This window comes from Cryobacterium sp. TMT2-10 (assembly GCF_004403075.1).
Lineage (GTDB): Bacteria > Actinomycetota > Actinomycetes > Actinomycetales > Microbacteriaceae > Cryobacterium > Cryobacterium shii.
The window spans coordinates 1-50793 of record NZ_SOGW01000098.1; the positions used below are offsets into that span (position 1 = coordinate 1).

The window sequence follows — 50793 nt, forward strand, 5'->3', positions numbered from 1 at the left end:
GCGCAGCGGGCGCGGGCGCAGCGGGCGCGGGCGTCGCGGGCGTCGCGGGCGCAACCAGCGCGGTCGCGGTTGATGTCGGCAAAGATTCCATAGCTACCCACTCTAACCACTTAGCCTTGCTAAGTATTCCCAGCTTAGTTCAGGGCCGGCGGAAGATGATCAGGAATCAGCAGATGCGCAGGGAGACTCCTGTCAGACTGACCCCGTGCCTACCTACACGGATGACTTCGGCGTCTCGATCACCTACTTCGTCTGGGCCGTCGACCGGCCCCGGGCCGTCGTGCAGCTCGCCCACGGGGTCGGTGAGCACGCCCAGCGCTACACGGAGCTCGCCGCCCGGTTGAACGCGGTCGGGTACACCGTCTACGCCGACGACCACCGCGGCCATGGCCAGACGGGGGTGCACCAGCACGGCGGCGACCTGTCCCGGCTCGGACGCCTGGGCCCGGGCGGGCTTCGGGCGACCGTCGCCGGCGTGCACCAGTTCAGTGGGATCATCCGCGCCGCCCACCCCGAGCTGCCCCTCGTGCTGCTCGGGCACAGCTGGGGGTCGTTCATGGCGCAGATGATCGTGAACGAGCACGCCGCCGACTACGACGCCGTCGTGCTCAGCGGCACCGCCTACCGGATGCCGGGCTACCTGGACGGCGGCGACCTGAACCGCCGGCACAAGAAACTGGGCACCACCGGGGTCGAGTGGCTCAGCCGCGACCCGCTGGTCGCCGAGGCCTTCCTTGCCGACCCGCTCACCACCAACACCCCGCTGGCGAAGCTGTTCGGGCTGCGCGACGCGGCCCGGCTGTTCGGCCGCCCGGCGAGGCAGCTGCCGGAAGACCTGCCGATGCTCATCCTGGTCGGCGGCGACGACACCGTCGGCGGCGAACGCAGCGCTCGCATGCTCGTGAAGGCCTACTCCGGGCGGTCGGGGCTGCGGGACATCCGTCTCATCGTCTACCCCGGCGCCCGGCACGAGATCTTCAACGAGACGAACCGGGACGAGGTCGTCGCCGACCTGGTCGGCTGGTTGAACGAACGGCTGCCCCTGCCCCGGGGCGCGGGCGGCGTTGATTAGGCGGATTGATTAGGTGGATTGATTAGGCTGGGCTCATGCACGGTGAATACAAGGTCCCAGGCGGCAAGCTCGTCGTCGTCGATCTCGACGTCGTCGAGAACACGATCGTCAACTTCCGGCTGGCCGGTGATTTCTTCCTCGAGCCCGACAGTGCGCTCGGCGACATCAACGCGGCGGTGAACGGCCTCGCCGCCGACAGCGACGCGGTCAGCATCGCCGCCGCCGTGCGCGCCGCCCTCCCGGCGCAGGCCACCCTGCTCGGCTTCTCGCCGGAGTCGGTGGCGGTGGCGATCCGCCGCTCCCTGGCCCAGGCCAGCGGCTGGCGGGACTACGAGTGGCAGCTGATCCACTCCAAGGCCGTCGCGCCGGTGATGCAGATGGCCCTCGACGAGGTGCTCGCGATCGAGGTCGGCGAGGGCCGGCGCAGCCCCACCCTCCGGATCTGGGAATGGACCGAGCCCGCCGTGGTGATCGGCAGCTTCCAGTCGCTGAAGAACGAGGTCGACCCGGTCCAGGCCACCAAGCACGGTTTCACCGTCGTGCGACGGATCAGCGGCGGCGGCGCCATGTTCATGGAGGCCGGATCGGTGATCACCTACTCGATCTACGCGCCCACCGACCTGGTCCAGGGCATGACCTTCGCCGACTCCTACGCCTTCCTCGACGAGTGGGTGCTCACGGCGCTCCAGTCGCTCGGCATCGACGCGTACTACCAGCCGCTCAACGACATCACGAGCCCGAAGGGCAAGATCGGCGGGGCGGCGCAGAAACGCCTCGGCAGCGGCGCCGTGCTGCACCACGTCACCATGAGCTACGACATGGACGGCGAGAAGATGGTGCAGGTGCTGCGGATCGGCCGCGAGAAGCTCAGCGACAAGGGCATCACGAGCGCCGCCAAGCGGGTCGACCCGCTGCGCAGCCAGACCGGCCTCACCCGGGACGAGATCATCGATCGCATGAAGGAGACCTTCACCGGACTCTACGGCGCGGTGTCCGGGGACATCACCGAGGCGGAATACGCCCGGGCGAGGGAACTCGTGGAGACGAAGTTCGGCACCGAGGAATGGATCGGGCGCGTTCCCTAGGCCGGAGCCGCGGAAGCCGGAGCCGAGCCGGCTACCGGCCCCGCGTGAGCAGGTCCTGGTATTCGGCGTGCTTGTCGATCCAGCGCACGACGTAGGGGCAGACCGGCACGACGGTGAGCTCGGTGCGCGTGCGCACGTCGTCGAGCGCCTGTTCGACCAGGCGGCTCGCCAGATTCTCGCCGCGCCGGGCCGGGTCCACCTCGACGTGGGTGAACAGCACGTCGGGGCCCGTCACGGTGTAGTCGGCGAATCCGACGGTCTCCTCGTTGATGCGGAGCGAGTACCGGGACTGGGCCGGCTCGTGGCGGAACTCAACCCGGGTCGATTCGGTGGCCGTTGCGTCTGAAGTCATGTCCCAAGCCTAAGCCGCCTGACAGAATGAATGAATGCCAACCGCGTGGTCCCCGTCCTCCGCCAGCCGTGTCGTCCACGCGAACAACCTCGACGTTCTGCCGCGACTGCCCGACGAGGCCTTCACGCTCATCTACCTGGACCCGCCCTTCAACACGGGGCGCAAACAGAACCGGCAGAGCACGACCTCGGTGCGGTCGAGCGTCGCGGCGACGTCCGTGGCCCTCGGCGCGCGCGCGGCGGGCACCATCACCGGGTTCAAGGGGCAGCTCTACGAGCGCATCAAGGGTGACCTGCTCGGTTACGACGACCAGTTCGAGGACTACTGGGCCTTCCTCGAGCCGCGCCTGATCGAGGCCTGGCGCCTGCTTGCCGACGACGGCACGCTCTACCTGCACCTGGACTACCGGGAGGCGCACTACGCGAAGGTGCTGCTCGACGCGCTCTTCGGGCGGGACTGCTTCCTGAACGAGCTGATCTGGGCGTACGACTACGGCGCCAAGTCCAAGAACCGCTGGCCGACCAAGCACGACACGATCCTGGTCTACGTGAAGAATCCGGCGCGATACTACTTCGACTCCACCACGGTCGACCGTGAGCCGTACATGGCGCCCGGGCTGGTCACCCCGGAGAAGGTCGCGAAGGGCAAGCTGCCGACGGATGTCTGGTGGCACACGATCGTGTCGCCCACCGGCAAGGAGAAGACCGGGTATCCCACCCAGAAGCCCGTCGGCATCCTGCGGCGCATGATCCAGGCTTCCAGCCGCGAGGGGGACTGGGTGCTCGACTTCTTCGCCGGCAGCGGCACGACCGGCGCGGTCGCCGCGGCGCTCGGCCGCCGGTTCGTGCTCGTCGACCAGAACCCCGAGTCGATCCAGGTCATGCGCACCCGGTTCGCCCTGCTGCCGGAGGTGGAGTTCCTGCCTGACGGGGATTTCGCGGCTGACGGGGCCGAGACAAGACTGGGAGCATGAGACTCCGCATTTTCACCGAACCGCAGCAGGGCGCCTCCTACGACGACATCCTCGCCATCGCGCAGGCCGCGGAGAGCCTCGGCTTCGACGCGTTCTTCCGCTCCGACCACTATCTGGCGATGGGCGACACGGCCCCCGTTCTGCCCGGCCCGACGGATGCCTGGACCACCCTGGCCGGACTCGCCCGCGAGACGCAGCGCATCCGCCTGGGCACCCTGGTCTCCTCGGTGACCTACCGGCCGCCGGGGATCCTCGCCATCCAGGTGGCGCAGGTCGACCAGATGTCCGGCGGCCGGGTCGAACTGGGGCTCGGCACCGGCTGGTTCGAGCAGGAGCACCTCGCCTACGGCATCCCCTTCCCGGCCAGACGGTTTGGCATGCTGGAGGAACAGCTGGAGATCGTCACCGGGCTCTGGTCGACCCCCGTCGGCGGCAGCTACAGCTTCACCGGCGAGCACTACACCCTCGTCGACTCGCCCGCCCTGCCCAAGCCCGTTCAGGAGCGCATCCCCGTGATCGTCGGCGGCGGCGGCGCGAAGCGCACCCCCGCGATGGCGGCCCGTTTCGCCACCGAGTTCAACCTGCCGTTCCCCGAGTTCACGGATGTCCCCGGCAAGTTCGCCGGGGTGCGCGCGGCATGCGCGGCCATCGGCCGCGACCCCCGGGAGCTGGTCTACTCGGCCGCCCTGATCGCCGTCGCCGGCCGGGACGAGGCCGAGTTCGCGCGCCGGGCCGCGGCCGTGGGCCGTGAACCGGCCGAGCTCCGGGAGCACGGCGTGGCCGGCACCGCCTCCGAGGTCGTCGACCGGCTCGGGTTGCTCGCCGAGGACGGCGTCGAGTGCGTCTACCTGCAGATCATGGACCTGTCCGACCTCGAGCACCTGGACTTCATCGCCCGCGAGGTCATGCCCCAGCTCGTCTGACGCACCCTCGCCTGACGCCCCGCGCCCCGCGCCCCGCGCCGCCCGTGCCCGCGAAAGTGCCCGTTCCGGTCGAGAGTGCCCGCTCGAGCGGGCACTCTCGACCGGAACGGGCACAGTGGGCGGACCTGAGTGGATCAGGCGGACTCGCGCAGCACCAGTCGGGTCGGCATGATGGTGCGGTGCGGCACGCTCTCGTCGTCGTCGTCGTCGTCGTCGTCGTCGTCGTCGTCGGCGAGGCGGCGCAGCAGGACGTCCGCCATCGCGAAACCCATCTCTTCAGACGGCTGGCTCACCGTGGTGAGCGGGACGGAGCCGCGCGTCGCCGCCGGGCTGTCGTCGAAGCCGACCACGGCCACGTCGCCGGGCACCGATCGGCCGTGCTCCCGCAGCACGTCCAGGGCGCCGGTGCCCATCAGGTCGCTCGCCACGAAGAGCCCGTCGATGTCGGGGCACCGTTCCAGGAGGCGACGGGTGGCCGCCGCGCCGCCCTGGACCGTGAAGTCGCCGTGCTCGACCGCATCCGTCGGGATCCCGGCCCGCTCGAGAGCACGCAGGAAACCGGTGAGCCGGTCGATGCCGGCCGGCATGTCGGCCGACCCGGTGACCGTGCCGATCCGGCGGCGGCCGAGGTCGACCAGGCGCTGGGTGCCGAGGTCCGCGCCGGCCGCGTTGTCGACGTCGACGAAGTACGCCTCCAGGTTGTCCGCGTTCGCCGGCCGGCCACCGAACACGACCGGCATCGTGGTCTCCAGTTCGGCCACGAAATCGTCGCCCGTGTGGTGCGAGATGATCAGGGCGCCGTCGACGTTGCCCGAGCGCAGATACCGCAGGGTCTTGTGCTGCGGGTCGCTCGACGCGACCAGCAGGTTGAGCGTGAAGTCACTCTGGTCGAGCCGGCGGGTGATGCCCTGCACGACCGCCGCGAAGTACGGGTCCCCGAAGAACCGCGTCATGTCCTCGGGCACGACCAGGGCCAGCGCCTGGGTCTGGCGGCTGGCGAGGGAGCGGGCCGCCCGGTTCGGAACGTAGTTGAGTTCCTCGACCGCCGTCGTGACCGCGGCGACGATCTCCGGGCCCACCCTGGTCGACCCGTTCACGACCCGGCTCACCGTGGCGCGGGAGACCCCGGCCACCTCCGCGACCATTTCCAGGGTGGGCTGCGGGGGACGCGTCTGGCGCACACTGGTTGTCATGGCGTCAGTCTATTCGCGCACCCCTCGCCGGCCCCGCCTCAGGAGAGCGCGCGGTCGCGGATGATCTCCGCGTAGGCGAGTCCACTGTCCTTCACGGTGCGTTTCTGCGTCTCGTAGTCGACCCGAACGATTCCGAAGCGCTTATCGTAGCCCCAGGCCCACTCGTAGTTGTCCATCAGCGACCAGTAGAAGTAGCCCTTGACACCGACCCCCTCATCGATGGCGTCGAGCACGGCGCCGAGGTGAGCCTTCAGAAACTCCGTGCGCCGGGGATCCGGCACGCTGCCGTCTGCGGCGACGACGTCGTCGAAGGCCGCGCCGTTCTCGGTCACGTAGAGGCTGGTGCCGGCCGGTGCGGCGTACTCGGTGTTCACGTGCACGAGCAGTTCGCGCAGGCCGTCGGGCTGCACTTCCCACTCCATCGCGGTCAGCGGCAGTCCCTGCGGGTGGTTGAAGACGCCGTCGGCGGCGGGGAACGCCGACCGGGTCGGTCGGCTCGTCGGGGCCTGGGCGAGCAACGGATGTTCGGCCGGGCGATCGCTGACCAGCTCGCCGTGGTAATAGTTCACGCCGAGGGTGTCGATCGGCTGGCTGATCTGGGCCAGGTCGCCGGCCTGGATGAAATCGGTCAGGCCGAACTGGGCGACGTCCTGGAGAACGTCCTCCGGGTAGGAGCCGCGGAAGATCGGGTCGAGGAACACCCGGTTGAACTGCCCGTCGATCCGGCGCGCCGCGTCGACATCGCCGGCGCGGGTGGGGTCGGCCGGCTTGGCGACGGTGAGGTTGAGCGTGATGCCGAGCTCGAGCTTCGGGTCGCGGTCGCGGAGCGCTTCGATGGTGAGGCCGTGGCCCAGCAGGAGGTGGTGGGCCGCGGCGAGGCCGTCGCGGGGACTCTGCCGGCCCGGGGCGTGCACACCTCCGGTGTAGCTGAGGAAGGAGGAGCACCACGGCTCGTTGAGGGTGGTCCACACGCCCACGCGGTCGCCGAGGGCGTCGTGCACGTTGAGGGCGTAGTCCCGGAACAGGGCGGCGGTGTCGCGGTTGGCCCAGCCGCCCTTCTCCTCGAGCGCCTGCGGCAGGTCCCAGTGGTAGAGGGTCAGCCACGGCTTGATCCCGGCGCCGAGCAGCTCGTCGACCAGGCGGGAGTAGAAATCGATCCCCTTCGGGTTGACCGGGCCGCCGTCGGGCTGCACGCGTGACCAGGAGGTGGAGAACCGGTAGGTCTGCAGTCCCAGGTCCTTCATCATCGCGACGTCGTCCCGGTAGCGGTGGTAGTGGTCGCAGGCCACATCGCCGTTTTCCGCGCCGAGCACGGCGCCGGGGACACGGCTGAACGCGTCCCAGATCGAGTCCGTGCGGCCGTCTTCGTGGGCGGCGCCCTCGATCTGGTACGCGGCCGTCGCCGCTCCGAAGAGGAACTCTGGCGGGAAGGAGCGTGCATCCGTTGTGGTCATAGCCTTATTCTCGGTCACGATCGGTGGCTGTTGGAGCATGGTCATCCCTTGACCGCCCCCTGCATGATGCCGGCGACGAGCTGTTTGCCCAGGAAGATGAAGACCAGGATTAGCGGGATGATCGACAAGACGACGCGGGCGAGCATGAGCGAGTAGTCCACGTAGAAGGCGGCCTGCAGCTGCTGTAGCGCCACGGGCAGCGTCGGGTTGCCCGGGCCCAGCACGATGAACGGCCAGAAGAAGTTCGTCCAGGTGCCGATGAACGTGAACAGGGCCAGCATGGCGGCGGCCGGGCGTGCGGCCGGGAGGCCGATGTGCCAGAAGCTGCGGATCATGGAGGCGCCGTCCATCCGCACGGCCTCGATCAGTTCGTCGGGCAGGGCGTCACGCAGGTACTGGGTCATCCAGAACACGCCGAACGCGGTGACCATCCCGGGCGCGATGACGGCCCAGAGGCTGCCGGTCCAGCCCAGCCGGGACATCACGATGAACAGGGGCACGATGCCCAGCTGCGTGGGAACGGCCATGGTCGCGATCACGAAGATGAGCAGCCCTTCCCGGCCGCGGAACTTGAGCTTGGCGAACGCGTAGCCGGCCAGCGTGGAGAACATGACGACGCTGATCGTCACCACGGAGGACACGATGATGCTGTTGCCGAGGGCGGTCCAGAACGGGATGCTGTCGATGACGGTCAGGGCGTTGGCGATGAAGTTGCCGCCGGGCAGCCACATCATGCCGTTCTGGTTCAGGGCGGAGGCGTCCTGGCTGCCGATCAGGAACGACCACCAGATCGGGAAGGCGGAACCGAGGAGAACGGCGATCAGGATGCCGTAGACCCAGATCGAGGGGCGACGGTCGTGGCCGCCGATGATGGTCTTGCTCATTTCATGCCTTTCGCGCGTGCGCGCGGCTTGCGGACAGCGGTGCCCGCGATGCGCCGGGTGATGAGGAAGTTGGCCACGGCGATCACGATGATGATCAGGAAGAGCAGCCAGGCCACGGCGGATGCCCGACCGAAGTTGCGCTGGTTCCAGCCGAGTTCGTAGATGTACAGGGTGAGCGTCTGCCACTGGCGACTGGCCCCGCCCTGGCCCACATTGTCGAACATGCGCGCCTCGTCGAAGATCTGCAGCCCGCCGATCGTGGAGGTCAGGATGACGAAGATGATGATCGGGCGCAGCAGCGGCAGGGTGATCGACAAGAAGGTGGGCCAGCGGTTGGCGCCGTCGATGATGGCGGCCTCGTAGAAGTCGCGCGGCACGGCCTGCATGGCGGCCAGGAAGATGAGGGCGTTGTAGCCGGTCCAGCGGAAGTTCACCATCGTGGCGATGGCGATGTGGCTGGGGATCACGTCGACGTGCCAGCGGATGGGCTCGAGCCCGAGGCTCATGATCCCGCTGTTGATGAGGCCGAACTTGTCACCGAAGAGGTCGTTGAAGATCAGCGCGACCGCGACCGGGGCCACGACGTAGGGCAGGAGCACGCCCATGCGCCAGAAGGTCTTGCCGCGCAGGTTGAAGTCGAGCACGGCGGCGATGCCGAGCGCGACCAGCACCTGGGGAATGCTCGAGAGCAGAAAGATGCTGAACGTGTTGCGGAGGGAGTTCCAGAAGTACCCCTGGCTCAGCACGGTGACGAAGTTCTCCAGGCCGACGAAGTCGCCCTGGCCGCCGATCAGGTTCCAGTCGTGCACCGACACCCACGCCGTGTAGAGCAGCGGGAAGAGGCCCATGACCCCGAAGACGAGGAAGAAGGGGGAGATGTAGAGGTTGGGCGAGAAGCGCACATCCCACCGGCTCAGTTTGTGGCTGAGGGCGATGCGGCGGATGCTGCGGGCGTTCACCTCGATGGCGACGGCGGGGGTAGTCATGAACAGTCCTTGCTAGTCAGTGGTCGAGCTTGTCGAGACCCGGTGGCCCTGCCGGCCCTGCCGGCCCTGCCGGCCCTGCCGGCCCTGCCGGCCCTGCCGGTCGAGACCGGGGGCCGGGCCTGTCGAGAACTGATCTCGGCAGGCCCGGCCGGCGGATTGTGCTGGTTAGCCGAGCGCCTTGACGTCGGTGACCCACTGTGCCCACGACTCGTCGGCGGTCATCGTGCCGTCTTCGACCCGGGTGAGCGCCTGCTGCATGGCGTCGTTGATGGCGAAGTAGGACTCGCCCTTGAAAGGCGTCACCGTTGCCGGAGATCACGCCGAGCATCCAGCCCGGGCAGAGCATCGTGGCGAAGCCGTTGTTCTGGAAGCTGGCGGTCCAGTCGTCGCTCCACTGACCGAGATGTGCGGACTGCGTGCTGCTGGCCTTGAGGACGCTGGTGTAGGCCGCCTTCACCTCCGGGTTCTCGGTGGCGATGATGGAGCCGTCTTTTTTCTCATACGGGTTGGGGATCTGGTTGATGACGCCCTGCCCGGTGGCTCCGGCCGAGTCGAACCACGGCACGTTCGTGCCGGCAGCGGCGAACTTGTCGCCGGCTGCGTAGTAGCTGTCCCAGCTGTCGCCGAGGAGCGCGGCGACCTCGGCGCGGTCGGTCGGGAAACCGGCGGCGGCGAACAGGTCGGAGCGGTAGCAGACGGCCTCCGGGCCGATGTCGGTTCCGTACGCGATCAGGCGACCGTCGGCATCCGTGGCGGCCTTGGTCTTCCAGTCCAGCCAGCGGTCCTTGACCTCGTCGCTGGTGAGGTCGACGAACTGGTCGGAGTACTGGAGCAGTTCGGGCAGCCAGTCGACCTCGATGGCCTCGACGTCGCTCAGGCCGCTGCCTGCGGCGAGGCGGGTGGTGAGGTTGTCGCGGGCCTCATTGGTGGTGGCGGCCTTCTTGTGCGTGATCGTGACGGTCGGATTCGCTTTTTCGTACTCGGCGAACAGGTCCTCGTAGCCGAATTCGTTGAACGTGGCGACGGTCAGTTTGACGTTCTTGTCGTTCGACTGCTCTGCGCCGGTGCCGGCTGAACAGCCGGACATGACCAGTGCGAAGGATGCTGCGCCGGCGACTGTAACTGCAAGTGAGCTGCGCGGAAAACGCTTCAGGGTCACTCCCTTGTGTGCGTGCTGATGGATGGATGCGAGTTCGCTCTCAGCTGTGCTTTAAGAGCGCTCTCACGAATTGTCGGAGGCAACAAAAAGCCCCTGCAGTCCGGATGCCGGGCTTCAGGGGCGCGTGCGGCTCCGGGTCAGGCGAAGGTCGCCACGGCGTCGGCCACCGGCACGGCGCCGTTCAGCAGGTGCAGCGTCTCGCGCTCGCCGTCTCCGGTGCGGATCAGCTCCGCCAGCACGGCGGCGACGTCGCCCCGGGGGACCGTGCCGCGCGGTTCGGTGAAGCCCTGCCCGGTGCGGGCGAGGTGGACCAGGCCGGTGCCGGCGTCATCCGTCAGCCCGCCGGGGCGGACGATGGTCCAGGAGAGGGTGCGGCGCGTCAGGTCCTCCTCGGCGGCCAGCTTGGCCTGGAGGTAGGAGAGGAAGTCTGCCGGCACCTCGGCGGGCCGGGCGCCGTTCCGCACCGAATCCACGCCGGTCGAGGAAATCTGCACGATCCGGGCAACGCCGGCGGCCTCGGCCGCGTCGGCCAGGAGCACGGATCCACCCAGGTCGACGGCCTTCCGGCGCTCGTCGCTGCCGCCCGCTCCGGCGCCCGCCGCGAAGACCGCCACGTCGGCGCCGGTCAGGTAATGAGCGACGTCGGCAGCCGAGGACCGCTCGAGGTCGATCACGACCGGGACGGCCCCGTCGGCGACCAGATCTGCCCGGTACTCATCCTTCCGGATCAGCCCGACGACCTCGTGGCCGCCCTTCGCGAGCTCCCGAGTCAGCTGACGAGCGATTTTTCCGTGTCCACCTGCAATGACAATGCGCATCTTCAAGACAACGGAACAGCCGCCCTGATCATTCCCGCGGCACGGTCACCGTGAGTGAGCGCACCAGACCCTCCCGGCGGAAAATGCCGGCGCTGAGGTCCGCGCCCAGCACGCCGTCGGCCCCGACCACCCGCGTGTCGTCGTCCAGGTGCGCGATCACCTCGAGCGGCCCGCACCGGCGCACCAGTACCGGCACCTGGCAGAACGTGAACGCGAACGCGTCCGCGGGCAGCTCGATCGTGCACGGGCGGCCGAGGACATCCCGGTAGTCGAACGTGCCGGTCTCGGTCGTCCACTCGTCGGCCCGGAGCAGGGTGGGCCGCAGGCGGATACGACCGTCCTCGACCCGCAGACCCAGCTCGCCGAGGCGGGTGAGCACCTCTTCTTTGACCTGCCCGGTCATCCCCGGCTGCCGGGCCCCCTGGCCCGCCGGGGTGTGCAAGTACGGGTCGGTCGGGAACGCGCCGTAGGTCGCCGGGTCCTTGCAGTAGCCGAGGCCCGCCCGCACGTCCTCGTAGCCCTCGGCCAGGCCACGGATCGTGGCGTCGTCCGCCCCCTCGGCAACCGCGCGCTCGAGCGTCTCCTGCACCGCGAGCAGCAGCTTCGACACCATGTGCCAGTAGATGCTGCCGAGCCCCTCGTAGGCGAAGAAGCTGCCCGAGCGCCCCGTGAACTCCGCGTGCCGGAACACCTCCTCGAAGATCGAGAGCAGCTCGGCGCGGCCCCGCTCGACGCCGGGGCGCAGCTCCGGGTCCAGGCTGAGCCGGTCCAATTCCCGGGCCACGCCCCCGGCGTTTCGGATGCCCGCGGCGAAGTGCAGGTCACCCTGCAGGTCACGCACGAGGATACTGTGGTCCCCGGCCCGGACGAGCTCGCCGACCAGGGGGCAGGCGTCGGCCCGCTCGGCGCTGAACGTGTTGCGCGCGAGGAAGGAGGGCAGGTCCTTGTCCGGATACAGGATGTAGCTGTGCTGGTCGGCCCGATAGAGCCGGCTCGTGCGGAGAGCCCCGAGCGGGGCCAGCGACTCCTCCGCTCCGAGCATCCCGGAGGAGAGGATGGCCACCTGGCCCTCCAGCATCTCCGCCAGCCGCCGCACCTCGGCGCCGTCGGCGCTGAGGTCCAGCACGTTGTACGAGTGAACGAGGCCGTCGCTGCGCCGGTTGGCCCGAAGGCCGGATTCGACGAAGAGCCGGGCCAGGTCGAGCAGCGCGGTGACGTCGCCCGCGGCGACCGTCCACAAGTCGCCGCCGAACCCGGCGTACACCCGCTCGCGGTAGGCGGTGCCGTCAACGCCCAAGCCGTCCATGACGGCCTGGCGGCGTTCGGGGCCGAACCCGCCGGCCAGGGCATCCGTGTGCCGGAGGAGTACGTCGCTCACCGCGGTCAGCAGTGCGGCGAGTTCGCTGCTCAGCTCCACGTCGACGGTCAGGAGGCCCTGCAGGAGGACCAGGTAGCGGCGGAGGTAGGCGAGGGTGACGACCGACAGGCCCCGGCCCCCCAGGGCGTTGTTGGCGTCGTTCCACTCCGGGCGCTGGGTGGTCATCCAGATGCCGCCGTCGGGCACCAGGTTGACCAGCTTCGCAAGCAGGAGCAGCAGCAGTTTCTCGGCCAGGGTGACCCGCACCAGGTCGCCGTCGGCGCCGTGCACGAGCCGGCCGTCCGCGCCCTCGGCGGCGACCCGCTCGAGGATCAGGCCGTGCCGCTCGTGATCGAAGGTGATGGTTTTGTACGGGTCCGTGAGGATGTCCGCATACGGCGCGATCCGGTACGGCACGTCCGCATGGGTGAAGGCCCGCCGGTTGACGAGCGGGTCGAGGCGCCCGGGGGTGGAAGCGCCGGGAGGTTTCGAGCAGCTTGAGCAGGTAGACGATCTGGTGGTCGCTCCAGTAGCCGATGTTGGACCACGGGTCCTCGGGCTCGGGAACCTCCCAGTCGATCCCGGCCCGGGAGATCCGGTACGGGTTGTAGCCGTCGGCGGTCGTCGCGTCGAGAAAAATGGTGACCATCGACTCGGCGTACTCGGCGTACTCGGGGAAGGACCAGGCCAGCGCCTCCCAGTTCTGGAAGATGTCGCGCCAGTTGCCCTGGTATTCCAGGCGGCGGGCACCGGACTCGTCGGTCAGGGCGATCCGGAACTGGTTCCAGGGCCGGCTCGAGTCTCCGTGTCGTCGGCTGAACGTGAGCGGCAGGTACTCCATGCAGAGGCGCCACAGGTCGACGTCGCCGGTTTCCTCCGCGACCTGGATGAGCTCGTCGGCCCGCAGGCGCTCCGGCAGCGCCGCCAGCACCTGGGCCCAGCGACTGGCGGATGCCCGGCTCCGCTCCGCGATGAACTCCCGCACATCGTGCGCCTCGACCGTGTAGCCCTCGGCCGGGACGCCGCCGCGCATCGTGTTGAAGAGCACGTTGGCGGTGTGGTGGATCGTCGCGAGTTCGTCGCCGGTGTGCTGGGCGGCGTCGGTGGCCGCGAGGATGCCCTCCAGGTCCGACCGGGTGCGCACGACGTCCGCCGCCAGCTCCGCGGCGAGGGCGTCCGGGTCGCGGAGCCGTTCGCGCAGGCCGACCACGTCCGCCGCGTCCTGGTCGACGTCGGCGACGACCTGCCAGCGCCGTTCGGCCCCGGCCGGCAGGGTCATCCGGGCGTGGACCAGGTAGGCGCCGCGCCGGCCGCGGACATCCGTCTCGCCGGCGATGCCCCGGCCCCGGGCGAATGCGGGGACCTGGTTGACCGAGAGCAGGTGCTCCTCCGCGCCCAGCCCGATCTGCCAGGCGACGTTGGCCTGCAGGGACTCGCTGGGTTCCGCGAGGTCGGTGAGGGTCGCGTTGAGCGTCAGCAGCCCGAGGCCCGTCCCGGGGTCGAGTTCGGACCGTTTGTAGGCGTCGAGGAGCACGCTCAGTTCGTTCTGCGTCTTCACCCCCGCGCCGGCGGGGAGGATGTTCACCAGGCCGTCGATCAGGTCGACCTCGCGCGGCTCGTCGTCGGAGAGGAAGGTCAGGGCGCAGCTGCGCACGACGCCGAACCGGGCGCTGGTCTGCCAGGTCACGCGCAGGCGCAGGGCCAGGTCCGGACGCGACTCCTCGAACACCAGGGTCGTCCCGAGGCTGTCCTTGTAGAGCGTGCGGGCCGCGGCGGGGTCGCCGGGGCGCAACTCAGCGAACGGCTGCCAGTGGGCCATCGTCCCGTCGGGGAGCCGCACGCGAAGCACGCTCAGCCCGCCCGTTCGGTCGACGCTCTCGGTGATTTTGTCCTCCGTGTAGTACGGGAAGAGGGCGTGCTCGGCATCCACCCGGCCCGCCGTCAGCCCGCCGGTGCTGGAGATGAAGAGCCAGACGTCGCTGTCCCCGACGAGGGTCATGAAGAACGGCGGCATCTGGTCGTAGGCCGTGATCCGGTAGAACCGGCGGCCATCCAGGTCGAACGGAGCGCCGGTGACGGTGCCGTCGGTGCTGTCGGCGTCGGTGCCGGGGTGGTCGGTGCCGGGGTGGTCGCCGTGGTCGGCGCCCTCGGTGTCGCGGGGCGCGGTCGCGTCCCAGTCGGCCTGCGGGGCCAGGGTCTCGAGGGGCATGCGAACCTCCGGTGGAGTCAACCCGGCGGATGCTCCGGCCGGTGAGGCCTCCATCCTCTCCCTCATGAGAGCGCTCTCACGACTCCCGCCGTCCAGTAGTTTCCGCGGCACTGTGCCGCCCCTGCCGTCTGGCCCCGACCAAACCCCCGGCGCCCCGAGCGAATTCGACGGAGATTCTGCTGAAAACAGGCGTTTTTGGCCCGAAACGGCCCTGTGGGAGCAAAATCTCCGTCGAATTGGTGAGGACGCTAGCGGGGCTTCGGGCGCGACTCTCGCTCGAACTCGTCGACGTCGATCCCGGGCTCGACGAGGGCGCCCATCGTGTCGGCGGCGCGCTGGGCATCGCGGGTCAGTTCGGCGAGTTCCGCCAGTTCGGCGGCATTCTCGTCCGCTGCCTCCTGCAGGGCCGACGACGTGCGCAGCGGCGGAGCCTTGAGGAAGAAGCTGAGCACGAAAGCGGTCAGCACCACCGCCAGGCTCACCCAGAAGACCGTGACGGCGGCGTCGTTGAACCCGACCAGGAACGGCTCCGCGAGCCGCGGGTCGGCCGTGTTCAGGAACGAGGTGTCGCCGTCGAGTGCGCCGCCGACGCCGCCCGGGTTGCCCAGAAGCTTCAGGATGCCGGCGTTCGCCGGGTCGGCCTGCACAGCGGGGTCCGTCGCCGCGGCCTTGACCCCGGCGACCAGGGTCGGGTTGCCGAACGCCGCACCGAGCGTGTCGGGGATCCGCGTGAACAGTACGGAGAACAGCACGGCGGTGCCGAGCGTGCCACCGATCTGGCGGAAGAAGGTCGAGGCCGAGGTGGCCACGCCGATGTCCCGCGGGCCGACCGAGTTCTGGCTGGCGATCGTGAGCGTCTGCATCAGCTGGCCGAGGCCCAGTCCGATCAGGAGCATCCCGGCCATCATGAACACCACCGGCTTGTCGGCGGTGGCGAACGTGAAGAGCAGGAAACCGGCCGACATGAAGGCGGTGCCGATCGTGGGGAACATCTTGTAGCGCCCGGTGCGGGCGATCAGCTGGCCGCTGACGATGGAGGAGATCATCAGCCCGGCGATCATCGGCAGCATCAGGAAGCCGCTCTCCGTGGGAGTGGCCCCGTTGACGAGCTGCAGGTACAGCGGCACGGTCATCATCGCGCCGAACATGCCGAACCCGACGAAGACGCCGAGCACGGTGGCCATCGAGAAGGTCGCGGACTTGAACAGCTTCAGCGGGATGAGCGCGTCGTCGCCCATCATCCGTTCGGCCAGGATGAAGGCCGCGATGCTGAGCGTGCCGATCACATAACAGGCGATCGAGGCGGGCGAGCCCCAGCCCCAGGTGCGGCCCTGCTCGGCCACGAGCAGCAGGGGAGCGGCCGCGAGGATCACGGTCACCGCGCCCCACCAGTCGATGCGCACGGGGCGCGCGAAGTGGGGGACGTGCAGGAACTTGAGCACGATGAAGAGGGCGATGACGCCGATCGGGAGGTTGATCAGGAAGACCCAGCGCCAGCCGGTGATGCCGAGGATGGTCTCCGAGCCCGACAGGACGCCGCCGATGAGTGGGCCGATCACGCTGGAGACACCGAAGACGGCCAGGAAGTAGCCCTGGTATTTTGCGCGCTCGCGGGGAGCGAGCATGTCGCCCATGATCGTGAGCGGGAGGGCCATCAGGCCACCGGCGCCGAGGCCCTGGATGGCGCGGAAGACGGCGAGTTCGTACATCGAGTTCGCCATGCCGGCCAGCAGCGAGCCGATCAGGAAGATCGTGATCGCGATCAGGAACAGCGGGCGGCGGCCGAAAATGTCGCTGAGTTTGCCGTAGATCGGCGTGCTGATGCAGGACACAATGAGGTACGCGGTCGTCACCCAGGCCTGGAGTGCCATGCCGTCGAGGTCGTCGGCGATGGTGCGCATCGACGTTCCCACGATGGTCTGGTCGAGGGCGGAGAGGAACATCCCGGCCATCAGGCCGAAGATGACGAAGAGGATCTGCCGGTGAGACATCAGTGGCGGGGCAACGGGAGCGGGAGGAGTTTGCATCGTGTGCAAAGTTACATCATGAGCAAACAATCTTCAACCGGCTTCGGGCCTGTCGGAGACGCCCCTTCACCGCACGGGTCTAGGATCGCAATCGTGGTGGGAGACGTGCGTCCGGGGGCGGTGCATCCGTTTCGACGGAGGCGCATTGCTGCGGTGACCGCCGTTGTCGCCGTGCTCGCCGCGGGCGCCCTGGCTGCCGGGGCCGTCTCCGGCCGGGGACCGGCCCTCGAACCGAGCGCGCACGCCGTCCCGACGTCCTCACCGACCTCCGCATCGAGCTCCTCGCGCTCGCCGAGCGGGACTCCCGCACCGACCCCGACGCTCCCCACGTTCCCGAGCGCGAGCCCGAACGCCGCGAGCCCGAACCCCGCCCGCCCGGCCCCGTCCGGCTCACCTGACCCCACCGCGGCGCCCTCCTTCGACCGGTCCGCGCACTCCATCGATGACCCGAACAGCCTGTGGGTCGTCGTGGACAAGACCCGGCCGCTTCACCCGGCCGATTACGCCCCGACGGACCTCGTGGACGTGCCGGTGCCCCATGTCTGGGCACCGAAGCTGCGCCGGGAGGCCTCGGATGCCGTTGTCGCCCTGTTCGGGGCTTTCACGGCGGAGACCGGGCTGCAGCTTCAGTCGCAGAGCTCCTACCGGAGCTACAGCACCCAGGTCGACGTCTACAACCAGGACGTGGCCTCGAACGGCCAGGCCGTCGCCGACACGAGTACGGCGCGGCCGGGAACCAGCGAACACCAGACCGGCCTGACCATCGACATCAGCGCACTGCCCGGGATTTGTTCTCTGGAGGCCTGCTTCGGCGACACCCCGCACGGCACGTGGCTCGCGGGCAACGCGTGGCGATTCGGGTTCCTGCTGCGCTACCCGGCGGACAAGGTCCCGGTGACCGGTTACGGCTACGAGCCCTGGCACTTCCGTTACATCGGCGTCGAACTGGCGACTGAGATGCACGACCGCGGGGTGACCACGCTGGAGGAGCTCTTCGGCCTGCCCGCGGCGCCCGGCTACAACTGATCAGCCGCCATGCAGGGGTTTCGGAGCCTTTGCACAGTTTTCTGACAGGTGAGGCGCGTGCTTCACCGCGCGGGTCGACCGGCCGGAAATCGTGACCCGGGTAGAGCGCAGAAGCGCCGGGATTGTGCCGGGATTCACACCTTCCATGCCGGTCAGGCCGCGAATACGCACGTCAAGCCGGTCGACGAGGCACTGGCCCACGCCGAAGTCCCGTCTACGACCGGAGCGCATCGCCTGCCTCTCGGAGCATGGAGGCGCGCGCAGTCCGGGCCCGCGCCGGCTGCGGCCGCGCCGAGACTCGAATACTCTGATTAGCCAGGACCCCCCGGAAAAGGGGTGCCCCCAACGAACGAATAGAGGATAGCTGTGGTGTTGACCCGACGCTTTCGCATCGGCGTAGTCGTGCTCGTGGTCGTCGGCCTTGTCGCCGGCACGGCGGCACTGGCGGCGATGGGATCCGCGGACCCTTCGGCTTCCTCGTCGACGGGTGATCCGGGCAAGGCCGTTGCAGCGCCCACCGAGGCGGCGGCCACAAGCGCGCCGCGCGCCGTGCCGGCGGACGGTGGAGACCCGGTGGCCGTGGATGTCCCGGCCACGGTCAGCACCGGCGCCCAGGCCCAGGTGGCCTACATGCTCGCCCACTGGACGAACTACAACACCGCGGACTACGGGGTCATCAGCGACAACGACTGCGTCAACTTCACCAGCCAGTCCCTGATCGAGCGCGGCTGGGAGATGGACGACGAGTGGTACTCAGACGGAAAGGGCTCATCCTTCACGCACTCGTCGCCGTGGATCAGCTCCACGGCCTTCCGCAATTACCTGGCGGAGTCCGGGCGGGCAACCGCGCTCACGGATGACCAGCGAGACCTGGTCAAGATCGGTGACGTCGCGCAGTTCGACTGGGACAACTCCGGCGACCGGGACCACACCGGAGTCGTCACCCGGATCGAGGGCTCGGGCGAGGACATCGAGATCTTCTACGCGGGCCACACCGACGACACCGACTTCCGCTCGGTGGACTACGCGATCACCGTGAAGCATCCCGGTGCCACCGCGTACTACTGGAGCATCCCCTAGGCCCGACCGCTGAGTCGGCTGCCGGAGTCGACTGCCGATTCGACAACGGCTCACGCTGGTCCTTCGCCGTTCCGCGGGTGGCGCGCCACCCGCGGAACGGCGCTACAGGCGCGCTACGCGATCGCGGCGTCGACGATGGCCTTGGCCTCGATCTGCACCTGCTTGAGGTGCTCCGGGCCCTTGAAGGACTCGGCATAGATCTTGTAGACGTCTTCGGTGCCGCTCGGACGGGCCGCGAACCAGGCGTTCTCGGTGACGACCTTGACGCCGCCGATGGCCGCCCCGTTCCCGGGAGCGTGGCTGAGCTTCGCGATGATCTTCTCGCCGGCGACTTCGGCGGCGGTGATCGCCTCGCCGTCGAGCTTGCCGAGCTGGGCCTTCTGGGCCGGCGTGGCCGCGGCATCCACTCGGGCGTAGGCCGGGTCACCGAAGTGCGCGGTGAGCTCGGCGTAGCGCTGGCTCGGGGTCTTGCCGGTCACCGCGAGGATCTCCGCGGCGAGCAGGGCGAGCAGGATGCCGTCCTTGTCGGTAGTCCAGACGGTTCCGTCGAAGCGCACGAAGCTGGCGCCCGCGCTCTCCTCGCCGCCGAACGCGACCGACCCGTCGATCAGGCCCGGAACGAACCACTTGAAGCCGACCGGCACCTCCCAGAGGTCGCGGCCCAGGAACCCGGCGACGCGATCGATCATGGTCGACGACACGAGGGTCTTGCCGATGGCGGCGTCCGTACGCCAGCCATCTCGGTGGCTGTACAGGTAGTCGATGGCCACCGCGAGGAAGTGGTTCGGGTTCATCAGCCCGTCGTCCGGGGTGACGATCCCGTGGCGGTCGGCGTCCGCGTCGTTGCCGGTGACGATGTCGTACTCGTCCTTGTGCGCGGCGACGGAGGCCATGACCGACTGGCTCGACGGGTCCATCCGGATCTTTTCGTCCCAGTCCAGGGTCATGAACCGCCAGGTCGGATCCACGTGCGGGTTGATCACGGTGAGGTTGAGCTCGTAGCGGTCGCGGATGGCGCCCCAGTAGCCCACGCTCGCCCCGCCGAGCGGGTCGGCGCCGATGCGGATCCCGCTGGCCTTGATCGCGGCCATGTCGATGATGTTCTCGAGGTCGTTCACGTAGGCGCTGCGGAAGTCGTAGGTCTCGACCGCGCTCGGCTCGCTCATCTGCACATCGCCGAGTTCGTCCAGGATGATCTCGTTCGCGCGGTTGGCGATCCACGAGGTGGCGTCGCTGTCGGCCGGTCCGCCGTGCGGCGGGTTGTACTTGAAGCCGCCGTCGGACGGCGGGTTGTGGCTGGGGGTGACCACGATGCCGTCGGCCTCGTCGCTGTTGCCGGCCCGGTTGTAGGCGAGGATCGCGTGCGAGAGTGCCGGGGTGGGCAGGTAGTCATCGAATTCGTCGACGAGCACGCGCACTCCGTTGGCCACCAGCACCTCGAGCGCCGTCGTGTAGGCCGGGGCGCTGAGCGCGTGCGGGTCGGCGCCGATGAAGAGCGGCCCGGTGATGCCCTGCAGCGCGCGGTATTCCACGATCGCCTGGGTGGTCGCGATGATGTGGTCTTCGTTGAAGGCCGTGTTCAGCGAACTGCCTCGGTGACCGGAGGTGCCGAACGCCACCCGCTGGGCGGGCACCGTGACATCCGGTTTCAGGTCGTAGTACGCCTTCACCAGTGCATCGACGTCGATCAGATCAGATTCCTGGGCCGGGGTTCCCGCTCGTTGGTTCATGGTCCCCAGTCTTGCACTGCAAGTAGGCTGTGAGCCATGTCCGAGACGCGCAATGTCAGCTACAGCTTCCTCGGGCCCACGGGCACCTTCACCGAGGCGGCCCTGGCTCAGGTGACCGCGGCCCGCGGTCAGACCTGGCGGGCCGTGAACAATGTCGGTGAAGCGCTCGCCGACGTCGTCTCCGGCCGCAGCGTGGCTGCGATGATCGCGATCGAGAACTCGGTCGAGGGCGGCGTGTCCGCCACGCAGGACGCCCTCGCGAGCGTGCCCGACCTGCGCATCATCGGTGAGTACCTGGTTCCGGTCAACTTCGTCCTGGTGGCGCGTCCCGGGACGACGCTCGACGACGTGCAGGTCGTCAACGCGCATCCGGTGGCCTACGCCCAGTGTCACACCTGGCTAGAGACGAACCTGCCGCACCACGGCCACATTCCGGCCTCCAGCAACGTGGCGGCCGCCTCGGCCCTGCTCATAAGCGACCAGGCGGATGCCGCCATCGCCCCGCCCGGCATCGAGAAGCACCATGACGTCGTGGTCCTGGCCGCGGGCATCGGCGACAACCCGAACGCGGTGACGCGGTTCGTGCTGGTCAGCCGAACCACCGCGCTGCCGCCCCGCACGGGCGCCGACAAGACGAGCCTGATCGTCGAACTGCCCGAAGACCGTTCCGGCGCCCTGCTCGAGATGCTCGAGCAGTTCGCCACCCGGGGCGTGAATCTAAGCCTGATCCAGTCGCGCCCGATCGGTGACGCCATGGGGCGTTACCGCTTCGTGATCGACGCCGACGGCCACATCCACGACGAACGTGTCGCCGACGCCCTGCTGGGGCTGCGCCGCTTCAGCCCGCAGGTGATCTTCCTCGGTTCGTATCCGCGCGCCGACAAGCAGCCGATCGAGTTCACGTCCCGCTACGACGACGACGTGTTCATCGGCGCCCGGGCCTGGCTGAGCGGGCTGCTCGGCCTGCCCGGCCGCGAGGCTCAGGAACCGGCGGGCAGCCGCACGATCAGGGATGCCGGGTCCGCGCGCAGGTAGACCGAGCGCACCGGGCCCAGGGACTCGCCGTCGATCTCGAAGTCCTGCGGCTGCTCCACCACGATGCGGATGTCGGCGCCGCGCAGCGTGGTCATCACCCGCTCCCGGTTCGATTCGGTGCGTTCGATGATCCGGCGTCCCACCGCCGACCGCCGCAGCACCCCGTTCTCCCAGGTCACCCGGCGCCAGATCGCCAGCCAGCCGAGCACGCCCTTGGGCTGCAGCACCGCGATGTCCAGGATGCCGTCGTCGATGCGCGCATCGGGCAGCAACTGCAGGTTCCCCGGCAGCAGGCCGCAGTTGGCGACCAGGATCATGCTGACGTGCGCCGGCCGATGCGGTCGCCCGTTCAGGCTGTACCGGATCCCGAACGGTTTGACCGTGGGCAGCACCCGCGCGACGGCATCCACGTAGGCCAGCCAGCCGACCTTCCGCTTCAAATCGGGCCGGGTGTTGGCGATCATCTGGGCGTCCAGGCCGAGCCCCGTCATCACGAGGAAGATGTGGTCGACCGTGACGCCGTCATCCGTTCTGACGGATGCCACGCCCACGTCGATGGGCTTGTCGACCCCGGTGAACGCGATGGCGGTGGCCTCGTCAAGACCGGACAGCGGCAGTCTCAGGTTGCGGGCCAGCAGGTTGCCGGTGCCCGACGGCACGATGGCGAGGGTCACCCGGGTGCCGCGCAGTGCCTCGGCGGCCGCTCGAACCGTGCCGTCGCCGCCGGCCACGAGCACCATGGAGGCTCCCTGCTCGATCGCCAGAAGGGCGGCCCCTCGGCCCGAATCCTCCGGGCTGGTCGGAAACCAGAGCGACCCCGCCCAGCCCGCGGTCGTTTCTGCCGCGGCCACGCTCGCCCGCAGCCGGTCCAGATTGACCTTGATCGGGTTGTAGACCACGGCAGCCTGTTGCACAAGAAGGGGCTGACCGGGAGTATCCACGGTGGCAAGGCTAGCGCGGCGGCCTGGTCAGCGCTTGTAGACTGGCCCCGTGATTGATCCTGTGCTGCTGCGAGAGAATCCCGACCTGATCAAGCGATCGCAGAAGGCGCGCGGTGCGTCGGTCGAGGCCGTCGACGACGCGCTCGCGTCCGACAGCGAACGCCGGGCCACGATCCAGGCGTTCGAGTCGCTCCGCGCCTCGCAGAACCAGTTCGGCAAGCAGGTCGCCGCCGCGCCCGCCGCCGAGAAGAAGGCCCTCGTCGCCCAGGCGCAGAGCCTGGCCGCCGAGGTGAAAGTCGCCGGGGTCGCCGCGTCCGCCGCCGAGGCCCGTTTCACCGCGGTCGTGCGCACCCTCGCGAACCCCATCATCGACGGCGTTCCGGCCGGCGGGGAAGAGAACTTCGTCACGCTCCGCACCCACGGGGACGTGCCCATCTTCGACTTCGAACCGCGCGACCACCTCGAGCTGGGCGAACTGCTCGGCGCCATCGACATGTCCCGCGGCGCCAAGGTGTCCGGGTCACGGTTCTACTTCCTGCGCGGCATCGGCGCCCGCCTCGAGATCGCCCTGATGAACATGGCGCTCGACCGGGCCCTCGCGGCCGGTTTCATCCCCCTGATCACCCCCAACCTGGTGCGGCCGGAGATCATGGACGGCACCGGCTTCCTCGGCGAGCACGCCGACGAGATCTACTACCTGCCGACGGATGAGCTGTACCTCACGGGCACGAGCGAGGTCGCGCTCGCCGGCTACCACTCCGAAGAGATCCTCGACCTGGCCGGTGAGCCCCTCCGCTACGCCGGCTGGTCCACCTGCTACCGCCGCGAGGCCGGCTCGGGCGGCAAGGACACCCGGGGGATCATCCGGGTGCACCAGTTCAACAAGCTGGAGATGTTCACCTACGTGCTGCCGGAGAACGCAGAAGCGGAGCACGACCGCCTCGTCGCGCTGCAGGAGGACATGCTCCAGTCCCTCGGCCTGAGCTACCGCGTCATCGACGTGGCGGCCGGCGACCTCGGCTCGAGTGCGGCCCGCAAGTTCGACATCGAGGCCTGGGTTCCCACCCAGAACGCGTACCGCGAACTGACCAGCACCAGCAACTGCACGACCTACCAGGCCCGCCGTCTGGACATCCGTTACCGCACGGAGTCGGGCAAGACCGCGCCCGTGGCCACCCTGAACGGCACCCTGGCGACCACCCGCTGGATCGTCGCCATTCTCGAGACGCACCAGCAGGCGGACGGTTCCGTCATCGTTCCGGAGGCGCTCCGGCCCTGGCTCGGCGGCCTCGACGTGATCCGGCCGGTCGGCGCCCCATGAGCCGGACGGACCTGCCCTGGCTGGTGGCGCTCGACATCGACGGCACCACCATGCACGAGGACGGAACCATCAGCGATGGCGTCCTCGAACAGGTGCAGCGTCTCGCCGCGGCCGGCCACGAGGTCATGCTGGCGACGGGCCGCTCGGCCGCGACCACGCTGCCCGTGCTCGACCGGCTCGAGATCACCCCGCGCTTCGTGGTCTGCTCGAACGGTGCGATCACCCTGCACCGCGACCCGGACGCCCCGACCGGATACCGGCGCGAATGGGTCGAAACCTTCGACCCAACCGATGTCCTCCTCTCCATCCGGTCGCACCTGACCGGCGCCCGGTACGCCGTCGAGGACGAGCACGGTTTCTATCGCTACACCGAGGCCTTCCCGGACGCCACGATCGGGCTCGACAGCGAACACGTCGATTTCGACGACCTGTTGCGCCAGGACGCGACCCGGGTCGTCGTCATCTCGCCGGGCCACGACATGGAGGATTTCCTCCAGGTCGTCGACCGGATGGGATTGAGCCGCGTCAGCTACGCGATCGGCTGGACCGCGTGGCTGGACATCGCCCCCGACGGGGTGAACAAGGCCACCGCCATGGAACGGGTGCGCGCCGAGGTCGGCATTCCGCGCAGCCGGGTGATGGCGGTCGGAGACGGGCGCAACGACATCGAACTGCTGGAATGGGCATCCGTTCACGGGCGAGGCGTGGCCATGGGCCAGGCGCCGCAGGAAGTGCTCACGGCGGCCGGCGAGATCACCGGCGCGGTGCAGGACGACGGGCTCGCCGTCATTCTCGGCAGCCTGTAGGTTCGCAGCAGTGTGTCGACGGATGCCGGAACGTGCCCCCGCACCGCTTCCGGCCCGCGTCCAGCGCGCTGCCAGCATCCTCTGGCACAGTGGTGAACCTCCAATCGGCTAGAATCGGTCGGTATTCGCTTGTCAGCGTGCGCAGGTTCAATCGGCGCCGCTGGGCAGCGAACGGGAGGGCTGTCCGAGCGGCCGATGGAGCCAGTCTTGAAAACTGGTGGGCAGAGATGTCTCGTGGGTTCGAATCCCACGCCCTCCGCACCTCGATCCTGCACGGTGCACTAACGAAGGGACCTGAGTGAGCGACCAACTTCGCCCCCGCTCGACGCGTTCGAAGAAGATCCGGACGCTCGCGCGGCACGGTCGCCTACGCCGGTCCAATCCGTTCGTCACCGTGGCCAAGGTGCTCGCCGCGGCACTGGCCGTCCTCCTCGTCAGCGGCGTCTCCGTCGCCGCCATCGCCACCTACGACGTCGCCGCCAGTGTGCAGCCGAGCGTGAAACTGGCCAGCGAGACCGACGGGCCCGCTCCGAAGATCGATGCGATCGCCGGCGGCGTGAACCTCCTCATCGTCGGAAGCGACAGCCGCAAGGGGCAGGATGCGCGATTCGGCCCCGAGGACTCCACCGGCGACCTCAACGACGTCACCATGCTGCTGCACATCTCCGCGGACCACTCCAACGCCTCCGTGATCAGTTTTCCCCGGGACATGTACGTGCCGATCCCGGAATGCCCCAACCCGGACGGCGGCACCTTCGATTCGATGGGCAGCCAGAAGATCAACACCACGCTCACCTACGGCGGACTGGCCTGCACCGTTCTCACCGTCGAGCAGCTCACCGGCCTGAACATCCCCTACGCCGCCGAGGTGCAGTTCAGCGGCGTCATGGCCATGTCGACGGCCGTCGGCGGCGTGCCGGTCTGCGTCGCGGAAGACATCGAAGACGAGTACACCGGCACCTTCCTCAAGGCCGGCATGCACACCCTGGAAGGCGTGGATGCGCTCCAGTTCCTGCGCACCCGCCACGGCGTCGGCGACGGCAGCGACCTCACCCGCATCAGCAACCAGCAGGTGTTCATGTCCTCGCTCGTGCGCACGATCAAGAGCGCGTCGACGCTCTCCGACCCGCTCAAGGTGTACTCGCTGGCCAAGGCCGTGACGGCGAACATGACGCTTTCGACCAACCTCAACGACGTGTCCACGCTCGCCTCGATCGCGGTGGCCCTGAAAGACATCGACCTGAACAAGGTTGTCTTCGTCCAGGTTCCCACCGGCACCGTCGACGGCGGCGTGATCCCCCTGCAATCCGACTTCGACAACCTGTTCGAGGCTGTTGCGGCCGACAAGCCGATCCAGTTGGGCGGTACCACCGGCGGCGGCGCGACCCAGGACCCGAACGCTCCCGTGGCGGCGACGCCTGACCCGGCGGCCGCCGACCCCGCGGCCACCACGAACCCGAGTGCCGTTCCGGACCCGGCCGCGACGAAGAATCCGTCCGATGGCGCCGTCCTGTCAGACTCGACCACCGGGCAGACGGCCGGGGACTACACCTGTTCGGTCGGGCGAACGCTCGAAGACCAGTAGCCGTGTGAACGGCATCCGCACAGTGTGTTCGTGCGGATGCCGTCAGTACGGTTATGATTGTTCAGGTGTGTTTGTAATGAACACCAAGGAGACGTCGCATAGTACGGCTTAGTGCACCACCCTGCTAAGGTGGAGTACCCTTCACGGGGTACCGTGGGTTCAAATCCCACCGTCTCCGCACTTGAGAGCCCGCAGCCGTCCCCGGAATCCCTCGTTCACTGATCCAGTGTTCAGAGGGCATCCGGGGCTTTTTCTGTTCATCGGGGCGGACCGAGCGTACGCTGGCGGCATGAATGAGCAGAAGCCCTCCGGTGGGCACCATCCAGGCGGCTACGTGCGGTTCATCGACTGGATGGACGCCAAACTGAAACGTCCCTTGGGGCCGCCGCCGGTGGGCCCATACGATGCGGTCGTCCGGCGGGTCGGCGAGGCCACGTGCCCCGTGTGCGGCCGGCCGATGGCCGACCACACCATCGATCATTCGGGTCCGAACGCGGTCCTGCACTGCCCGGCGGATCCCAGGCCGACGCCTCCGGATGAGGCGGTCAACGAACTGGGAATGAAGAAGGGGCACTGACGTGTAGACGATCAGTCCGTTCCTGTGGTTCGACAATCAGGCTGAGGAGGCGGCCACCTTCTACGTCTCGGTCTTCAGAAATTCCCGGATCGTGAGCGTTGTGCGCTATCCCGAGGGTTCCCCCGCCCCGGCTGGCACCGCGATGACGGTGTCCTTCGTGATCGACGGGCTCGAGTTCCAGGCGCTCAACGGGGGACCGCGGTACACGTTCACCGAGGCGATCTCCTTCGTCGTGAGGGCCGAAACCCAGGACGAGATCGACCATTTGTGGGAGAAGCTGACCGCGGGGGGTTCACCGGGCCGGTGCGGCTGGCTCAAGGACAAATTCGGGCTTTCCTGGCAGATCGTGCCGCCGGTTCTGGTCGAGTTGCTGGGCGACCCCGATCCCGAGCGGTCGAGCCGGGTCATGCAGGCCATGTTGCCGATGGGCAACCTCGATATCGCGGCTCTCCGCGCCGCTGCCGATTCTCCGGCCGCTCCGGTCTGATCGAAGTCGCGTGACATCGATGCCTCGGCTCTCGTGACCGGCTAGCCGTTTCGGCTAGTGCGCGGAATCGGTGGCCTGGGGGTGGGCGCGGGTCCTGGCCCGGTTGCCGCGGCCGGCACCGCTGGCCCGGTGGGCGCGGTGGTCCTGGCCCGGTACCCAGGTGCGGGCCGGGTCGTGGCAGACCGGGGCCATGACCTCGGGTTTGCCCCGCACCATGCGGATCAGCCACCCCGAGGTCTCGATGCTGTGATGGTGGAACCAGCAGAGCAGCACCCCGTTGTTGATGTCGGTGGGGCCGTGGTTGACCCAGGGGATGATGTGGTGCACCTCGGCCCAGGCCGCATTGACCTGGCAGCCCGGGATGATGCAGCCGCCGTCGCGGGCGGCGATCGCGCGGCGTTGGGCCTGGCTGAAGAATCTTTCCTTGCCGCCCAGGTAGAGCACCTCACCGTTCACGCCGAGAAGGATCTTGCGGTACCCGCCGGCGCAGATGAGCTGATTCACGGTGCGCATCGACACGGGGGCTTCGACCCCGTCGATCCAGCCGACTCCGTGCTCGTCGGCGAGGTCGACGGCGTTCACGTGCACCATCACTGTCGGCGCCGCCCCGCCCATCTTCGGGGTGCCCGGGGCGCGGGACGCGGCCTCGAAGACCCCGCGGAGGATGTCCGCACGCTTCTCACCGCCGTTCCGATCATCGCTCAGGGCGGCGGCCTCGGCGCCGGGGATGAGTTCCCCGGAGTCCATCAGCGCCTGCTCCTCCGTGCTCGGGAACGCGGGCGCCGCATGAGCGGAGAGGTAGGTGTCGAAGATGCCGTTCATGATGCCGCGCAGCTCGGCCGTGACCGCGCCCCGCAAGGGGTAGAGGCCGTCCCTGAGCAGGCCGAACCCGACGGTGCTGCGCGGCTCGGCGACGTCTTCGTTCGGGGCGGTGCCGTCGGGGTCGAGCCGGGCCTGCCACTGCAGGGCCATGCCCCGGATCAGGTCCGCGGGGAACGCGAACCCCTCCCCCGGCAGCCCCGCTGTTTCTTCGGTGATGGCGCCGGTCGCGGCGGCGACCAGCGCACGTTCCGCGGTCAGGAGGTCGTCCGGGGCGACGCTCGGGCTGACCTTGTCGAGGGCCGTGACGATGGCCTCGGCCGCGTCGACACCCAGGTCGCCCGCGGTCAGTCCCGCGGCGACGGTCGGGTAGTACGGGGGCAGCATGCTGGTGCCGGCCCGGCGATCCGAGACGTTCCCGCCGAGGCGCACACGCCGGTTGGCCTCCCGGGCGGAGACCCGGGTGAGGCGCGTGATCAGGTCGACGCCGTTGCTGGCCCCCTGCTTCCAGGCCAGGGAGTCGTGGCCGAGGATGCTGCGGGAGCGGTCCGCGACATCCGTCGCCGTAGCCACCCTGGCCGCGTCGACCCGGCGGCCGAGCTGCTCCACCGCGCCAAGGACCGCGAGGGCATCGGTGTCGGCCATCAGCGATAACGTGATCGAGTCGAGTGCGGCGGCCACAGCCAACCCCGCCCGCCGGATCAGCTGCACAGGTGAATCTGCCGCCTCTGCCGGGGCGGCTGGTGACTGCGGTGCAGATGCTCCTGCCATGCCCCGATTTTAGCAAAAAGCGTACGTGGTGTCGAGACTATCTCAACTATTTACCAAAGTATTTCGCAGATAGTTACGAATGAGGCGGGTGTTACTCGTGGGGCTCCCCGGCCGGTGAGGCGCCGCAAAACCGGGCCCGAAACCCGGCCGAGCCGTGAGTTCGGACCCTCTTCAGGCACAAAATAGGGGCGGAACTCACGGCTCGGCGATGAACTGCGGGGCGCTTGAGGTGTCGGCGCATCCGGACCGTGACCCCTGACACGGGCCCGCCTGGAAAATCGGCAGGAACCCCGCCCAGAAGCCGGCAGGAAGCCCGCCTAGAAGTCGGGCAGGAAGGCCTGCCAGACGGCTCGCCGCTCGCCGCGAGGATCGGATTCGACCCGGTCCTCCTCGTCGATGATCAGGGTCAATCGGTTGGTCTCCGTGTAGGTCGGCCAGGTATCGTCCGGCCGCCCGGTGCAGGCGAAGCGCAGCCAGTGGGTGCGCATCCGTTCGCCCGCGCTGACGAAGCGCTCCCGCCCGCCCAGCAGGCTCATGGCCCGGGCAAAGGGGAAGTCGACCTGGTCGAACAGGGCGAGCAGCTCGATGCCGTGTGTCGCCCCGAGGCCGAGCAGGTGCATCAGCCGCGGCGCCAGGTCGAAGCGGTAGACGTACACCGGCGCCACCCGGGAATGCAGTTCGCCGAGCTGCATGCTCGGGTACCAGAAGACGAAGTCGCTCCCGAAGTCCGCTGCCGAGCGATTCTCGGGCAGGCTGGCGTAGACGGTCCGCATGGCGTGGTGCGAACTCACCGGGGCGTGGTCGAAGATCGCGGCGATGCGCATCGGCGAGCGGGGGAGCACATCCACCCTCCCTGTGAACACGGAGCCCTCCCGCTCGTTGGTGCCGATGATGAGCGGCACCCGATGGGCGTTCCCGTTGCGGAACGCATCGAGGGGGCGTTCGGGCAGGAAATCGCCGTCCACCACCGGAGCGAGGCAGAAGGTGCCCGGGTAGGCGTCCGGCGTGCGCGCCGAGACGACCAGCGCGACCCGGGTCAGGTCGCTCACACTGGCCATCGACAGGAGCTCGTTCGGAGTCAGGGCGGACGTGTCGGGCGGAGAGAGCGCGCGCAGCTCCGCCACGAACTCCGCCGCCCAGCCGGCGCTGAGCGCGTGCGAGAACGACGCGCTGATCGGCGTGCTCTGGGCGATGGCACGGGCGAACAGGCCGGAGGCCGACGGCATCGCCATCAGGGTGATCACCGCGTTGGCGCCCGCAGATTCCCCGAACACCGTCACGTTGTGGGGGTTGCCGCCGAATGCACGGATGTTGTCCCGCACCCACCGCAGCGCGGCCACCTGATCGCGCAGCCCCGGATTGCTCTCCAGCGGGCGCTCGGGGGTCGAGTACCGGGAGAAGTCGAGGTAACCGAGGGCGCCCAGCCGGTAGTTGAAGCTCACGTACACGACCCGCCCGCTGTGCACGAACCGTTCCCCGCGGCCGGTGAAGTCATGCGAGGATCCCACGCTTTAGCCGCCGCCGCGGATGAAGACCATCACCGGGCGTCCCAGCTGTTTGCGGGAGGGGGCCGCCGGGCGCAGCACATTGATGGTCAGGCAGTCCTCGCTGGCCGGCACTCCGGGCTTGGCGCCCTTGAACTGTCCCTTGTACACCTGGGGAGCGACGTAGCCGAAGGTGGAGGCATCCCGGACACCGTCCCAGGGAACCACCGGCTGGGGGGCACGGAACCGCAGGTCGCCCACCGGCGGAGCCGCGTACGGGATCCCGCGCCAGGCCAGGATCCCGTTCTCCTCCACCCCGCGCACGATCCCTCCCGTGACCCGAACGTCCAGTCGGCCGCGCGCTGTAGGTGGCTCATGGGTCAGCGTCGTGGTCATGGTGTCCTCGTTCCTGCGTCGGTCTCCTGCAACGGTGGCGCCGCCGCTAGCGGTACTCCGGGTTCGGCTGGAAGCCGAAACGCTCGCCTCGGTCCCATTCCCCGCGGAGGTTGCCGTAAGCGGGGATGCCGCCGTTGGCCTTCAGGATCGCGGCGAGGTGCATCAGGTTCCAGGTCATGAAGGTGGTGTTGCGGTTCGTGAACTCGTTTTCCGGTCCGCCCGAGCCGGGGTCGAGGTAGCTCGGCCCGGGTCCGATCTCGCCGATCCAGCCGGCATCCGCTCCCGGGGGGATCGTGTAGCCGATGTGCTGAAGGCTGTAGAGCACGTTCGACGCGCAGTGCTTCACGCCGTCCTCATTGCCGGTGATGATGACCCCGCCCACCTTGCCGTAGTAGACGTACTGGCCCTTGTCGTTGAACTCGCCCGACATCGCGTACAGCCGCTCGATGATCCGTTTGGTCACCGAGCCGTTGTCGCCGAGCCAGATCGGACCGCCGATCACGAGGATGTCGGAGGTGAGTACCTTGTCGAACAGGGCCGGCCAGGCATCCGTCGCCCAGCCGTGTTCGGTCATGTCCGGATACACGCCGGTGGCGATGTCGTGGTCGACGGCCCGGAGGGTCTCGACATAGACGCCCTGCTCGTGCATGAGGTTCGCGCTCAGGTTGATGATGCCCTGGGTGTGGCTGATTTCGGGGCTGCGTTTGAGGCTGCAATTGATGAACAGGGCCCGCAGGCCGGCGTATTCGAAGGATGCCTGGGTGTTGCGGGTCGGGGTCATGGCGCCAGTTTTGCACCGGCCAATGACCTCGGCTAGGGCCGCGCGGTCGCCCCGAACCCCGGTGCGGAACCTGAGCGGTCCGAATAGCTGATATGATTTCTGAGTTGTCTCCGAGCGCTTAGCTTGGTGGGCAGCCTGCGCTCGTAGCTCAACGGATAGAGCATCTGACTACGGATCAGAAGGTTGGGGGTTCGAATCCCTTCGGGCGCACAGACAGGCACGAACAGAAAAAGGAAACCCCCCGCATCTTCGGATGCGGGGGGTTTTTTCTGCGATGCACGTCGCGATGCACGTCGCGCTAGCGCGTCGCGACGACTTGCCGTACCAGACGGTCCGGCTCACGCCTGACGTTGGTGCGGTCGCAGCCGGAACACGCGAGCACGTAGACGGGGAGCGCGAGGCTCACGGCGTGGGCCGGGTTCGGCGTGAGGCGGGCGGCTGAGTGACAAAACGGGCACGTAATCCTCATGGCTGAGGCTCCTCTTCTACTGACTTACCCGCTACGGACCGTAACGCGTAATTCGAAGTTAACTCACGTCGCCGCCAGGCAGTAGCCCCTTGACCGGCAGGGGCAGCCTGTGCATGCTAGGCCGGTTCGGCGTGCTCGATCACGAAATCGGACCCGGGGAAGACCACGCTCTCGTGCCCCTCGCCGAACCGCACGAGGTAGGGCGGTTCGCCGTTCGGACCCCGAACCTCGACGATTTTCCCGTGGCGATCCGGTGTCTCCACCGTCTTTCCCCGAATGATGATCCGATCTCCCTGCGATGCGTGCATGGGAACCCACCTCCTGGGCGTTAGGTTACGCCGACCCTCCCGGCCTGCACAGGGCGCGGGCGTTCGGGCTGCGCTCGGGCCGCGTGCGGGTCAGGGCTCGCCGCGCAGCCGATCGCACAGAGTCGTGAGCTGCGTGAGCTCCTCCGTGCTGAGAGCGTCACCGATGCGGTCCGTGATAGTGCCCATGTGCTGCACCGCGACCCGGCGGAACAGCTCGTAGCCGACATCCGTCAACTCGATGATGGCCCCGCGGCCATCGGTGGGGTCGGTGAGCTTGGCCACGTACCCCCGCAACGCCAGCCGGTCCACCAGACGGCTCACGCTGGGCTGGGTGAGCAGAACGTGTCCGTTTAGATCGCGCAGGCGGATCCGACGGTTCGGCTCCCTCGACAGGTTGAACATGACGTCGTACTCGTTGAAGGAGATTTCCCGGGACGGAAAATCTGCGGCCAGGCTGCGCATGATGGCCACCTGGGCGCGGAACAGGGACTCCCATGCGGCTACGGCCACGGCTCGATCGCTCACCCGGCCTCCCAACCTTGTTTCAAGGATAGAGACTCCAGCGGTGACCCGCCGCTCGGGATGCGATCCGGGCGGAATCCAAGAAATAAAACCTGCCAAGGCTAGCGGTCCGTTACGCGTTCGTTATATATTCATTGAGCGTCAACCGTTTGCTGTGGCGGAAGGCGTGAAATGTGATTGCAGGACACTCTTGGTGCAAGGGAAAAGGGCCGGCCGTAGCCTCTACGACCGGCCCTTTGTCATGACCGGACGCCGGAACCTGGTCCCTTCGCCCGGTGCGGACTTGCGCTCGCGCTCGCGCCCGCGGCGTCAGAAGACGTCGGGGCTGGGCGTGCTCGACTGGCGGATCGAGACGTCCGCGTGCCGGTCGAAGCGGTACCCCACGCCGCGCACGGTGCGAACGATGTCTTCGTAGCGGCCGAGCTTGGCGCGCAGGCGGCGCACGTGCACGTCGATCGTGCGCTCGTTCGGGGCATCCTCCTCGTCGGCGGCGTTCCACAGCTTCGAAATGAGTTCGGAGCGTTCGATCGTGCGGCCCTCCCGCAGCACGAGGTACTGCAGCAGTTCGAATTCCTTGTAGGTGAGGCCAGCCGTCTCGTTGTCGAGGATGACCCGCTTGCGGGAGATGTCGACCACGACTCCGCTGGGTGCGCGGTCGGGATCCTCCGTCTCGGTGCGGTGCTTGGCCAGCGCGGCCGGGTCCTGCAGGGCGAGGCGCACGACATCGACGTCGCGGCCGCCCGCACCGGTCGGGGCCAGGGCGACAGCCGCGTGGGTTTCGGACGCCGGGGCGATGCTGTTGGTCAGGGCCTTGAGGGCCTCGACGATGCGGCCGAGGCTCGTACCGGCCGCGGCCGCCTTGGCCTCGTCGATGCCGACGTAGAGAACAAAGCCCCGGGCCTGGGTGCCGTCGGGCACGGCACGGATGCGGGGCGCGGCGGGTGCCGGGGCGGCCTGGAGTTCCAGGCGGGCGGCCTGGGCTGAGCGGGCGGTGTCAATGTGTGCAAGCGACATGGGAGTGATCCTTGGCTGGGGTGGTGCAGGGAACCGGACGCGTTTCCGCGATGCCTGGGTTCGAAAAAGTGAGGCCGATCACGGCCGGGGCGGAGTCGGGGACTCCGTGGAGTTCAACCGGCCGGCCGCGAATTGTCAGCGGGGCGGGAACTGGGCGAGAGGGTCGCTGTCAGCGGGACATTCGGCAACACGCCGCGCAGCTGCCGGGCATCATCATGCCGGCAGTCCCGGGGGCCTCGAAGGAGGTTTGGGGGCGTGCGCTCGTTGTCATAGTTGCGAGTAAAGCCCACTGTTACGGCGTGTGTCAATTCCGTGACGACGGATGACGCGGTGTGACGCGCATCACGTTCGCCAACCCGGCGGCGGGTCGGAGGATCCGCCGTCGATCAGGAACGGGTGAAAGATTCCGTGACGAAATGCAATTTCATCAAAGATTCATGAACGGAGCGGGCTGCGGTGTGTTGCGGATCGAAGGAACTGCAACACACCGCAGTCGGTGGGGATGAGAAAAGGAACTAGACCAGGCCGTAGAGGCGGTCTCCGGCGTCGCCGAGGCCAGGCACGATGTAGCCGTGCTCGTCGAGACGGTCGTCGACGGCGCCGAGGACGATGGTCACCTCGCGGCCAGCGAGGGCCTTCTCCACGGCGGCGAGGCCCTCGGGCGCAGCCAGGATGCAGATGGCCGTCACATCGACGGCCCCGCGGTCGAAGAGGAACTGGATGGCCGCGATCAGCGAGCCGCCCGTTGCCAGCATCGGGTCGAGCACGAAGCACTGGCGGTCCGACAGGTCGTCCGGCAGACGCTCGGCATACGTGTTGGGTTCGAGGGTCTCCTCATTGCGCGCCATGCCGAGAAAACCCACCTCGGCGGTCGGCAGCAGCTTCACCATGCCCTCGAGCATGCCCAGGCCGGCGCGGAGGATCGGTACGACCAGCGGCTTGGGGTCACTGATCTGCACCCCGCGGGCCTCGGACACCGGGGTCTGCACGGTGACTTCTTCGACCCGCACGCCTCGGGTCCCCTCATAGGCGAGGAGGGTCATCAGTTCTTCGACGAGGGACCGGAAGAGCGGCGACGGAGTGCGCTTGTCCCGGAGAACCGTGAGTTTGTGGGTGATCAGGGGGTGGTCGGCTACGTGGACTCGCATAGGCTCAATCTACTAGTCGGGGGAGGGAATCGGATGGGCGAGCAGGGTCAGAGGCACAGCGAATGGATGCAGCTTGCCCTCGCCGAGGCCCGGACCGCCCTCGACACGGGCGATGTTCCCGTGGGCGCGGTGGTGCTGGACGCGGCCGGACAGGTGATCGGCCGCGGGCGGAATGAGCGGGAGCTGCTGCAGGACCCGACCGGCCACGCCGAGATGGTGGCCATCCGGCAGGCGGCCGCGACGCTGGGGGACTGGCATCTGACCGACTGCACCCTCGTGGTGACCCTCGAGCCCTGCGTCATGTGCGCGGGCGCGATCCTGGCCGCGCGGGTGCCCGTGGTCGTCTTCGGCGCCTGGGATGAGAAGGCCGGCGCCTCAGGGTCGGTGTACGACGTGCTGCGCGATCGCCGGCTCAATCATCGGGCCGAGGTGTTCGCCGAGGTCGAGGCGGCCGAGTGCGGCTCTCTGCTCAGGGACTTCTTTGCGGATCCAGCCCGCCGAGCCATTCGCTGAACATGGCGCGGGAAGCCCGCTGCATGCCGCTCGAGTAGCGTTCGCGGTCGCGGCGCAGTGCCGCCGGGTCGAAGCCTTCGGCGGCCACCTCGGCCTCTGAGGCGATCAGCCAGACCTCGTGCATCTCGTCGGTGACCTCCGGGTGGAACTGAACGGCCAGCGCCCAGTTTCCGATCGCGAAGGCCTCGTTGCCGTACTGGGGTGACCCGGCCAGCCGGGTCACAGTGTCGGGGAGGTCGAAGGTGTCGCTGTGCCACTGGAAGACGGGCACACCGGCGACATGTCGCACGGGGGAGTCCGCGCCGGCCGTCGTCGGTTCCACCGCGCGGTAGCCGATCTCGTTCGTCGGCCCGCGGTAGACCCGGGAACCGAGGGCGTTCGCCATCAGTTGCGCCCCCAGGCAGACGCCGAAGACGGGCCGTGCGGCGGTGAGGCGCTGCCGGAGCAGTTCGACCTCATCGTGCAGGGCGGGGAACCGGTCGGCCTCGTAGACGCCCATCTCTCCGCCCAGCACGACCAGCAGGTCGGCGGCCTCGGGGTCGATGGCCCGAACATCCTCGGTCAGAGTGTCGACGTACCGCACCGTGTAGCCATATTCGAGCAGCACCGGTTCGAGATTTCCCAGGTGGATCGTGGCGTCGTGTCGCAGGACGACCGCGGTGCGGGTCATTCACTCCCCTTGATGACGATGGTGTCGGTGGGGGGCGCCGGGCGGTTCGGGTCCACGAAGATGTCCGGCTCGAGGTAGATGACCCGGGCTGCGGGCACGGCCTCGCGGATGCGGTTTTCGACGTTGTCGATGCCGGCCGCGACGTCGGAGAAACGGGTCTCGGCGTCGAAGGCGACCTTGGCGGCCACGAGCAGTTCGTCCGGACCGAGGTAGAGGGTCTTGAGGTGGATGATCTTCCACGTCTCCGGGCCGGCGAGGATGGCGCGTTCGATGGCCGCGGCATCCTTCGCCCCTGCGCCCTCGCCGACGAGCAGGCTCTTGGTCTCGATGCCGAGGACGATGGCGACCAGCACGAGGAGCAGGCCGATGAGTAGGGTGCCGACGGCGTCCCAGATGGGGTTGCCGGTGATGATGGTCAGGCCGACGCCGAGGAAGGCGAAGACCAGGCCGGCGAGGGCGGCGATGTCTTCGAGCAGCACCACGGGCAGCTCGGGCGCCTTCGCGTGCCGCACGAACTGCACCCAGGACTGGTTGCCGCGCACGTGGTTCGACTCCTTGATGGCGGTGCGCAGGGAGAAGGATTCGAGCCCCATGGCCACCAGGAGCACCACGATCGGCAGCCAGGGCACCTCGAGCGGGTGCGGGTGCTGCAGTTTCTGCGCGCCCTCGTAGAGCGAGAAGACGCCGCCGATCGAGAAGAGGATGATCGACACCACGAACGCGTAGACGTAACGCTCACGGCCGTAGCCGAACGGATGCTCCTTGTCGGCCTCCTGGCGTGACTTGCGCCCGCCCACCAGCAGCAGCACCTGGTTGCCGGAGTCGGCGAGGGAGTGCACCGCCTCGGCGAGCATCGAGGAGGAGCCCGAGAAGGCCCAGGCCACGAACTTCGTGATCGCGATCCCGAGATTGGCTGCGAGGGCAGCCACGATTGCCTTGTTTCCGCCCGATGCACTCATGCAGCCAATCCTAGAACGCCCGTCGCTTGTGGTCCTCACGCGGTCGGCACAGGGCGCGAAACTAGACTCCCGGTATGACTGCGACTGTTCCGACCACTCTTCCCACCATCACGTTCCTCGGTGCCGGCTCCATGGCCCGGGCCGTCCTGACCGGGCTGCTGAAGCCGGAGGTGACCGTGACCGGGGGCATCCGGGCCACCAACCGCAGCACGGCCAAGGCCGAGGAACTGGCCGGGATCGACGGCGTCACGGCCTGGGCCACGGATGTCGACCCGGAGGCGAACCTCAAGGCCATCGCCGGCGCGCGCATCGTGATCGTCGCCGTGAAGCCCCCGATGGTCCCCGACCTGCTGGCCGAGATCGCCGACAGCCTCGAGCCCGGCACGCTGGTCGTCAGCGTGGCCGCCGGCGTCACCATCGCCACGTTCGAGGGTCTGCTGCCCGAATCGGTGTCGGTCATCCGCTCGATGCCGAACACGCCGGCCCTGGTCGGAAAGGCCGTCACCGGGTTGAGCGCGGGAACGCGGTCCACCCCCACCGACCTGGAGCTGGCCCGGACCCTGTTCGGCACCGTCGGCGACGTGCTGGTCGTGCCGGAGGAGAAGCTCGACGCCCTCAGCACCATTTCCGGCTCCGGCCCCGCCTACGTGTTCTACCTGATCGAGCAGCTCACCGCGACGGCCGTCGCCAAGGGTTTCACCCCCGAGGAGGCCGCGGTCATGGTGAACGGCACGTTCCACGGCGCGACCAGCCTGCTCGCCGCATCCGCTCTGTCGCCGACCGAGTTGCGCCGACAGGTGACGAGCCCGAGCGGAACGACCGAGCGCGCCGTCTGGGAACTCGAAAAGGGCGGCCTCAAGGAACTCTTCGACCGCGCGACGGATGCCGCCCTCGCCCGCGCGCGCGAGCTCGCCGGCCACTAGCTGAACCAATTCGACGGAGATATTGCTCTAAGAAATAGGTTTCGGGCGATTCGGAGCCGAAACGGGCAGAATCTCCGTCGAATTCGCTCGGGCAGGTGCTGTTCACCCGGCGACGGCCAGGCGCGCGCCCCCGGCAACACTCCGCCCGGCGTTGAACCAATTCGACGGAGATACTGCTGTAAAAAAGCGGTTTCGGGCTGTTTGGGCGCGATTTCGGAAAAATCTCCGTCGAATTCGCTCGGGGACGGGGACGGGGCCGGGGACGGAGACGGCCGCGGACGGCGGGTGAGGCTAGGAGTCGAGGGCCGCGAACCGCTCGATGTCGGACTCGGTGCCGGAGACGATGATGAGGTCCTGGTCGGTGACGACCGTCTTCTCCGTGGCGTAGGTGAACGGCCGGCCGGGGCTCTTCACGCCGACGACGGTGACGTTGTACTTCTGGCGCAGGCCGGATTCGGTCAGGTTGAGCCCCCGGATCGGCTTGGGCGGGATCATCTTGACCAGGGCGAAGTCGTCGTCGAACTCGATGAAGTCGAGCATCCGGCCCGAGACCAGGTGGGCGAGGCGCTCGCCGGCCTCCGCCTCGGGGAAGACGACGTGGTTGGCGCCGATCCGCTCGAGAATGGTGCCGTGCGACTTGGAGATCGCCTTCGCCCAGATCTGCGGGATGCCGAGGTCGACCAGATTGGCGACGATCAGCACGCTGGCCTCCACCGACGAGCCCACCGCGCAGACGGCGATGGAGAAGTCCTGGGCCCCGATCTGCCGGAGCGCCTCGAGGGAGGTGGCGTCGGCCTGCACCGCGTGGGTGACCCGCTCCGACCACTTCTGCACGAGCGCCGCGCTGTCGTCGACGGCCAGGACCTCGCGACCGAGGCGGTCGAGCTGGCCGGCGGTGGCCGCCCCGAACCGGCCGAGGCCGACGACGAGCACGGGGGCGTCATGCCTGATCCGGTCAGCCAACGATGGGTCTCTCTTCCGGGCGGGTGAACAGCTGCCTGCTCTGGCTCGCGGCGAGTGCCGCCGCGAGAGTCACTGTACCAATCCTGCCCATGAACATCGTCGCCGCGAGCACGTACACCCCGGCGGGCGGCAGTTCCGCGGTTAACCCCGTCGAGAGGCCGCAGGTGGCGAAGGCCGAGATCACGTCGAAGAGCACGTAGTCGAACGGCGCCTTCGAAATCTGCAGGATGACGATGCTCGCCACCGCCACGGTCGTGGCGCCCCAGAGCACCACGCTCACCGCCAGCCGGAGGATGTCGCTGGGGATGCGGCGGCCGAAGGCCTCCATCTCGGTGCGGCCGCTGGCCTCGGCCATGGCCGCCAGAAATAGGATCGCCAGTGTGGTCACCTTGATGCCGCCGGCGGTGGACGCCGAGCCGCCGCCGATGAACATCAGCATGTCCGTGGCGAGCAGGCTGGACCCCTTCAGATCGCTCACGGTGATCGTGGCGAAGCCCCCCGACCGGCTCATGACCGACATGAAGAGCGATTGGAAGATCGTGTCGCCCACGCCCAGCGACCCGAATGTCTTCGGGTTGTCGAATTCGAGGGCGATGTAGACGGCCACACCCGCCAGCATCAGCACCACGGTCGTGAACAGCGTCAGCTTGACGTGCACCGACCAGCGCCGCGGGCGCCGCCAGCCCCGCGAGACGGCGTAGATGACCGGGAAGCCGAGGCTGCCCAGAAACACCCCCAGCATCAGGGCGCTGAGAAACCAATAGTCGTCGGCGAACGGGGCAAGGGCACCCACGTTGGGGTTGAAACCGGTGTTCGTGAAGGCCATGGCCGAGTAGTAGACGCTCTGCCAGGCCGCCTCTCCGACGGATGCCCCGCTCGCCAGGATCCGCGGGAAGAGCAGCGCGGTGACGACCGACTCGATCGCGAAGGCGCTGATGGCAACCGTCACCAGCAGGTTGCCCACCTCGCCCAGTCGTACCGTCTGCCCCTCGTTGACCGGGCCGGCGTGGATCCGGGACGGGTTCGTGTCGCTGGCGGCCATCAGCTTGGCGCGGAGGCCGAGGCGCCGGGAGATGACCATTCCCATCAGGGAGGCCAGGGTCAGCACTCCGACTCCGCCGATGTTCACGCCCACGACGATCAGGATGTTGCCGAACGCCGACCAGTGCGTGGCCATGTCCACCGTGGACAGGCCGGTGACGCAAATCACGGACACCGCCGTGAACAGGGCGTCATGGAGCGGGGTCAGCGTGCGCGCCGCCGACGCGATCGGCAGGGAGAACAACAGGGTGAAGAGCAGGATCAGCGAGGTGAAAACGAGAATGGCGAACCGCGACGGCGACCGGCGGGCCAGGCCGTCGACGGAGTCCCGTGCGCGGAGGTACCAGCGGGTGCGGCGATGGGCGAACGCGGCGCCGGCCATCATCGTCTGCATTGAAAACCTCCTCCGGGCCCTCGACCCGGCAATCGCCATGGTATCCCCCACCGGGAATGAGTAGCCTTGGGGCATGGCAGACATCTTCGGCGTGGTGGCGGATTCGACCCGACGCGAAATACTACGCATTCTCCTCGAGCGATACAACCAGTCGACCGCGGCCGGTGGCGAGCTCAGCGTGTCTGACATCGTCGACAAACTCGGCCTCAGCCAGCCGACCATCTCCAAGCACCTGAAGGTGCTCCGCGAGGCCGGGCTCGTGGGCGTGCGGGAATCCGGCCAGCACCGCTACTACCACCTCGATTACGCGCCGCTCGAGGAGATCGAGGACTGGCTCATCCCCTTCCTCAGTGTGGACTTCGACGCGACGGCCGACGAGGCCGCGGCGGAGAGCGAGGGGCTGAAGGTCGAGCAGCGCGCGTTCGCCATCGCCATCGGCAAGGCATTCGCCGACACGTCATTCCAGATGGCGCATGCGGTCAAGGACGCCAAGCCGCGGAAGTGGCGCAAGAACGACTAGACGGTCTTGACGAGTGCATCTATAGTGACGTTCTAACACACGGGCACCGCCTGTACCAGACCCGTGAACGAGAGTGCGATCGGGTTCGGGAGGGCGCGTCATGTCGTCAGATCTATCGGATATTCGCTTCCTCACGGTGGCCGAAGTCGCGGCTATGATGCGGGTCTCGAAGATGACCGTGTACCGGCTCGTGCACTCGGGCGAACTGCCCGCCATCCGTTTCGGCCGCTCGTTTCGGGTGCCGCAATCCGCCGTCACCGCGGCCATCGAGCGTCCCATCGCGGACACCGCGTGAGCCGGATTGTGCACACCGGGTCAGCGGCCCTTCTTTTTCCGGTAGGCTGATACTTACCGTGTCTGTCGCGAATCCCGCGGCTAAACCAATTCTTTTGTGAGGTCCGTGTGGGTTCTGTAATCAAGAAGCGACGCAAGCGTATGGCGAAGAAGAAGCACCGCAAGCTGCTTCGTAAGACTCGTCACCAGCGTCGCAACAAGAAGTAGTCCGTTCTGAACCGGTGACGGTTCTAGTTCGCAAGCTTCCAACCGTGTAACGGCGTGAGCGCTAGGTCCTTGGACCTAGCGCTTTTTGCTTGCGCGGGCGGCCGCCGCGATGCTGCCCCGTTTCATGCGCATCACCGGCCAGTGGCGCGCCACGGCATACCGGTGGAGGCGGGCATCCGGGTTCACGACGACGGGATTGCCGACCAGGTTCAGCAACGGAATGTCGTTGCGTGAATCCGAGTACGCCCAGCAGTGCGACAGGTCCGCCCCGCTGGCCACCGCCCGGGTGCCCGCCGCGCGGGCTTTCCGGTCTCCGTGACAGACCCCGTCGGCGAGTCGCCCGGTGTAGACGCCCTCCACGGCCTCCAGCACGGTACCGACCGCCCCGGTGAGCCCCAGCCGTTCGGCGATGACGTCCGCCACCTCCTGGGCGGTCGCGGAGACCAGCCAGACCTCACGACCGGCCGCCAGGTGCGCCCGGGCGACGGCGACCGTCTCCGGCCACAGCCGGCGGAGCAGGCGGGCGTCGAAGATCTCGCGGCTCAGCACGGTGATCTCGGCGCGGGTGTGGCCTACGACGACCTCCAGCGCGCGCTCACGCACGGTCGCGAGGTGCACCCCGTTCTCGCCGACCGCGATGAACCGGGCCTGCTTCCAGACGAATGACAGAATCTCCCGGCCGCTGATCATGCGCCGCCGCCACGCGCCGATGCCGAGGTGGTACAGGCTGGCACCGCGCATCAGGGTGTTATCGACGTCGAAGAACGCGATGGCACGGGTGGCGGTGGCTTCAGACATGTGCGCTGAGTCTAGTTGCGCGGGCGCCCGCGGGGCCAGCATAGGCTGGAGTCATGGCTACCGCACTCCTCACCCTGATCGGCAAGCCCGGCTGTCACCTCTGCGACGACGCACGTGACCTGGTCGGCAGCGTTGTGACCAAGCTGGCGGAGGACCCGTCCGCCCCGAAGATCGTGCTGGAGGAGAAATCGATCCTTGACGACGCCGAGCTGCACGCCCTCTACGTCGAAGACATTCCCGTTCTGTTACTCAACGGCAAGGTGCATAACTACTGGCGCATCGATCCGCTCCGGCTGCGCACGGCGCTGCTCGCGGTGACCTGATGATCCGCCACATCGTCTCCTGGCAGCTGGCCGAGACAGAGCCGGCCGCGAAGGCCCGGGTCGCGGCCGAGATCGCGTCGAGGCTCACCGCACTGGTGGGCGTCGTCGACGAGATCCGTTCGCTGCGGGTCGACGCGGATGTCGCGGGCGGCACCAACTGGGACGTGGTCCTGGTGGCCGACTTCGACGACTTGGCTGCCGTCGGCCGGTACCAGGTCCACCCCGCGCACCAGGCCGCGGGAACCTACATCCGGTCGGTCGTCACCGCCCGGATGGCCGTCGACATCCTGCTGTAACCGGGTCCGGGGTTAGGGCTCGAGGCGGGTCGGGCCGCGGAAGAGGTAGGTGACCTCACGGATGCTGGCCTGGTGCAGCATCAGCATGAGTACGCGGGCCAGGCCCATGCCGAACCCGCCGTGCGACGGAACCCCGTAGCGGAAGAAGTCGAGGTAGCCCTCGATCTCCTCGGGGTCGACGCCCTTCTCCTTCGCCTGCTCCACCAGGATGTCGATGCGGTGCTCGCGCTGCGCGCCGGTCGAGATCTCGGTGCCGTTGAAGATCAGGTCGTAGCTTTTCGTGATGCTCGCGTCGCCCTCGTGGCGCATGTGGTAGAACGGCCGGATGCTCGAGGCGTAGTCGGTGAGGAAGACGAATTCGTGGCCGAAGGTCTCGAGCACGTAGGCGGCGATCTGGCGTTCGCCCTCGGGGTCCATGTCGTCGTCGTCGCGGGGGACCTCATAGCCGCGGGTCTTGACGATCTCCTTGGCCTCGGCCAGCGGGATGCGCGGGAAGGGCGTGCTGGGAACGGTGACCTCGACCCCGAACAGGGCCAGGACCTCGTCGCCGTGCTTCTCCTTGACGGCCGTGAAACCGGCGACGAGCAGCTCCTCGTGCAGCTTCATCACGTCTTCGTGGCTGTCGATCCAGCTGATCTCCGAGTCGATGCTGGTGAACTCGGTGGAGTGGCGGCTGGTGAACGACGGGTCGGCACGGAATGCCGGCCCGACCTCGAAGATCTTGCCGAAGCCGGCGGACTGGGCCATCTGCTTGAAGAACTGGGGGCTCTGCGCGAGGTAGGCCTTGGTGTCGAAGTACTCGACCTCGAACAGCTCGGCGCGGGATTCGCTCGCGCTGGCCATCAGCTTCGGGGTGTGCAGTTCGATGAAGTCGTTGTCGATCCAGTACGTGCGCAGCGCGTGCTCGAACGTGGTCTGGAGACGGAAGATCAGGTTCTGCTTCGGCTGGCGCAGGTCCAAGAAACGCCAGTCCAGGCGCTTGTCGAGGCTGGAATCGGCCGCGATCGGCGTCTCGGGGATGGCCACGGTGACGACTAAGAGGGTCGCGAGCTTGATCTCGATGCCGCCGAGCTTGACCCGCTCGTCGTGCTTGAGTTCACCGGTGACGGTGACGAAGCTGCCCTGCGAGAGGGTCGAGATGGTGGTGGCCGGTTCGTCGGCGACGACGGCGCCATCGGCATCCGTCGTGCGCGGGTTCACCAGCTGCACCGCGCCGGATTCGTCGCGCAGCACAACGAACTGCACCTTCTTCTGGTCTCTGACGGTATCGACCCATCCGGACACCGTCACGGTTCCGTTGTCGAGGGCGGCCAGGTTCTTGATCAATATGCGCTCAGTCACCGGTCAAGTTTAGCCGCACGGCTCTCGGCGTATTCGCGGGTACCCTCTCCGTAGACTGGGGATGTGGTAGCCAATCAGGTACATCTCGTGCGGCACGGCGAGGTTTTCAACCTCGAACGTGTGCTCTACGGACGCCTGCCCGGCTACCGTCTGTCCGACCTGGGTGCGCAGATGGCCGAGGCCGCTGCCGCCGATCTGGTCGAACGCGGCCGCCCCGTCGCCCGCATCGTCTCCTCCCCGCTGCAGCGGACGCGCGAATCCGCCGCCCCGATCGCGGCGGCCTTCGGGCTTTCGATCGACATCGACGAGCGCATCATCGAGCCGGCCAACGTCTTCGAGGGCAAACGGATGCGGGGCCCGGACGGCGCCCTGCGTGACGCCCGCAACTGGCCGGCCCTGCGTAATCCGCTGCGCCCCAGCTGGGGCGAGCCGTTCGAATCGATCGTGCAGCGCATGCTCGCCGCGATCGAGGATGCCCGCAGGTCGGTCGATGAGGGGGACGTCGTACTCGTGAGCCACCAACTGCCGATCTGGATGGTGCACCGGGCGCTCGCCCGCGAGCGGCTGGCGCACGACCCGCGCAAGCGACGCTGCGACCTGTCCAGCATCACCACCCTGTCCTGGCCGGGCGACCGGCTGGTCGAGGCCGGCTACACCAATCCCGCCCTGGCCCTGCAGTCCGGCGCCACCGACGTGGGGGCCGTATGACCCGCCGGCCCCGCACGCTCCTGATCGGCCTGGTGGCAGGTGCCCTGCTGCTGACCGGCTGCGCGAGCGACCCCCTGGCCGAGCAATACCGCGAGGGCAGCAGCAAGGGCTTCATCGCGGGCGACGGCAGCTGGACCGAGATCCCGGTCGCGGACCGCGGCAACGCGGTGACGTGGAGCGGCGCGGATGAGACCGGCGCGGCGGTGACCAGCGAGGACTACGCGGGCAAGGTCGTCGTCGTCAACTTCTGGTACGCCAGCTGCGCGCCATGCCGCGCCGAGGCCCCGGCCCTGCAGAAGCTGAACGCGGAATTCGCCGGCACGGATGCCCTCTGGCTCGGCGTGAACGTGCGCGACCAGGCCGCGAACGCGATCGCGTTCAACGAGAGCTTCGGCATCACCTACCCGTCGGTGATGGACGTGGACAACGGCAGCATGCAGCTGGCCTTCAGCGGCAGCATCCCGCCCAACGCGGTGCCGACCACGCTGGTGCTCGACCGGTCCGGCCGGGTGGCCGCCCGGATCCTCGGCTCCCTCACCTCGCCGTCCATCCTGGAGACCCTCGTGCGCGACACGATCGCCGAGGAATCGTAGGCGTGGACAACCCCTTCGGCGAGATCGTCTTCAGCGGGCAGCTCCTGGTGGCCATTCCGGTCGCCGTTCTGGCCGGCCTCGTGTCATTCGCCTCGCCGTGCATCCTCCCGCTCGTGCCGGGCTACCTGGCCTACATCGGCGGCTTCACCGACGGCCGCTCGACCGCCGTGCGCGGGGATCGGCGGGGCCAGACCCGGCTGCTCACCGGCGTCGCCCTGTTCATCCTCGGCTTCACCCTCGTCTTCGTCCTCACCGGTGTCGTCTTCGGCGTGGCCGGCTTCTGGCTCAACCAGTACCGCGACCTGGTCACCCGCCTCGCCGGGGTGGTGGTGATCCTGCTCGGCCTCGTGTTCGTCGGGCAGTTCGGCTTCGCGCAGCGCATCGTCAAGACCTCCTGGAAGCCGAAAATGGGACTCGCCGGCGCCCCCGTGCTCGGAGCCGTTTTCGCCGTCGGCTGGACGCCCTGCACCGGGCCGACCCTGACGGCCATCAACTCGCTCAGCCTGACCACGGGTTCGCCGTGGCAGGGTGGTCTGCTGGCCCTTTTCTACGCGCTCGGGCTCGGCATCCCGTTTCTGTTGATCGCGCTCGGCCTAAGCTGGGCGACCGGAGCCGTTTCGTTTCTGAAACGGCACATCCGGGCGATCAATCTTCTGGGGGGCCTGCTCCTCGTCGTCATCGGTGTGCTCATGGTGAGCGGGCTCTGGAATGTCTGGCTCCTCGACCTGCAAGGAACGATCGGAAGTTATGTCCCGGCCCTCTGACCACTACGACTCGCCGGCCCTCGCGGCGGTCAGCCAGCCGCGCCTCGGCTTCACCGGCTGGCTGCGCTGGTTCTGGCGCCAGCTGACGAACATGCGCACCGCCCTGTTCCTCCTGCTCCTGCTCGCGATCGCCGCGGTGCCGGGTTCGCTTGTTCCCCAGCGCAGCTCCGACCCGAACGGGGTCACCCAGTACTTCGCCGACAACCCGGACCTCGCCCCCGTGCTCGACAAGGTGCAGGCGTTCGACGTCTACTCGTCGGCCTGGTTCTCGGCCATCTACCTGCTCCTGTTCATCTCCCTGATCGGTTGCGTCATCCCGCGCACCAAGCACCACTTCCAGGCGCTGCGGGCGAAGCCGCCGACCACCCCGGCCCGGCTGTCCCGGCTGGCCGGCTTCACGGAGCGCACCATTCCGGCCGGCCAGAGCGCGTCCCTCGCGGTCGATTCGGCGAAGCGGATGCTGAAATCCGGCGGCTACCGGGTGGCCCTGTTCGAGCGCGGCCGGGAATTCTCGGTCTCGGCCGAGCGCGGCTACCTGCGCGAGACCGGCAACCTGGTCTTCCACTTCGCCCTGGTCGGCATCCTGATCACGGTCGGCTTCGGCAGCGGCTTCGGATTCAGCGGCCAGCGGGTGCTCGTCGAGGGACAGACCTTCGTGAATACCCTGCTCGCCTACGACTCGTTCAACCCGGGCCGGTTCTTCAACGACGAGAGCCTCAAGCCCTACAAGCTGACCCTCGACGACTTCAAGGTGAAGTACGAGACGAAGAACCTCATGGCCTACGGCCAGCCGCTCGACTTCACCGCAGACGTCACCGTCACCCATCGCGGTGAGGCGCCCGAAAAAAGCCAGGTGAAGGTCAACGCCCCGGCGCGCACGGGCGGCACCGACGTGTACCTGCTCGGCAACGGCTACGCGCCCAAGATCACCGTGAAAGACCCGAACGGGGTGGTCGTCTTCACCGATGCCGTGCCCTTCCTGCCTCAGGATGCCAACCTCACCTCCCTGGGCGTGGTCAAGGTTCCCGACGGCCTGGCCGAGCAGCTCGGCCTGATCGGTTTCTTCTACCCGACCCAGGCGACCATGGACTCCGGGGCGTTCTTCTCCTCGTACCCCGACCTCGAGTACCCGCTGCTCACCCTGAACATCTACTCCGGCGACCTCGGCCTCGACAAGGGCGTGCCGACATCCGTCTACGCGCTCGACACCGACAAGATGACCCAGCTCACGGGCGGCAAGACCGGCACGAAATCGATCGAGCTGAAGCCGGGGGAGACCCAGCAGCTGCCGAACGGGCTCGGCTCGGTCACGTTCGACGACGCCAACCCCGGCGCGAAAGCCGGCGACTTCTCGGGCTCGGTGCTGCGGTTCGCGTCGTTCGACATCCACCACGACCCCACCCAGCTGTGGGTGCTGACCTTCGCCGTTCTCGCCCTGCTCGGCCTGCTGACCTCGCTGTTCGTGCCCCGTCGACGGGTCTGGGTCAAGGCGATCGAAGAGGCCGACGGGTCGGTGCGGCTCGAGTACGCCGGGCTGGCCCGCGGTGAGGACCCCGCCCTCGAATCCGCGGTCGCCGAACTGGCCGACCGGCACACTGACCTGCTGCTTTCCACCGAAACGGCCGCCACGGCATCCGACAAGACTTAGGCTGACACAGTGAATCTCAACGAGCTCTCGATCCTGAGCCTCTACTCGGCCATGGCCGTGTACGCACTGGCCTTCATCGCCTTCTCCTTCGACCTGGCCAAGCGCTCGGCCGCGGTCAAATCCGCGGCGGAGCTGACCGGCGAGGCGGAGAGCCGGCGGGCGGCCGCCGAGGAGTCGCACGGGCTGAAGTCGGGGGGCACCACCACCCTCACCCGGATCAGCGCGCGCATCGCCAACGACGCCGCCACCCCCTACGGCCGGTCGGCCAGCCTGCGGGTGGGCGTCTCACTCACCGTTCTGGCCTGGCTGATCCACCTCGTGGCCGACGTGCTCCGCGGCGTGGCCGCCGAGCGGGTGCCGTGGGCGAACATGTACGAGTTCGCGATGACCGGCACCCTGCTGATCGTGACCGTGTTCCTGATCGTGCTGACCCGCGCGGACCTGCGCTTCCTCGGCACCTTCGTCACCGGCATGGTCCTGGTGCTGCTCGGCATCGCCGCGCTGCGCTTCTACGTGGAGGTCGCGCCCCTGCCGCCCGCGCTGCAGTCGGCCTGGCTGGTCATCCACGTGTTCGTCGCATCCCTGGGCACCGGGTTCTTCGCGCTCGGGTTCGCCCTCTCCGGCGTTCAGCTGCTGCAGTTCCGGCGGGAGGCATCCGTCGCCGGCCCGACGGGCGGCCGGCTGCGGTTCCTGGCCACGCTGCCCTCGTCGGCGACGCTGGAAAACCTGGCCTATCGGGTCAACATCATCGGATTCATCCTGTGGACCTTCACCCTGATGGCCGGCTCGATCTGGGCCGAACAGGCCTGGGGCCGCTACTGGGGCTGGGACACCAAGGAGGTCTGGACGTTCATCATCTGGACCATCTACGCCGGCTACATCCACGCCAGGGCCACGCGCGGCTGGCGCGGGTCGCGGTCGGCCTGGCTGGCCATCATCGGCTTCAGCGCCGTGATGTTCAACTTCGGCGTCGTCAACGTGTTCTTCAAGGGACTGCACGCCTACTCGGGTCTCTAAACCCTCGCGGGTCGACTCGCGCCGGGCGCTTCCGTGGCCAACTCAGGAGATCCGGCACCAGTGGTGGCGTGATCCGCACTGGTCTGCGGCTGCACCGATGCGGGCGCAGGGGATTTCCTGAGTTAGCCCCGTGCCGGGCCGGGCAGGAGTGTCACCGGAGCCTGCTCGGCCGGAGGCGAGCCCGGCTACCCGGCTAGTCGGCCAGGAGGGCGTGGCAGCGGGTCAGGCGGGCCAGCCACCAGTCGCGGCGGTCGTCCGCGGCCGCATACTGCTCGAGCAGTGCCGGGTCGGGCGTGACCCGGCGAACCGGGATGCGACCGTCCACGGGGAGGAGCGGGTCGGTGGTGACATCCGCGGCCAGCAGTGAGGCCGTGCCCAGGCCGCAGTCGAACTCGAGGTTCGGGATCGCCCCGGCCAGGTGGGCGCCCATCGAGATACCGACCGAGGTGTCGAGGGCGCTGGAGACGACGGCCGGGAGACCGGCCTGCTCGACCAGGGCCAGAGCGGCATGGATGCCGCCGAGCGGCGCGGCCTTGATGACGAGGATGTCGGCCGAGCCCGTGCGGGCCACGAGCAGGGGGTCCTCGGCCCGGCGCACGCTCTCGTCCGCTGCGACGCCGACGTCGAGGTACGCGGTGCGGCGGCGGATCTCGGCGAGTTCCTCGATCGTCGCGCACGGTTGCTCGACGTATTCGAGGTCGAATTCGTTCAAGGCGTGGATGGCGTGCTCGGCCTCGTCCACGTTCCAGAGCCCGTTCGCGTCCACACGGATGCGCCCTTCCGGGCCGAGAATCTTCCGCACGGCCCGCACGCGTGCGACATCGTCGGCGAGGGTCTGGCCGGGGTCGGCGACCTTGACCTTGGCGGTGCGGCATCCGGGGAACCGAGCCAGGACTCCGGCGACGTCCTCGGCGGAGACCGCCGGCACGGTGGCATTGACGGGGATGCTGTCGCGCAGGAGCGCGGGGGCGGCCAGCCAGCCGAAATCGATCGCGGCTCGAAGCCAGGCGGCGGCCTCGGCGTCGTCGTAGTCGGCGAAGGGCGAGAACTCGGCCCAGCCCTGGGGGCCTTCCAGCAGGAGCGCCTCCCGGGTGTCGATCCCGCGGAACCGCGTGACCAGCGGCAGGGCGACGACGCGGGCAGATCCGAGCAACTCGGCAAGTGTGGGCAGCATGTTTCAAGTGTGCCAGCCGCGCGGCTGCCCCGGGGACGGATCTCGTGCCCTGACGGCGCAGCGAGCCTCCGGAAGCGGGTACTGCCCGGGCGAGCGCGAGCGCTGGCGCGAAGCAGTGCACGCCTCCCGACCGACCGGCTGCTCTGTCGGAGCCGCTCTACTGGATCAGAGCACGTCCTGGTTGAAGACGCCGTCCACGTCCAGGTCGATGTCGTCGCCGTTGTCTCCCTTGACCCGCAACATCGCGAACGGGATCCCCGGGGCGATCAGCAGGAAGGCATCCTCGAACCGGCCGCCGCCGCTGTTCACCCGCATCCAGTAGGGGGCACCCGAGAGAACAGCCGCGTCGACCTCCGCCTGGATCGATTCGATCGATCGGCCGCCGAGAGAGTACTGCTGGCCGCCGTACACAATGTCGACTCGAGTCACGATTCGTCCTTCACTGTCACTGTTGCAGGTCGATGAGGTTCAGGCACGAGCTGGAGGCCGCCGGACGAATTCGCGGACAGCATCAGGGCTTCGATCCATTCGCGGTTGAGGCTGGGGGAACGGCCGCCGAAATACTTGTAGGACAGGGGGATGGCGGGGTGCAGCCAGATCGTGCTGCGCCCGTCGCCGCCCTGGGGGTCGTCCCGCCAGGTGAAGTAGAAGCATTCCCCGCGTCGCAGCTTGGCCCCGACCACAACCTGGATGTGAGCGAGCACCCGGTCATCGAAATCGGCTGTCAAGGTTGAGTTGTACGTGAGCTTTCCCATGTTTCCCCCACCCGACATCGCTTGCTTCAGACGATATCCCGATTGAACCAACAACTCTACGCTCAATTCGGGGGGGGGGGGGGGGGGGGGCCTGGTCCGG

General features: G+C 68.3%; 50 protein-coding genes, 3 tRNA genes and 1 pseudogene. 27 read left to right on the forward strand and 27 right to left on the reverse strand.

The features are described 5' to 3' along the window. Window positions 1-205: 205 nt before the first annotated feature. Both E3T37_RS11535 and E3T37_RS11540 read left to right on the forward strand, forming a co-directional pair. Window positions 206-1072 carry an alpha/beta fold hydrolase gene (locus tag E3T37_RS11535; RefSeq protein ID WP_134366932.1) on the forward strand — a complete coding sequence of 289 codons (867 nt, stop codon included), beginning with the start codon at window positions 206-208 and terminating at the stop codon, window positions 1070-1072. A gap of 35 nt (window positions 1073-1107) precedes the next feature. Beyond that, complete coding sequence (locus E3T37_RS11540; protein ID WP_134366934.1) at window positions 1108-2157, forward strand: biotin/lipoate A/B protein ligase family protein; 1050 nt, start codon at window positions 1108-1110, stop codon at window positions 2155-2157. Window positions 2158-2188: 31 nt separating this feature from the next. Here the strand turns inward: E3T37_RS11540 and E3T37_RS11545 are convergent, their stop codons facing one another. Beyond that, entirely contained in the window at window positions 2189-2509 is a 321-nt protein-coding gene (locus E3T37_RS11545; RefSeq protein WP_134366936.1) for a GNAT family N-acetyltransferase, read from the reverse strand. A 34-nt stretch (window positions 2510-2543) separates the two neighbouring features. Here E3T37_RS11545 and E3T37_RS11550 point away from each other — a divergent pair, with 34 nt between their 5' ends. Both E3T37_RS11550 and E3T37_RS11555 read left to right on the forward strand, forming a co-directional pair. Beyond that, window positions 2544-3482: a site-specific DNA-methyltransferase gene (locus E3T37_RS11550; RefSeq protein ID WP_134366938.1), complete on the forward strand. Its 939-nt coding sequence runs from the start codon at window positions 2544-2546 to the stop codon at window positions 3480-3482. Then, on the forward strand, window positions 3479-4405 hold the full coding sequence (locus tag E3T37_RS11555; RefSeq protein WP_134366940.1) for an LLM class F420-dependent oxidoreductase: 927 nt from the start codon (window positions 3479-3481) through the stop codon (window positions 4403-4405). The genes E3T37_RS11550 and E3T37_RS11555 overlap by 4 nt, the downstream gene beginning before the upstream one ends. 134 nt (window positions 4406-4539) lie before the next feature. On the opposite strand, the gene E3T37_RS11560 is transcribed toward E3T37_RS11555, so the two are convergent. From E3T37_RS11560 to E3T37_RS11600, 8 genes are all read right to left on the reverse strand, one after another. Continuing rightward, entirely contained in the window at window positions 4540-5598 is a 1059-nt protein-coding gene (locus E3T37_RS11560) for a LacI family DNA-binding transcriptional regulator (protein WP_134366942.1), read from the reverse strand. Between the two features lie 38 nt (window positions 5599-5636). Next, window positions 5637-7052: a GH1 family beta-glucosidase gene (locus E3T37_RS11565; RefSeq protein WP_166787213.1), complete on the reverse strand. Its 1416-nt coding sequence runs from the start codon at window positions 7050-7052 to the stop codon at window positions 5637-5639. 41 nt (window positions 7053-7093) lie between these two features. Then, entirely contained in the window at window positions 7094-7936 is an 843-nt protein-coding gene (locus E3T37_RS11570) for a carbohydrate ABC transporter permease (RefSeq protein WP_134366946.1), read from the reverse strand. Next, entirely contained in the window at window positions 7933-8922 is a 990-nt protein-coding gene (locus tag E3T37_RS11575) for a carbohydrate ABC transporter permease (protein WP_134366948.1), read from the reverse strand. Before E3T37_RS11575 ends, E3T37_RS11570 begins: the two co-directional genes overlap by 4 nt. Window positions 8923-8938: 16 nt before the next feature. Continuing rightward, a complete protein-coding gene (locus E3T37_RS11580; protein ID WP_370292469.1) occupies window positions 8939-10009 on the reverse strand; it encodes an ABC transporter substrate-binding protein in 1071 nt (356 codons plus the stop codon). Between the two features lie 209 nt (window positions 10010-10218). Next, on the reverse strand, window positions 10219-10899 hold the full coding sequence (locus tag E3T37_RS11585; RefSeq protein WP_134366950.1) for an NAD(P)H-binding protein: 681 nt from the start codon (window positions 10897-10899) through the stop codon (window positions 10219-10221). A gap of 1286 nt (window positions 10900-12185) precedes the next feature. Beyond that, window positions 12186-14465, reverse strand: a complete 2280-nt coding sequence (locus E3T37_RS16895; RefSeq protein WP_166806099.1) for a hypothetical protein — start codon at window positions 14463-14465, stop codon at window positions 12186-12188. Window positions 14466-14713: 248 nt separating this feature from the next. Next, complete coding sequence (locus E3T37_RS11600) at window positions 14714-16492, reverse strand: MDR family MFS transporter (RefSeq protein WP_241978582.1); 1779 nt, start codon at window positions 16490-16492, stop codon at window positions 14714-14716. Window positions 16493-16645: 153 nt separating this feature from the next. Between E3T37_RS11600 and E3T37_RS11605 the strand changes: the two genes are divergently transcribed. After that, complete coding sequence (locus E3T37_RS11605; protein WP_241978581.1) at window positions 16646-17518, forward strand: M15 family metallopeptidase; 873 nt, start codon at window positions 16646-16648, stop codon at window positions 17516-17518. Between the two features lie 372 nt (window positions 17519-17890). Next, entirely contained in the window at window positions 17891-18598 is a 708-nt protein-coding gene (locus tag E3T37_RS11610; RefSeq protein ID WP_134366956.1) for an amidase domain-containing protein, read from the forward strand. Between the two features lie 113 nt (window positions 18599-18711). On the opposite strand, the gene pgm is transcribed toward E3T37_RS11610, so the two are convergent. Continuing rightward, window positions 18712-20328, reverse strand: a complete 1617-nt coding sequence (pgm, locus tag E3T37_RS11615) for a phosphoglucomutase (alpha-D-glucose-1,6-bisphosphate-dependent) (RefSeq protein WP_134366957.1) — start codon at window positions 20326-20328, stop codon at window positions 18712-18714. Between the two features lie 36 nt (window positions 20329-20364). On the opposite strand from pgm, the gene pheA reads away from it, so the two are divergent. Further along, a complete protein-coding gene (gene pheA, locus E3T37_RS11620) occupies window positions 20365-21363 on the forward strand; it encodes a prephenate dehydratase (RefSeq protein WP_134366959.1) in 999 nt (332 codons plus the stop codon). Here pheA and E3T37_RS11625 read toward each other — a convergent pair. Further along, on the reverse strand, window positions 21309-22304 hold the full coding sequence (locus E3T37_RS11625) for a diacylglycerol kinase family protein (RefSeq protein WP_134366961.1): 996 nt from the start codon (window positions 22302-22304) through the stop codon (window positions 21309-21311). The genes pheA and E3T37_RS11625 overlap by 55 nt on opposite strands. A gap of 49 nt (window positions 22305-22353) precedes the next feature. Here E3T37_RS11625 and serS point away from each other — a divergent pair, with 49 nt between their 5' ends. The 7 genes from serS to E3T37_RS11660 all read left to right on the forward strand — a co-directional run bounded on the left by serS (window position 22354) and on the right by E3T37_RS11660 (window position 27080). Further along, a complete protein-coding gene (gene serS, locus E3T37_RS11630; RefSeq protein ID WP_134366963.1) occupies window positions 22354-23625 on the forward strand; it encodes a serine--tRNA ligase in 1272 nt (423 codons plus the stop codon). Continuing rightward, on the forward strand, window positions 23622-24431 hold the full coding sequence (locus tag E3T37_RS11635; protein ID WP_134366965.1) for an HAD family hydrolase: 810 nt from the start codon (window positions 23622-23624) through the stop codon (window positions 24429-24431). Before serS ends, E3T37_RS11635 begins: the two co-directional genes overlap by 4 nt. Window positions 24432-24605: 174 nt before the next feature. Then, window positions 24606-24690, forward strand: a tRNA-Ser gene (locus E3T37_RS11640). 39 nt (window positions 24691-24729) lie between these two features. Further along, window positions 24730-26016, forward strand: coding sequence for an LCP family protein (locus E3T37_RS11645; RefSeq protein WP_134366967.1), 1287 nt, complete (start codon window positions 24730-24732; stop codon window positions 26014-26016). An 87-nt stretch (window positions 26017-26103) separates the two neighbouring features. Continuing rightward, window positions 26104-26194, forward strand: a tRNA-Ser gene (locus E3T37_RS11650). 111 nt (window positions 26195-26305) lie between these two features. After that, window positions 26306-26593 (forward strand): hypothetical protein, encoded by a 288-nt coding sequence (locus E3T37_RS11655; RefSeq protein ID WP_134366969.1) that lies wholly within the window; start codon window positions 26306-26308, stop codon window positions 26591-26593. A gap of 22 nt (window positions 26594-26615) precedes the next feature. Continuing rightward, a complete protein-coding gene (locus E3T37_RS11660; protein WP_338144979.1) occupies window positions 26616-27080 on the forward strand; it encodes a VOC family protein in 465 nt (154 codons plus the stop codon). A 54-nt stretch (window positions 27081-27134) separates the two neighbouring features. Here E3T37_RS11660 and E3T37_RS11665 read toward each other — a convergent pair whose 3' ends face one another. From E3T37_RS11665 to E3T37_RS11675, 3 genes and pseudogenes are all read right to left on the reverse strand, one after another. Continuing rightward, a complete protein-coding gene (locus E3T37_RS11665; protein WP_134366971.1) occupies window positions 27135-28670 on the reverse strand; it encodes an HNH endonuclease signature motif containing protein in 1536 nt (511 codons plus the stop codon). 317 nt (window positions 28671-28987) lie between these two features. Continuing rightward, a pseudogene (locus E3T37_RS11670) lies at window positions 28988-30550 on the reverse strand (carboxylesterase/lipase family protein). A gap of 46 nt (window positions 30551-30596) precedes the next feature. Beyond that, window positions 30597-31331, reverse strand: coding sequence for a flavodoxin family protein (locus E3T37_RS11675; RefSeq protein WP_134366973.1), 735 nt, complete (start codon window positions 31329-31331; stop codon window positions 30597-30599). 137 nt (window positions 31332-31468) lie between these two features. Here E3T37_RS11675 and E3T37_RS11680 point away from each other — a divergent pair. Beyond that, a tRNA-Arg gene (locus E3T37_RS11680) sits at window positions 31469-31541 on the forward strand. A 375-nt stretch (window positions 31542-31916) separates the two neighbouring features. On the opposite strand, the gene E3T37_RS11685 is transcribed toward E3T37_RS11680, so the two are convergent. The 4 genes from E3T37_RS11685 to upp form a co-directional block, all read right to left on the reverse strand. After that, on the reverse strand, window positions 31917-32108 hold the full coding sequence (locus tag E3T37_RS11685) for a DUF1918 domain-containing protein (protein ID WP_134366975.1): 192 nt from the start codon (window positions 32106-32108) through the stop codon (window positions 31917-31919). Window positions 32109-32198: 90 nt separating this feature from the next. Beyond that, window positions 32199-32633: a MarR family winged helix-turn-helix transcriptional regulator gene (locus tag E3T37_RS11690; protein ID WP_241975924.1), complete on the reverse strand. Its 435-nt coding sequence runs from the start codon at window positions 32631-32633 to the stop codon at window positions 32199-32201. A 306-nt stretch (window positions 32634-32939) separates the two neighbouring features. Beyond that, window positions 32940-33644 (reverse strand): winged helix-turn-helix domain-containing protein, encoded by a 705-nt coding sequence (locus tag E3T37_RS11695; RefSeq protein ID WP_134366977.1) that lies wholly within the window; start codon window positions 33642-33644, stop codon window positions 32940-32942. Window positions 33645-34159: 515 nt separating this feature from the next. Continuing rightward, window positions 34160-34792 (reverse strand): uracil phosphoribosyltransferase, encoded by a 633-nt coding sequence (upp, locus tag E3T37_RS11700; RefSeq protein ID WP_134366979.1) that lies wholly within the window; start codon window positions 34790-34792, stop codon window positions 34160-34162. 33 nt (window positions 34793-34825) lie between these two features. On the opposite strand from upp, the gene tadA reads away from it, so the two are divergent. After that, the gene (tadA, locus tag E3T37_RS11705) at window positions 34826-35305 is read left to right on the forward strand and encodes a tRNA adenosine(34) deaminase TadA (protein WP_255572842.1); all 480 of its coding nucleotides are present in this window, start codon (window positions 34826-34828) and stop codon (window positions 35303-35305) included. Here the strand turns inward: tadA and E3T37_RS11710 are convergent. Together E3T37_RS11710 and E3T37_RS11715 are read right to left on the reverse strand one after the other, a co-directional pair. Beyond that, window positions 35262-35975: a glutamine amidotransferase gene (locus E3T37_RS11710; RefSeq protein WP_134366982.1), complete on the reverse strand. Its 714-nt coding sequence runs from the start codon at window positions 35973-35975 to the stop codon at window positions 35262-35264. The genes tadA and E3T37_RS11710 overlap by 44 nt on opposite strands. Next, window positions 35972-36934 (reverse strand): cation diffusion facilitator family transporter, encoded by a 963-nt coding sequence (locus tag E3T37_RS11715; protein ID WP_134366984.1) that lies wholly within the window; start codon window positions 36932-36934, stop codon window positions 35972-35974. The genes E3T37_RS11710 and E3T37_RS11715 overlap by 4 nt, the downstream gene beginning before the upstream one ends. A gap of 74 nt (window positions 36935-37008) precedes the next feature. Here E3T37_RS11715 and proC point away from each other — a divergent pair, with 74 nt between their 5' ends. After that, window positions 37009-37857, forward strand: coding sequence for a pyrroline-5-carboxylate reductase (proC, locus tag E3T37_RS11720; RefSeq protein WP_134366986.1), 849 nt, complete (start codon window positions 37009-37011; stop codon window positions 37855-37857). Between the two features lie 291 nt (window positions 37858-38148). Here proC and E3T37_RS11725 read toward each other — a convergent pair whose 3' ends face one another. Together E3T37_RS11725 and E3T37_RS11730 are read right to left on the reverse strand one after the other, a co-directional pair. Beyond that, on the reverse strand, window positions 38149-38820 hold the full coding sequence (locus E3T37_RS11725; protein WP_134366988.1) for a TrkA family potassium uptake protein: 672 nt from the start codon (window positions 38818-38820) through the stop codon (window positions 38149-38151). Then, a complete protein-coding gene (locus tag E3T37_RS11730; protein WP_241975923.1) occupies window positions 38813-40255 on the reverse strand; it encodes a TrkH family potassium uptake protein in 1443 nt (480 codons plus the stop codon). Before E3T37_RS11730 ends, E3T37_RS11725 begins: the two co-directional genes overlap by 8 nt. Before the next feature lie 73 nt (window positions 40256-40328). Here E3T37_RS11730 and E3T37_RS11735 point away from each other — a divergent pair, with 73 nt between their 5' ends. The 3 genes from E3T37_RS11735 to E3T37_RS11745 all read left to right on the forward strand — a co-directional run bounded on the left by E3T37_RS11735 (window position 40329) and on the right by E3T37_RS11745 (window position 41276). Continuing rightward, window positions 40329-40775: a helix-turn-helix transcriptional regulator gene (locus tag E3T37_RS11735; protein WP_134366990.1), complete on the forward strand. Its 447-nt coding sequence runs from the start codon at window positions 40329-40331 to the stop codon at window positions 40773-40775. A gap of 100 nt (window positions 40776-40875) precedes the next feature. Then, window positions 40876-41070 carry a helix-turn-helix domain-containing protein gene (locus tag E3T37_RS11740; protein ID WP_134366992.1) on the forward strand — a complete coding sequence of 65 codons (195 nt, stop codon included), beginning with the start codon at window positions 40876-40878 and terminating at the stop codon, window positions 41068-41070. 107 nt (window positions 41071-41177) lie between these two features. After that, a complete protein-coding gene (locus tag E3T37_RS11745; protein WP_003792170.1) occupies window positions 41178-41276 on the forward strand; it encodes a 30S ribosomal protein bS22 in 99 nt (32 codons plus the stop codon). Between the two features lie 75 nt (window positions 41277-41351). Here the strand turns inward: E3T37_RS11745 and E3T37_RS11750 are convergent, their stop codons facing one another. Continuing rightward, window positions 41352-42074: an HAD family phosphatase gene (locus E3T37_RS11750; protein ID WP_160141085.1), complete on the reverse strand. Its 723-nt coding sequence runs from the start codon at window positions 42072-42074 to the stop codon at window positions 41352-41354. A gap of 53 nt (window positions 42075-42127) precedes the next feature. On the opposite strand from E3T37_RS11750, the gene E3T37_RS11755 reads away from it, so the two are divergent. Both E3T37_RS11755 and E3T37_RS11760 read left to right on the forward strand, forming a co-directional pair. Next, a complete protein-coding gene (locus E3T37_RS11755; RefSeq protein WP_134366996.1) occupies window positions 42128-42397 on the forward strand; it encodes a glutaredoxin family protein in 270 nt (89 codons plus the stop codon). After that, entirely contained in the window at window positions 42397-42693 is a 297-nt protein-coding gene (locus tag E3T37_RS11760) for a Dabb family protein (RefSeq protein ID WP_134366998.1), read from the forward strand. The genes E3T37_RS11755 and E3T37_RS11760 overlap by 1 nt, the downstream gene beginning before the upstream one ends. 12 nt (window positions 42694-42705) lie before the next feature. On the opposite strand, the gene aspS is transcribed toward E3T37_RS11760, so the two are convergent. Beyond that, window positions 42706-44034 (reverse strand): aspartate--tRNA(Asn) ligase, encoded by a 1329-nt coding sequence (aspS, locus tag E3T37_RS11765; protein ID WP_166789073.1) that lies wholly within the window; start codon window positions 44032-44034, stop codon window positions 42706-42708. Window positions 44035-44097: 63 nt separating this feature from the next. On the opposite strand from aspS, the gene E3T37_RS11770 reads away from it, so the two are divergent. Genes E3T37_RS11770 through ccsB form a run of 5 tightly spaced genes read left to right on the forward strand, consistent with a single transcriptional unit; the run spans window position 44098 to window position 48764 of the window. Next, complete coding sequence (locus E3T37_RS11770; protein WP_134366999.1) at window positions 44098-44742, forward strand: histidine phosphatase family protein; 645 nt, start codon at window positions 44098-44100, stop codon at window positions 44740-44742. Beyond that, a complete protein-coding gene (locus E3T37_RS11775; protein WP_134367001.1) occupies window positions 44739-45335 on the forward strand; it encodes a TlpA disulfide reductase family protein in 597 nt (198 codons plus the stop codon). Before E3T37_RS11770 ends, E3T37_RS11775 begins: the two co-directional genes overlap by 4 nt. Before the next feature lie 2 nt (window positions 45336-45337). Beyond that, window positions 45338-46099, forward strand: coding sequence for a cytochrome c biogenesis CcdA family protein (locus E3T37_RS11780; protein ID WP_134367003.1), 762 nt, complete (start codon window positions 45338-45340; stop codon window positions 46097-46099). Next, complete coding sequence (locus E3T37_RS11785; RefSeq protein ID WP_134367005.1) at window positions 46083-47747, forward strand: cytochrome c biogenesis protein ResB; 1665 nt, start codon at window positions 46083-46085, stop codon at window positions 47745-47747. The genes E3T37_RS11780 and E3T37_RS11785 overlap by 17 nt, the downstream gene beginning before the upstream one ends. 51 nt (window positions 47748-47798) lie before the next feature. Then, entirely contained in the window at window positions 47799-48764 is a 966-nt protein-coding gene (ccsB, locus tag E3T37_RS11790; RefSeq protein WP_134367042.1) for a c-type cytochrome biogenesis protein CcsB, read from the forward strand. Window positions 48765-48957: 193 nt separating this feature from the next. On the opposite strand, the gene E3T37_RS11795 is transcribed toward ccsB, so the two are convergent. From E3T37_RS11795 to E3T37_RS11805, 3 genes are all read right to left on the reverse strand, one after another. Continuing rightward, a complete protein-coding gene (locus E3T37_RS11795; protein ID WP_134367007.1) occupies window positions 48958-49938 on the reverse strand; it encodes an o-succinylbenzoate synthase in 981 nt (326 codons plus the stop codon). Between the two features lie 165 nt (window positions 49939-50103). Continuing rightward, a complete protein-coding gene (locus E3T37_RS11800) occupies window positions 50104-50367 on the reverse strand; it encodes a hypothetical protein (RefSeq protein WP_134367009.1) in 264 nt (87 codons plus the stop codon). Further along, window positions 50364-50666 carry an ATP-dependent DNA ligase gene (locus E3T37_RS11805; protein WP_370262064.1) on the reverse strand — a complete coding sequence of 101 codons (303 nt, stop codon included), beginning with the start codon at window positions 50664-50666 and terminating at the stop codon, window positions 50364-50366. Before E3T37_RS11805 ends, E3T37_RS11800 begins: the two co-directional genes overlap by 4 nt. Window positions 50667-50793: the final 127 nt, after the last annotated feature.

What these genes read in the sequence shown, in the direction of transcription:
- E3T37_RS11540 (WP_134366934.1), top strand. Translation starts at nt 1,108, where the DNA reads ATGCACGGTGAATACAAGGTCCCAGGCGGCAAGCTCGTCGTCGTCGAT.
- E3T37_RS11545 (WP_134366936.1), bottom strand. Translation starts at nt 2,509, where the DNA reads ATGACTTCAGACGCAACGGCCACCGAATCGACCCGGGTTGAGTTCCGC.
- E3T37_RS11550 (WP_134366938.1), top strand. Translation starts at nt 2,544, where the DNA reads ATGCCAACCGCGTGGTCCCCGTCCTCCGCCAGCCGTGTCGTCCACGCG.
- E3T37_RS11555 (WP_134366940.1), top strand. Translation starts at nt 3,479, where the DNA reads ATGAGACTCCGCATTTTCACCGAACCGCAGCAGGGCGCCTCCTACGAC.
- E3T37_RS11560 (WP_134366942.1), bottom strand. Translation starts at nt 5,598, where the DNA reads ATGACAACCAGTGTGCGCCAGACGCGTCCCCCGCAGCCCACCCTGGAA.
- E3T37_RS11565 (WP_166787213.1), bottom strand. Translation starts at nt 7,052, where the DNA reads ATGACCACAACGGATGCACGCTCCTTCCCGCCAGAGTTCCTCTTCGGA.
- E3T37_RS11570 (WP_134366946.1), bottom strand. Translation starts at nt 7,936, where the DNA reads ATGAGCAAGACCATCATCGGCGGCCACGACCGTCGCCCCTCGATCTGG.
- E3T37_RS11575 (WP_134366948.1), bottom strand. Translation starts at nt 8,922, where the DNA reads ATGACTACCCCCGCCGTCGCCATCGAGGTGAACGCCCGCAGCATCCGC.
- E3T37_RS11580 (WP_370292469.1), bottom strand. Translation starts at nt 10,009, where the DNA reads ATGTCCGGCTGTTCAGCCGGCACCGGCGCAGAGCAGTCGAACGACAAG.
- E3T37_RS11585 (WP_134366950.1), bottom strand. Translation starts at nt 10,899, where the DNA reads ATGCGCATTGTCATTGCAGGTGGACACGGAAAAATCGCTCGTCAGCTG.
- E3T37_RS16895 (WP_166806099.1), bottom strand. Translation starts at nt 14,465, where the DNA reads ATGCCCCTCGAGACCCTGGCCCCGCAGGCCGACTGGGACGCGACCGCG.
- E3T37_RS11600 (WP_241978582.1), bottom strand. Translation starts at nt 16,492, where the DNA reads ATGCAAACTCCTCCCGCTCCCGTTGCCCCGCCACTGATGTCTCACCGG.
- pgm (WP_134366957.1), bottom strand. Translation starts at nt 20,328, where the DNA reads ATGAACCAACGAGCGGGAACCCCGGCCCAGGAATCTGATCTGATCGAC.
- pheA (WP_134366959.1), top strand. Translation starts at nt 20,365, where the DNA reads ATGTCCGAGACGCGCAATGTCAGCTACAGCTTCCTCGGGCCCACGGGC.
- E3T37_RS11635 (WP_134366965.1), top strand. Translation starts at nt 23,622, where the DNA reads ATGAGCCGGACGGACCTGCCCTGGCTGGTGGCGCTCGACATCGACGGC.
- E3T37_RS11655 (WP_134366969.1), top strand. Translation starts at nt 26,306, where the DNA reads ATGAATGAGCAGAAGCCCTCCGGTGGGCACCATCCAGGCGGCTACGTG.
- E3T37_RS11665 (WP_134366971.1), bottom strand. Translation starts at nt 28,670, where the DNA reads ATGGCAGGAGCATCTGCACCGCAGTCACCAGCCGCCCCGGCAGAGGCG.
- E3T37_RS11675 (WP_134366973.1), bottom strand. Translation starts at nt 31,331, where the DNA reads ATGACCCCGACCCGCAACACCCAGGCATCCTTCGAATACGCCGGCCTG.
- E3T37_RS11685 (WP_134366975.1), bottom strand. Translation starts at nt 32,108, where the DNA reads ATGCACGCATCGCAGGGAGATCGGATCATCATTCGGGGAAAGACGGTG.
- E3T37_RS11695 (WP_134366977.1), bottom strand. Translation starts at nt 33,644, where the DNA reads ATGTCGCTTGCACACATTGACACCGCCCGCTCAGCCCAGGCCGCCCGC.
- upp (WP_134366979.1), bottom strand. Translation starts at nt 34,792, where the DNA reads ATGCGAGTCCACGTAGCCGACCACCCCCTGATCACCCACAAACTCACG.
- tadA (WP_255572842.1), top strand. Translation starts at nt 34,826, where the DNA reads ATGGGCGAGCAGGGTCAGAGGCACAGCGAATGGATGCAGCTTGCCCTC.
- E3T37_RS11710 (WP_134366982.1), bottom strand. Translation starts at nt 35,975, where the DNA reads ATGACCCGCACCGCGGTCGTCCTGCGACACGACGCCACGATCCACCTG.
- E3T37_RS11715 (WP_134366984.1), bottom strand. Translation starts at nt 36,934, where the DNA reads ATGAGTGCATCGGGCGGAAACAAGGCAATCGTGGCTGCCCTCGCAGCC.
- proC (WP_134366986.1), top strand. Translation starts at nt 37,009, where the DNA reads ATGACTGCGACTGTTCCGACCACTCTTCCCACCATCACGTTCCTCGGT.
- E3T37_RS11730 (WP_241975923.1), bottom strand. Translation starts at nt 40,255, where the DNA reads ATGCAGACGATGATGGCCGGCGCCGCGTTCGCCCATCGCCGCACCCGC.
- E3T37_RS11735 (WP_134366990.1), top strand. Translation starts at nt 40,329, where the DNA reads ATGGCAGACATCTTCGGCGTGGTGGCGGATTCGACCCGACGCGAAATA.
- E3T37_RS11740 (WP_134366992.1), top strand. Translation starts at nt 40,876, where the DNA reads ATGTCGTCAGATCTATCGGATATTCGCTTCCTCACGGTGGCCGAAGTC.
- E3T37_RS11750 (WP_160141085.1), bottom strand. Translation starts at nt 42,074, where the DNA reads ATGTCTGAAGCCACCGCCACCCGTGCCATCGCGTTCTTCGACGTCGAT.
- E3T37_RS11755 (WP_134366996.1), top strand. Translation starts at nt 42,128, where the DNA reads ATGGCTACCGCACTCCTCACCCTGATCGGCAAGCCCGGCTGTCACCTC.
- E3T37_RS11760 (WP_134366998.1), top strand. Translation starts at nt 42,397, where the DNA reads ATGATCCGCCACATCGTCTCCTGGCAGCTGGCCGAGACAGAGCCGGCC.
- E3T37_RS11775 (WP_134367001.1), top strand. Translation starts at nt 44,739, where the DNA reads ATGACCCGCCGGCCCCGCACGCTCCTGATCGGCCTGGTGGCAGGTGCC.
- E3T37_RS11785 (WP_134367005.1), top strand. Translation starts at nt 46,083, where the DNA reads ATGTCCCGGCCCTCTGACCACTACGACTCGCCGGCCCTCGCGGCGGTC.
- ccsB (WP_134367042.1), top strand. Translation starts at nt 47,799, where the DNA reads ATGGCCGTGTACGCACTGGCCTTCATCGCCTTCTCCTTCGACCTGGCC.
- E3T37_RS11795 (WP_134367007.1), bottom strand. Translation starts at nt 49,938, where the DNA reads ATGCTGCCCACACTTGCCGAGTTGCTCGGATCTGCCCGCGTCGTCGCC.